At 67.5% G+C, this 49,024-nt stretch carries 49 protein-coding genes and 1 riboswitch; of the genes, 29 read left to right on the top strand and 20 right to left on the bottom strand.

Going from position 1 to position 49,024, the window contains the following annotated elements; all coding sequences use genetic code 11:
• Positions 1 to 68 precede the first annotated feature (68 nt).
• The gene (locus ACFQ50_RS12680; protein WP_307098374.1) at positions 69 to 332 is read right to left on the bottom strand and encodes a hypothetical protein; all 264 of its coding nucleotides are present in this window, start codon (positions 330 to 332) and stop codon (positions 69 to 71) included.
• Positions 333 to 546: 214 nt separating this feature from the next.
• Here ACFQ50_RS12680 and ACFQ50_RS12675 point away from each other — a divergent pair, with 214 nt between their 5' ends.
• The gene (locus ACFQ50_RS12675; protein WP_377995894.1) at positions 547 to 819 is read left to right on the top strand and encodes a DUF2277 domain-containing protein; all 273 of its coding nucleotides are present in this window, start codon (positions 547 to 549) and stop codon (positions 817 to 819) included.
• Between the two features lie 70 nt (positions 820 to 889).
• On the opposite strand, the gene ACFQ50_RS12670 is transcribed toward ACFQ50_RS12675, so the two are convergent.
• The 4 genes from ACFQ50_RS12670 to ACFQ50_RS12655 all read right to left on the bottom strand — a co-directional run bounded on the left by ACFQ50_RS12670 (position 890) and on the right by ACFQ50_RS12655 (position 4,826).
• Positions 890 to 3,286 (bottom strand): heavy metal translocating P-type ATPase, encoded by a 2,397-nt coding sequence (locus ACFQ50_RS12670; RefSeq protein WP_377995893.1) that lies wholly within the window; start codon positions 3,284 to 3,286, stop codon positions 890 to 892.
• A 63-nt stretch (positions 3,287 to 3,349) separates the two neighbouring features.
• Positions 3,350 to 3,580 (bottom strand): heavy-metal-associated domain-containing protein, encoded by a 231-nt coding sequence (locus ACFQ50_RS12665; RefSeq protein ID WP_377995892.1) that lies wholly within the window; start codon positions 3,578 to 3,580, stop codon positions 3,350 to 3,352.
• A gap of 60 nt (positions 3,581 to 3,640) precedes the next feature.
• Positions 3,641 to 3,997 (bottom strand): metal-sensitive transcriptional regulator, encoded by a 357-nt coding sequence (locus ACFQ50_RS12660; RefSeq protein WP_377995891.1) that lies wholly within the window; start codon positions 3,995 to 3,997, stop codon positions 3,641 to 3,643.
• A 322-nt stretch (positions 3,998 to 4,319) separates the two neighbouring features.
• Positions 4,320 to 4,826, bottom strand: coding sequence for a universal stress protein (locus ACFQ50_RS12655; RefSeq protein WP_377995890.1), 507 nt, complete (start codon positions 4,824 to 4,826; stop codon positions 4,320 to 4,322).
• A gap of 178 nt (positions 4,827 to 5,004) precedes the next feature.
• Here ACFQ50_RS12655 and ACFQ50_RS12650 point away from each other — a divergent pair, with 178 nt between their 5' ends.
• Positions 5,005 to 5,205, top strand: a complete 201-nt coding sequence (locus ACFQ50_RS12650) for a hypothetical protein (protein WP_377995889.1) — start codon at positions 5,005 to 5,007, stop codon at positions 5,203 to 5,205.
• A gap of 30 nt (positions 5,206 to 5,235) precedes the next feature.
• Here ACFQ50_RS12650 and ACFQ50_RS12645 read toward each other — a convergent pair whose 3' ends face one another.
• Positions 5,236 to 6,519 (bottom strand): Y-family DNA polymerase, encoded by a 1,284-nt coding sequence (locus ACFQ50_RS12645; RefSeq protein WP_377995888.1) that lies wholly within the window; start codon positions 6,517 to 6,519, stop codon positions 5,236 to 5,238.
• Positions 6,512 to 6,943: a LexA family protein gene (locus ACFQ50_RS12640; RefSeq protein WP_377995887.1), complete on the bottom strand. Its 432-nt coding sequence runs from the start codon at positions 6,941 to 6,943 to the stop codon at positions 6,512 to 6,514. The genes ACFQ50_RS12645 and ACFQ50_RS12640 overlap by 8 nt, the downstream gene beginning before the upstream one ends.
• A gap of 175 nt (positions 6,944 to 7,118) precedes the next feature.
• Here ACFQ50_RS12640 and ACFQ50_RS12635 point away from each other — a divergent pair, with 175 nt between their 5' ends.
• The 3 genes from ACFQ50_RS12635 (at position 7,119) to ACFQ50_RS12625 (ending at position 8,924) form a co-directional block, all read left to right on the top strand.
• Positions 7,119 to 7,421 (top strand): hypothetical protein, encoded by a 303-nt coding sequence (locus tag ACFQ50_RS12635; protein ID WP_377995886.1) that lies wholly within the window; start codon positions 7,119 to 7,121, stop codon positions 7,419 to 7,421.
• Between the two features lie 75 nt (positions 7,422 to 7,496).
• Positions 7,497 to 8,627 (top strand): WD40/YVTN/BNR-like repeat-containing protein, encoded by a 1,131-nt coding sequence (locus tag ACFQ50_RS12630; RefSeq protein WP_377995885.1) that lies wholly within the window; start codon positions 7,497 to 7,499, stop codon positions 8,625 to 8,627.
• Between the two features lie 9 nt (positions 8,628 to 8,636).
• Complete coding sequence (locus ACFQ50_RS12625; protein WP_377995884.1) at positions 8,637 to 8,924, top strand: MoaD/ThiS family protein; 288 nt, start codon at positions 8,637 to 8,639, stop codon at positions 8,922 to 8,924.
• A gap of 5 nt (positions 8,925 to 8,929) precedes the next feature.
• Here ACFQ50_RS12625 and ACFQ50_RS12620 read toward each other — a convergent pair whose 3' ends face one another.
• A complete protein-coding gene (locus ACFQ50_RS12620; RefSeq protein WP_377995883.1) occupies positions 8,930 to 9,166 on the bottom strand; it encodes a hypothetical protein in 237 nt (78 codons plus the stop codon).
• Between the two features lie 204 nt (positions 9,167 to 9,370).
• Positions 9,371 to 10,627 (bottom strand): ROK family transcriptional regulator, encoded by a 1,257-nt coding sequence (locus tag ACFQ50_RS12615; protein ID WP_377995882.1) that lies wholly within the window; start codon positions 10,625 to 10,627, stop codon positions 9,371 to 9,373.
• A 154-nt stretch (positions 10,628 to 10,781) separates the two neighbouring features.
• Between ACFQ50_RS12615 and ACFQ50_RS12610 the strand changes: the two genes are divergently transcribed.
• The gene (locus ACFQ50_RS12610; protein WP_377995881.1) at positions 10,782 to 13,943 is read left to right on the top strand and encodes a glucan 1,4-alpha-glucosidase; all 3,162 of its coding nucleotides are present in this window, start codon (positions 10,782 to 10,784) and stop codon (positions 13,941 to 13,943) included.
• A gap of 98 nt (positions 13,944 to 14,041) precedes the next feature.
• Here ACFQ50_RS12610 and ACFQ50_RS12605 read toward each other — a convergent pair whose 3' ends face one another.
• The 6 genes from ACFQ50_RS12605 to ACFQ50_RS12580 all read right to left on the bottom strand — a co-directional run bounded on the left by ACFQ50_RS12605 (position 14,042) and on the right by ACFQ50_RS12580 (position 19,967).
• Positions 14,042 to 15,625, bottom strand: a complete 1,584-nt coding sequence (locus ACFQ50_RS12605) for an aldehyde dehydrogenase (NADP(+)) (RefSeq protein WP_377995880.1) — start codon at positions 15,623 to 15,625, stop codon at positions 14,042 to 14,044.
• Positions 15,626 to 15,704: 79 nt separating this feature from the next.
• Positions 15,705 to 16,121: an ester cyclase gene (locus ACFQ50_RS12600; RefSeq protein WP_377995879.1), complete on the bottom strand. Its 417-nt coding sequence runs from the start codon at positions 16,119 to 16,121 to the stop codon at positions 15,705 to 15,707.
• Positions 16,118 to 16,666, bottom strand: coding sequence for a flavin reductase family protein (locus ACFQ50_RS12595; RefSeq protein ID WP_377995878.1), 549 nt, complete (start codon positions 16,664 to 16,666; stop codon positions 16,118 to 16,120). The genes ACFQ50_RS12600 and ACFQ50_RS12595 overlap by 4 nt, the downstream gene beginning before the upstream one ends.
• 29 nt (positions 16,667 to 16,695) lie before the next feature.
• On the bottom strand, positions 16,696 to 17,205 hold the full coding sequence (locus tag ACFQ50_RS12590; RefSeq protein WP_377995877.1) for a flavin reductase family protein: 510 nt from the start codon (positions 17,203 to 17,205) through the stop codon (positions 16,696 to 16,698).
• Positions 17,202 to 18,533, bottom strand: a complete 1,332-nt coding sequence (locus tag ACFQ50_RS12585) for a flavin monoamine oxidase family protein (protein ID WP_377995876.1) — start codon at positions 18,531 to 18,533, stop codon at positions 17,202 to 17,204. The genes ACFQ50_RS12590 and ACFQ50_RS12585 overlap by 4 nt, the downstream gene beginning before the upstream one ends.
• Before the next feature lie 36 nt (positions 18,534 to 18,569).
• Complete coding sequence (locus ACFQ50_RS12580; RefSeq protein WP_377995875.1) at positions 18,570 to 19,967, bottom strand: LLM class flavin-dependent oxidoreductase; 1,398 nt, start codon at positions 19,965 to 19,967, stop codon at positions 18,570 to 18,572.
• 298 nt (positions 19,968 to 20,265) lie between these two features.
• Between ACFQ50_RS12580 and ACFQ50_RS12575 the strand changes: the two genes are divergently transcribed.
• The 3 genes from ACFQ50_RS12575 (at position 20,266) to ACFQ50_RS12565 (ending at position 23,668) form a co-directional block, all read left to right on the top strand.
• Positions 20,266 to 21,627 carry an MFS transporter gene (locus tag ACFQ50_RS12575; protein ID WP_377995874.1) on the top strand — a complete coding sequence of 454 codons (1,362 nt, stop codon included), beginning with the start codon at positions 20,266 to 20,268 and terminating at the stop codon, positions 21,625 to 21,627.
• 155 nt (positions 21,628 to 21,782) lie between these two features.
• Positions 21,783 to 22,748 carry a quinone oxidoreductase family protein gene (locus ACFQ50_RS12570; RefSeq protein WP_377995873.1) on the top strand — a complete coding sequence of 322 codons (966 nt, stop codon included), beginning with the start codon at positions 21,783 to 21,785 and terminating at the stop codon, positions 22,746 to 22,748.
• A gap of 98 nt (positions 22,749 to 22,846) precedes the next feature.
• Positions 22,847 to 23,668, top strand: coding sequence for an IclR family transcriptional regulator (locus ACFQ50_RS12565; RefSeq protein ID WP_377995872.1), 822 nt, complete (start codon positions 22,847 to 22,849; stop codon positions 23,666 to 23,668).
• A gap of 22 nt (positions 23,669 to 23,690) precedes the next feature.
• On the opposite strand, the gene ACFQ50_RS12560 is transcribed toward ACFQ50_RS12565, so the two are convergent.
• Positions 23,691 to 23,930, bottom strand: coding sequence for a hypothetical protein (locus ACFQ50_RS12560; protein ID WP_377995871.1), 240 nt, complete (start codon positions 23,928 to 23,930; stop codon positions 23,691 to 23,693).
• A gap of 20 nt (positions 23,931 to 23,950) precedes the next feature.
• Positions 23,951 to 24,142, bottom strand: coding sequence for a hypothetical protein (locus ACFQ50_RS12555; protein ID WP_377995870.1), 192 nt, complete (start codon positions 24,140 to 24,142; stop codon positions 23,951 to 23,953).
• 334 nt (positions 24,143 to 24,476) lie between these two features.
• Between ACFQ50_RS12555 and ACFQ50_RS12550 the strand changes: the two genes are divergently transcribed.
• The 3 genes from ACFQ50_RS12550 (at position 24,477) to ACFQ50_RS12540 (ending at position 27,195) form a co-directional block, all read left to right on the top strand.
• Positions 24,477 to 24,728, top strand: a complete 252-nt coding sequence (locus ACFQ50_RS12550; protein WP_377995869.1) for a hypothetical protein — start codon at positions 24,477 to 24,479, stop codon at positions 24,726 to 24,728.
• Between the two features lie 150 nt (positions 24,729 to 24,878).
• On the top strand, positions 24,879 to 25,190 hold the full coding sequence (locus ACFQ50_RS12545) for a hypothetical protein (RefSeq protein WP_377995868.1): 312 nt from the start codon (positions 24,879 to 24,881) through the stop codon (positions 25,188 to 25,190).
• 226 nt (positions 25,191 to 25,416) lie between these two features.
• Positions 25,417 to 27,195 carry an alpha-glucosidase gene (locus tag ACFQ50_RS12540; protein WP_377995867.1) on the top strand — a complete coding sequence of 593 codons (1,779 nt, stop codon included), beginning with the start codon at positions 25,417 to 25,419 and terminating at the stop codon, positions 27,193 to 27,195.
• Between the two features lie 22 nt (positions 27,196 to 27,217).
• On the opposite strand, the gene ACFQ50_RS12535 is transcribed toward ACFQ50_RS12540, so the two are convergent.
• Positions 27,218 to 28,912, bottom strand: a complete 1,695-nt coding sequence (locus ACFQ50_RS12535; RefSeq protein ID WP_377995866.1) for an alpha-amylase family protein — start codon at positions 28,910 to 28,912, stop codon at positions 27,218 to 27,220.
• A complete protein-coding gene (locus tag ACFQ50_RS12530) occupies positions 28,909 to 29,880 on the bottom strand; it encodes a TIGR03885 family FMN-dependent LLM class oxidoreductase (protein ID WP_377995865.1) in 972 nt (323 codons plus the stop codon). The genes ACFQ50_RS12535 and ACFQ50_RS12530 overlap by 4 nt, the downstream gene beginning before the upstream one ends.
• A gap of 92 nt (positions 29,881 to 29,972) precedes the next feature.
• Between ACFQ50_RS12530 and ACFQ50_RS12525 the strand changes: the two genes are divergently transcribed.
• Positions 29,973 to 31,040: an ATP-dependent DNA ligase gene (locus tag ACFQ50_RS12525; RefSeq protein ID WP_377995864.1), complete on the top strand. Its 1,068-nt coding sequence runs from the start codon at positions 29,973 to 29,975 to the stop codon at positions 31,038 to 31,040.
• 86 nt (positions 31,041 to 31,126) lie between these two features.
• Here ACFQ50_RS12525 and ACFQ50_RS12520 read toward each other — a convergent pair whose 3' ends face one another.
• Positions 31,127 to 32,446, bottom strand: coding sequence for an MFS transporter (locus ACFQ50_RS12520; RefSeq protein WP_377995863.1), 1,320 nt, complete (start codon positions 32,444 to 32,446; stop codon positions 31,127 to 31,129).
• Between the two features lie 227 nt (positions 32,447 to 32,673).
• Between ACFQ50_RS12520 and ACFQ50_RS12515 the strand changes: the two genes are divergently transcribed.
• The 16 genes from ACFQ50_RS12515 to ACFQ50_RS12440 all read left to right on the top strand — a co-directional run bounded on the left by ACFQ50_RS12515 (position 32,674) and on the right by ACFQ50_RS12440 (position 48,887).
• Positions 32,674 to 33,504 (top strand): IclR family transcriptional regulator, encoded by an 831-nt coding sequence (locus tag ACFQ50_RS12515; protein WP_377995862.1) that lies wholly within the window; start codon positions 32,674 to 32,676, stop codon positions 33,502 to 33,504.
• A gap of 159 nt (positions 33,505 to 33,663) precedes the next feature.
• Entirely contained in the window at positions 33,664 to 34,545 is an 882-nt protein-coding gene (locus tag ACFQ50_RS12510; RefSeq protein WP_377995861.1) for a shikimate dehydrogenase, read from the top strand.
• Entirely contained in the window at positions 34,545 to 36,476 is a 1,932-nt protein-coding gene (locus tag ACFQ50_RS12505) for a bifunctional sugar phosphate isomerase/epimerase/4-hydroxyphenylpyruvate dioxygenase family protein (RefSeq protein WP_377995860.1), read from the top strand. The genes ACFQ50_RS12510 and ACFQ50_RS12505 overlap by 1 nt, the downstream gene beginning before the upstream one ends.
• A gap of 83 nt (positions 36,477 to 36,559) precedes the next feature.
• The gene (gene pcaH, locus ACFQ50_RS12500; RefSeq protein ID WP_377995907.1) at positions 36,560 to 37,408 is read left to right on the top strand and encodes a protocatechuate 3,4-dioxygenase subunit beta; all 849 of its coding nucleotides are present in this window, start codon (positions 36,560 to 36,562) and stop codon (positions 37,406 to 37,408) included.
• Entirely contained in the window at positions 37,401 to 37,991 is a 591-nt protein-coding gene (pcaG, locus tag ACFQ50_RS12495) for a protocatechuate 3,4-dioxygenase subunit alpha (protein ID WP_377995859.1), read from the top strand. The genes pcaH and pcaG overlap by 8 nt, the downstream gene beginning before the upstream one ends.
• Positions 37,988 to 39,514, top strand: coding sequence for a lyase family protein (locus tag ACFQ50_RS12490; protein ID WP_377995858.1), 1,527 nt, complete (start codon positions 37,988 to 37,990; stop codon positions 39,512 to 39,514). The genes pcaG and ACFQ50_RS12490 overlap by 4 nt, the downstream gene beginning before the upstream one ends.
• Entirely contained in the window at positions 39,507 to 40,325 is an 819-nt protein-coding gene (locus tag ACFQ50_RS12485; RefSeq protein WP_377995857.1) for an alpha/beta fold hydrolase, read from the top strand. Before ACFQ50_RS12490 ends, ACFQ50_RS12485 begins: the two co-directional genes overlap by 8 nt.
• Entirely contained in the window at positions 40,322 to 40,831 is a 510-nt protein-coding gene (pcaC, locus tag ACFQ50_RS12480) for a 4-carboxymuconolactone decarboxylase (protein WP_377995856.1), read from the top strand. The genes ACFQ50_RS12485 and pcaC overlap by 4 nt, the downstream gene beginning before the upstream one ends.
• Before the next feature lie 79 nt (positions 40,832 to 40,910).
• The gene (locus tag ACFQ50_RS12475; protein WP_377995855.1) at positions 40,911 to 42,125 is read left to right on the top strand and encodes a thiolase family protein; all 1,215 of its coding nucleotides are present in this window, start codon (positions 40,911 to 40,913) and stop codon (positions 42,123 to 42,125) included.
• A gap of 3 nt (positions 42,126 to 42,128) precedes the next feature.
• Positions 42,129 to 42,836 carry a 3-oxoacid CoA-transferase subunit A gene (locus ACFQ50_RS12470; protein WP_377995854.1) on the top strand — a complete coding sequence of 236 codons (708 nt, stop codon included), beginning with the start codon at positions 42,129 to 42,131 and terminating at the stop codon, positions 42,834 to 42,836.
• A 1-nt stretch (position 42,837) separates the two neighbouring features.
• A complete protein-coding gene (locus ACFQ50_RS12465) occupies positions 42,838 to 43,521 on the top strand; it encodes a 3-oxoacid CoA-transferase subunit B (protein WP_377995853.1) in 684 nt (227 codons plus the stop codon).
• A gap of 131 nt (positions 43,522 to 43,652) precedes the next feature.
• Positions 43,653 to 44,486 (top strand): IclR family transcriptional regulator C-terminal domain-containing protein, encoded by an 834-nt coding sequence (locus ACFQ50_RS12460; RefSeq protein ID WP_377995852.1) that lies wholly within the window; start codon positions 43,653 to 43,655, stop codon positions 44,484 to 44,486.
• A 155-nt stretch (positions 44,487 to 44,641) separates the two neighbouring features.
• Complete coding sequence (locus ACFQ50_RS12455) at positions 44,642 to 45,844, top strand: Re/Si-specific NAD(P)(+) transhydrogenase subunit alpha (protein WP_377995851.1); 1,203 nt, start codon at positions 44,642 to 44,644, stop codon at positions 45,842 to 45,844.
• A complete protein-coding gene (locus ACFQ50_RS12450; RefSeq protein WP_377995850.1) occupies positions 45,844 to 46,194 on the top strand; it encodes an NAD(P) transhydrogenase subunit alpha in 351 nt (116 codons plus the stop codon). Before ACFQ50_RS12455 ends, ACFQ50_RS12450 begins: the two co-directional genes overlap by 1 nt.
• Positions 46,191 to 47,564, top strand: coding sequence for an NAD(P)(+) transhydrogenase (Re/Si-specific) subunit beta (locus tag ACFQ50_RS12445; protein WP_377995849.1), 1,374 nt, complete (start codon positions 46,191 to 46,193; stop codon positions 47,562 to 47,564). The genes ACFQ50_RS12450 and ACFQ50_RS12445 overlap by 4 nt, the downstream gene beginning before the upstream one ends.
• Before the next feature lie 161 nt (positions 47,565 to 47,725).
• Positions 47,726 to 47,894: riboswitch (cyclic di-AMP (ydaO/yuaA leader) on the top strand.
• A gap of 6 nt (positions 47,895 to 47,900) precedes the next feature.
• The gene (locus ACFQ50_RS12440; RefSeq protein WP_377995848.1) at positions 47,901 to 48,887 is read left to right on the top strand and encodes a LysM peptidoglycan-binding domain-containing protein; all 987 of its coding nucleotides are present in this window, start codon (positions 47,901 to 47,903) and stop codon (positions 48,885 to 48,887) included.
• Positions 48,888 to 49,024: the final 137 nt, after the last annotated feature.

Raw genomic sequence — 49,024 nt, 5'->3', positions numbered from 1 at the left:
GGGGCGGCACCCAATAACGGCGGGGGGCCGGGCCGCGGCGGCCCCGCCCCCTCCGGTGCGTTCCCGGCCTAGCGGGAGGCTTCCTCCTGCTGGGAAGCGTTGCGGCTGGCCTGCTTGCCGGCCTCGTCCAGCGCCTGTGCCACCTTGGCAAGGGCCGCGGCGTGCTGGCCGTGCCATTCGCTGCGGAACTTGTCGGCGTCCGGGCCCTTCCAGTCGGTGCCCTCGAGCACCTTGGTCAGCAGGGACTTCTGCTTCTCGATTTCATTCGAACCAGCCTGAAGCTTGGTGCCCAAGTTCTTCAGCTGCGCAATGTCTGCACCCCAAATAGCCATTACATTTCTCCTTTAATCAACGGACCCGATTCCAGTCGGCATCCCCAGCGGCCTCCGGCTCGTCCGGAAGATCCATTGCCTAAAAACTATCTTCCGGCCCGGAAGAGTGTCGATGGGCAGCGCTCCCCATGGAGTCCTCCCCACGGTCAGATGCCCCGCCCGACGCGGGACCGGAAGGGTCGATCCTCGGCGTTCCAGAGCCTAGCATGGGGGTATGTGCCGGAATATCCGAACCCTCCACAACTATGAACCGCACGCCACGTCCGAGGAGGTCCACGCCGCGGCGCTGCAGTACGTCCGAAAAATCAGCGGCAGCACCAAGCCCTCCAAGGCCAATGAGGAGGCGTTCGAGCACGCCGTGCACGAGATAGCGCACGTGACCCAGCACCTGCTCGAATCCCTGGTGACGCACGCTCCCGCCAAGGACCGCGACGAGGAAGCGGCCAAGGCGAAGGCCCGGGCGGCCGTCCGGTTCGGGACGGCCTGAGGTTTGGGCACCGGGCGCCCAAGTGAGTAGCAGGTGAGGGCGTTCCCAGCGCTGGGAACGCCCTGATCTGCTACCTGGTTGGGTGAAGCTGCCGGCCGAAGCGGCGCAGCCTCAGGGAGTTGGCCACCACCAGCACCGAACTCGCCGCCATGGCCACGCCGGCCACCATCGGATTGAGCAGGCCCGCGGCCGCCACCGGAATGCCCACCGCGTTGTAGAAGAAGGCCCAGAACAGGTTGGTCTTGATGGTGGCCAGCGTGTGCCGGGACAGCTCGATCGCGGTGGCCACCTGGCCCAGGTCGTTGCCCATCACGGTCAGGTCTGCGGCTTCGATCGCCACGTCCGTGCCGGAGCCCATAGCGATGCCGAGGTCGGCCTGCGCCAGGGCCGCGGCGTCGTTCACGCCGTCGCCTGCCATGGCCACCGTCGCGCCGCCGGCCTGCAGCCGGCGGACGGCTTCCACCTTGCCCTCGGGGAGGACGCCGGCGAAAACATCGTCGGCGGCGATTCCGACGGCGGCGGCCACCTGGGCAGCGACCGCGGCGTTGTCACCCGTGAGCAGCATGGGCCGCAGGCCCAGGGCCTTGAGGCGTGCCACAGCCGCCTTCGATCCCTCTTTGACCGTGTCCCGCAGCTCAATGATGCCGGCAGCCTCGCCGTCCACGGCCACCCAAATGGCCGTCGCACCTGACTCCTCGGCGGCGCGGAATGCCTGATCCTGTGCCGGCGTGACTCCAACGCCGTTGTCCCGCAGCCATCCGCTCCGGCCGGCAACCACCAGTTGGCCCTCAACGGTTCCCGCCACTCCGCCGCCGGGGGCGGAGCGGAAGCCGACGACGGCGGGATGGCCGGCGTCGTCGTCCGCTTCACTTCCGTTCTGGCTGGTGTACGACCGGTGGCCCGTGGCGGGAACCACGGACCTTGCGGCGGAAGCGATCGCCACGGCGATCGGATGCTCCGACGCCGACTCGACCGCTCCGGTGATCCGCAGGACCTCCGGCCCGGTGAACGGGGCAAATCCTGCCACGGCGTCGACGGACAGTTGCCCGCTGGTGACCGTTCCGGTCTTGTCCAGCAGGATGGTGTCCACGGTCCGGGTGTCTTCGAGGACCTGCGGACCCTTGATGAGGATGCCCAGCTGCGCGCCACGCCCCGTGCCGGTCAGGAGGCCCACAGGCGTGGCCAGGCCCAGGGCGCAGGGGCACGCGATGACCAGCACGGCCACCGCGGCGGTGAAGGCCGCGCGGAGTTCCGGCCCCGTGATGTCCGGCCCGGCGGCAAGCAGCCAGCCTCCGAACGTGAGGACGGCGACGGCCAGGACCACCGGCACGAATACCGCGCTGATGCGGTCGGCAAGCCGGGCGATCGGCGCCTTTCCGCTCTGCGCCTGCGAAACGAGGCGGCCCATCTGGGCCAGGGTGGTTTCCGCACCGACGCGCGTGGCCCGGACCAGCATCCAGCCGGACGCGTTGATGGTGGCGCCGGTAACGTTGCTGCCCGGACCGACGTCCACCGGCACCGATTCGCCGGTGACCAGCGAGGCGTCCACCGCCGAGGCGCCGTCCACCACCACGCCGTCGGTGGCGATCTTCTCGCCCGGGCGGACCACGATCAGGTCCCCGACCGCCAGCCGGCTCGCCGGGATCTTCACTTCGGTGCCGTCCTGCAGGATGGTGGCGTCCTTGGCGCCGAGGTCCAGGAGGGCCCTGAGCGCGTCGCCGGCCTTCGACTTGGCGTTCGCCTCCAGGAACCGGCCCAGCAGAAGGAACGTCGTGACCACGCTGGCCACCTCGAAGTACAGGCCGCCGGAACCAGCGCCGCCCATCTGTTCCATGCCCGGGTGTTCGGTCAGGCGGGGGAAGGCGAGGAGCTGCCAGGCGGAGAACAGGTAGGCTGCGATCACGCCGAGCGATACCAGGGTGTCCATGGTGGAGGCGAAGTGGCGGGCGTTTATGGCGGCCGCCTTGTGGAACGGCCACGCCGCCCAGCTGACTACAGGCAGGGCCAGGGCACCGGCCACCCAGCCCCAGTCGGGGAACTGGAACGCGGGGAACATCGAGATCAGGAACACCGGCACCGTCAGGACCGCGGCGACGAGCAGGCGCGGCTTGAGCTCTGACGCTTTGCCGCCGTGGGCCATGTGGTCTTCGCGGCCCGCCAGCGCGTGCCCCGCATGACCGGCCGCCATGGCCTCGTGGTCTTGCTCTGAGCGGTCCCCGTGTGCGGGTCGTCTGATTCGGGCCTTGTAGCCGGCTGAGGCTACCTGGTCTGTGATCTGCTGGTCCGTGATGCCGGCCGGGGCTGTGACGTGGGCCGTTTCCAGGGGGAGGTTGACCGTGGCCTGGACGCCTTCGAGCTTGGCGAGCTTCTTTTCCACGCGGTTCACGCATGAGGCGCAGGTCATGCCCTCAACGTCCAGTTCGATCACCCTGCGGGCGTTGCCTGCGGGATGGTGTTCGGTGCCCATGACTGGTCCTTCTCTGGTGATGCTTGGTGCTCTGGTGGTACCTGGTGCGAACGGGAGTCGGGGCTAGGCCTCGTTGGCCACCACCAGGTAACCGGCCTCGGCCACGGCTTCGCCGATTTCCGAGGGGGAGAGCTTCTGGGTGGAGGTGATGGTGACGGTCGAAACGCCGCCTGCATTGAGGTCGATATTGATATCCTCGACGCCGGCCAGCGCCTCGAGCTCCTCGCTAACGGCGGAAACACAGTGCCCGCAGGTCATGCCTGAGACGTTGACTTTTGTGGAGATGGTGCTCATTGCTGGCTCCTCGTTGCTGCGCTGACGTGGTTGGTCAGCTGGGTGGGTTGTGGTGTGCCGCTAGCGCAGGAGGCGCCCGATGGCACCCGCCGCCTCCTTGACCTTCACGTCGATGGCTTCGGCCCGCAGGTCAGGATCAGGTTCCGAGGCCGCCCCGACAACGCAGTGGCCGATGTGTTCCTCCACGAGTCCCAGGCTGACGGCGTGCAGGGCCTTGGTCACGGCCGCGACCTGCGTCAGGATGTCGATGCAGTACTTGTCCTCTTCGACCATCCGGGCGATTCCCCGGACCTGTCCCTCGATCCGCCGGAGCCGGCGCAGGTACGCATCCTTGTCCCCCGTGTAGCCGTGCTGCGGGGATTCAGTAATAGCTTCTTCGCTGGGCGCCGCCGGCGTCCGTCCTTCGGAAGTCTCCATGTCCTCAAGCTATACCCCTAGGGGGTATCCGTCAAGGAGGGTGCGGGAAGTCACGATGATGCGAAAGTGCTGGTCTGATTGCAGAAAAGTTGTGGCCCGGGCAGTGCGCATGTCAGGGAGGATCTGGTGCCGCGGAGGTCTTTCGGGCAACAAAAAGCTCCGGAGCGCGTTATTGGGGGATACGCACTCCGGAGCAGTCTTTGGGGCAAGCTCTGATCAGCCTGCGTCATCAGCTTACTTGCCGGTAGCCGAGTTGGCCACCGGCTCGAATAACTACTTTGACTTTACTTTTTCGGGCCGTGCTGGCAGGCCTCTGGTCCTGCTATTCCGGCACGTCCTGGTGCGCCGCCATTCGGAACGGGACCACCAGCACGGGCCGGCTCTGGTGGTGGGTGAGCCAGGCAGCCACGGAGCCGTTCAGGAGCTCCGTTATGCGGTGCCCAAAGCCGCGCTCCGGCGTTCCCACAATGATCATGGGAGCATTGACTTCCGATGCCAGCCTGCCGAGGGCCCGGGCGGGGTCCCCGGACAGCGTGCGCAAGGTCCACGCCGGGCCGCCGTCCTGGATGGCCGAGGTGATGGCCGACTTCAGCTCCGTGGTTACCGAGCGGATGTCGTCGTCGTCCCTGTCCGGATGCAGGGAAAGTCGGTGCGCGGACCGCGCGGGATCCCACTCAACCAGGTAGCTTGCCTCATCCACGTAGGCGCAGAGCAGCGGGGCAGACAGTTTTTGGGCCAGGCTGACGGCGGTCTGGAGGACCTCCGGATGCTGGCCCGGAACCGTGCCCACAAGGAGCGGAGGCGGGCCGATGAAGTGCTCTGCATCCATAGTCAATTGTGTGCCCGCGCCGCCAGGAAAGACCAGACCTGCACGGGACCTCCGCCCAGCTCAGTGGCGGTTTTCAGCCCTGTTGCGCAGCTGTGGGCGCACGTGGAAGGGCGGTGATTTTTCCCTTGAATCCCGCGCCTGGTGCGCCTAGTTTGGAGACGTAGAAAGGCGGCGTCCCATGCAGATTCACATGTGGTGGCTTGATCTGGACCTGAAGAGCAAGGAGTGGCTTCGCGAGAACCTGCGGGCCGGCGACGTTCCGGTGTTCGTGATTCAGGGGATTGCCGAGGCCGGCGGCCCACAACCGGATACCCCGCAGGCAGTCCTGACCGAAGCCGAGTGGGATTTCATCGAGACCCAGTCTGAGTTTGTGGACTGACTGGTTCGCGGACGCATGCGCCGGGGCCGGTCAGGCAGCGCGTACCACCGGCAATTCGTCCCAGTGCGTCGTGTAGCGCGGCGAACGCATGCCGCGCTTCATGCTCCAGTCCAGGCCGCTCCTCAAGCCTGCGAACCCGAGGCCGATCGTGGCCCTGCCGTGCTTCCGGCTGATCGCCTCCACCAGCGGGCCGATCCCGCGTTCCTCGTGCGCGTTGGTGAAGAGCTCCAGGGGCTGCTGATTGCCGGACGGCCGCAGGTCGGTGACCATGATGCCGGCACGGGCGTATCTGACGCCGTCCCGGATCGCGGGAAGCAGGGCATGGGCTGCCCTGGTGAGCAGCACCGGATCCGCGGTGGGCATAGGCAGCGGAACGCACACCGAGGGAAACGACTTGTCCTTCGCGTTGTAGTGGGACGTGCCGGCGAACGCGGTGAGGACCTTGGCCTGCAGCCCGTGCCGGGCCAGCCGGGCGCTCGCCCGCTGGGCGTAGACGCTCAGGACCTGTCGAAATTCGGGGACCGACGTCAGGGGAGTGGAAAACGAGCGGGAGAAGATCAGCTGGTCCCGGCCCGCGCGTTCCTCCTCCAGGGGTATGCAGGGTGTTCCCCGCAGCTCCAGCACCGTGCGCATGAGCACCACCGAAAAGCGGTCGCGCACCATCACCGGATCAGCCCGGCTGAGCTCGAGAATGGAGCAGATCCCCATGGCGTTCAGCCGCTTTTCCAACCGGCCCGCAACGCCCCAGACCTCCGAGGCCGGCAGCCGGGACATCAGCAGATCACGCGCCTCCGGGGCCATCGATTCCCAGCGGCACACCCCTCCAAACGCGGGGTTGTTCTTGGCCCACCGGTTGGCCAGCTTGGCGAGCGTCTTGGTGCCGGCGATGCCGACGCAGACAGGTACTCCGACGTTGCGCTGGACCGCTGTCCTGATGGTCCGGCCGAGACCCACCACCTGTTCGGGGCTGCCCTTGATGCCCAGGAATGCCTCGTCGATGCTGTACACCTCGAGCCAGGCTGAGTAGCGCCCCAACAGCTCCATGACCCGGGCGCTGATGTCGCCGTACAGTTCATAGTTGCTGGATCGGGCAACGAGGCCCCACTCTTTGGCTCGGGGGGCGATCTTGAACCACGGGTCGCCGGTGCTGATCCCCAGTGCCTTGGCCTCCGGACTGCGAGTGACGGCGCAGCCGTCGTTGTTCGAGAGCACCACCAGTGGCCTACCCTCGAGGGAGGGGTCGAAAGCCCGCTCCGCGCTGGCGTAGAAGCAGTTCACGTCCACCAGGGCAATCTGCTGCCGTGTCTCAGACATGGTGCAGGCACCTCGTGGCCACGCCCCAGACGGTGAGGTCGGCCAAGGCGGGGACAACGATGTCCGGATACAGCGGGTTGGCCGCCTGGAGCACCACGCCTGCCGCGGTGATCTTCAGGCGCTTGATGGTGAGCTCGCCATCCAGAACCGCGACCACCACGGAACCGTCGCGCGGTTCCAGTGCCCGGTTGACGATCAGTTCGTCGCCGTCGCTGATGCCGGCCTGTTCCATCGAGTCACCGGCCACCCGCACGATGTAGGTGCTGGTGATGTCCTTGATCAGGTGCTCGTTCAGGTCGATCCGACCGTCAAAGTAGTCCTGGGCGGGGGAGGGGAAGCCCGCCGCCACGGCGACCGGGGAGGCCAGCACCAGCCGGAGGGAAAGTCCCGCCTCTACCACGCGGGGACCAATGATCACGCCCACAACACACCTTTTTCGAATGTATGTTCGATAGTTCAGTGTAGTCCACAGGGCTGACAGAATGCAGCCATGCCAGTCGGCGGTTGTGTTCATCACACGTTCGTCGTGCCGTCTCCGCCGCAGCGGGTCTCCGTCGCATACTGGTTTCATGGGGATGCAAGGCGCAGGAGGATCAGTGGTGGAAACCTTGAAGAGGGTGGTGCGGAACGAGTACTTTCCGGCAGCAGCCGTGCTGGCGCTGGTGGTGCTCTTCTGGGTTGCGGGCCTGTTCGGCGGGTTGTCCCTGCTGAGCCGGAGCCAGCCGCCGATCGCCACGCTGACCTGGCTGCTGTTCGTCTACGCCGCCGCCGTCCTCACGCCCCTGGCCGGAGTCCTGGCCGCGGCGGACCTGCTCCGCCGGTGGTGGAGAAACCGGCGTGCCGCGAATGACGGCACCGTCCAAGACGGCACCGCCCAGGACGGTGCAAGGATCGGGTCCTAGACCCGCCCGGGCGCCGGACCCCGGCCAAACCCGTGGGGTCCAAAACCATTGCAGCCCCTGCGCCGGAGTGGTTGCATGGGGTGCATGAATGCCTCAGAGAGTTTCGTTTTAGCGATCGGGACCAAAAAGGGCCTCTGGCTGGCCACCAGCCAGGACCGGAAGCAATGGTCCTTTTCCGGCCCGCACTTCCTGATGAGCGAGATACCAAGCATCGGAATCGACACGCGGGGCGGCCGCACACGCATCATGGTCGGGGTGCGGTCCGAGCACTGGGGCCCCTACGTTGCCCACTCGGATGACTTAGGCGCCAGCTGGACCGAGCCCGAACAGGGCGCCATCAAGTTCCCCGAGGGCACCGATGCCGCCGTGGAACGCATCTGGCAGATCTACCCCGACGCCGAATCCCGCCCGGGCGTCGTCTGGGCCGGCGCGGAGCCGATTTCAGTGTGGAAATCGACCGACGGCGGCGAGCACTTTGAGCTGAACCGCGGGCTGTGGGACCACCCGCACCGCAGCGAATGGGGAGCGGGATACGGCGGCGCAGCCGCCCACTCGATCGTGGTCAATCCCTCCGGGGACAACGTGCACGTCGCAATGAGCACCGGAGGCGTGTACCGCTCGCTCGACGGCGGGACGTCCTGGGAGCCGCGGAACAAGGGCATCTCCGCGTACTTCATGCCTGATCCCAACCCAGAGTTCGGCCAGTGCGTGCACAAGATCGCGGCGGATGCCGCCGTCGAAGGCCGCCTTTACGCGCAGAACCACCACGGCGTGTACCGCAGTGATGACAATGCCGAGAACTGGGAATCGATAGCGGAGGGCCTGCCGGCCGATTTCGGCTTCGTCATGCTGACGCACCCCAGGCGGGCAGGCACGGCCTGGGTGGTTCCCTTGAAGGCCGACGGCGAACGCATCCCGCCGGACGGAAAGCTCGCCGTGCACCGCACCGACGATGCCGGCGCCACGTGGAAGCGCCTGGACTCCGGGCTGCCGCAGTCAGAATTCAACGCGGTGCTCCGTGACGCGGCCTCGGTGGATTCCGCAGAACCCGCCGGGGTGTATTTCGGAACGCGCGGCGGCGAGGTGTATGCCAGCGCCGACGAAGGTGAGACCTTTACGGAGGTGGCGTCCCACCTGCCCGATGTTCTGTGCGTCCGCGCTGCCATTGTGGCCGGAGCGCCGGTTCCGGCCGGGGCTCCCGCATGAGGATGTGCAGTGGCTGAGATCAGCGTGGTCCTCCCCAGTGTCCTCCAGCCGCTCGCCGGCGGGCAGTCCGTACTGACTGCACCCGCCGACGGGGCGGTGACTGTGCGTTCGCTGCTGGATTCCGTGACCGGAAACTTCCCGGTGCTCGCCAGGCGGCTGCGGGACGAGACGGGTGCGCTCCGCCGTTACGTGAATATTTACGTGAACGGTGAGGAGGTCCGGCGTCTCCGCGGCCTGGAAACGGAAGTTTCTGCCGGCCAGGAAGTGCTGATCATTCAGTCCGTGGCCGGCGGTTAGCCGGCTCAGGCGACGCGCCAAACGCTGCATTCGTCCGTATTGATGGCCTTGCGCATGCCCGTGTGATGATCCATGATCCACACGACGCCGATGCCCGGGGCTGTCTCCTGGACGCTGCCGCGGCGGATGATGACGTCGTCGTAGCTGGGGCCAACCGACAGGCGGGCCTCGATCTCGTCGCCGCGATGCAGCTGGTCCAGGGCACGGACCCGGGTGATGTGGGGTGTGGCTTCCTTCAACATGGCGATGGCCTCCTGAGCTGGAGCTGGTGCCTGCAATTGCCGGCACATCCAGTGTGGCGCGGCATTGTTGCGCACGCGTTTCCTGCCCGTTAGCGCCCGGTTAGTTTCCGGCGCCGGGGCGGTTTCCGCGGCAACACAGTGCGGCGGCCCGGCGAAAAGCGGCGCCACTGCGCTGGCGGGGCGATGCGCGGACGCCTCAGGCGGCTAATCCAGGAGATGCTCGAAGGCATGGTCCAGCGCCGAGCGGACGGCCCCTACGACCGCCGCGTGGTCTCCGAGGGCTGACGCTGCCAGTCTGGGTTGAGCGGAGTTCAGCCTGCCCAGCTGCCGTCCGAAGACTGGAAGCAGCACGTCACCTGCCCCCGCCGGTCCGCCGGCCAGGACCAGCAGCTCCGGGTCCAACAGGGTACTCACCACCGCTGCCGCCCTTGCGGTGCGTTCCATGACCACCTCCACCACCTCGACGGCGGCAGGGTCGCCGCGGCGCGCCGCCTCCACGACCATTTCGGCCGTGACATCCCCTGGCTTTCCGCCACACAGCTCGACGAGCGCACTGGCGCGGCCCGGGCGGTCACCGGCGATGATCTCCGCGGCGGCGATGGCGCCCAGTTCCCGGCACATGCCTCCCACGGCGTCGGTGTTGCCCACGCCTTCCACCAGATCGAGGAAACGCATTTCGCCGGCAGCCCCGGCGCCGCGCACCAGCCGTCCACCGAGGCAGATGCCGGCGCCGAGGCGCTCGCCGGCCAGGAGGACGACGACGTTGTCCACACCCTGGGCGGCCCCGCGCCAGCGCTCCGCCAAGACAGCAAGGTTGGCGTCGTTGTCCACCAGCACGGGCCACGTGAATTCCGGTTCAAGTGCTGTGCGGAGGTCAAGTGCCGCCAGGCCGGGCAGGTAGGATTCCAGGGCCACGGCATGCCCGTCATCGGTAACGGGTGCGGGCACCGCCATCCCGGCAGCCAGCACTTTGCCCGCGCCCACGCCCGCCTCACCCAGCAGATCCTGCATGATCCGGCGGGCGATTCTGAGGCGTTCCGGAGCGCCGACGTGCTCATCGCGCCAAGGTTCGGTGGCTTCCGCGATGATCTTTCCCCGAAGGTCCGCCAAGCAGCAAGAGACCTTGGTCGCGCCAAGGTCAATGCCTGCAACGAGGCCCGCACCGGCGTTCAGGGCGTAGCGCCGTGACGGCCGGCCGCCGGCGTTGGGAGCAGCGCTGACGTGAGGGTGTCCGTGAGGGCGCGCAGCGGCGGAAGCCGTCGCACCCGGCTCCGTTTCCATCACCCAGCCCCGGTCGATCAGTTCGTCGCAGACGGAGTGCACAGTGGGCCGGGAGAGGTCGGTGGCAGCGATGAGATCCCCGGCCGTCAGCTGATCCCCGGCGGCCAGCACCCGCAGCACAGCTTCCCCGGTGATCCGACGGAGGACCGGGGCGGTAGCAGCAGTCCGCTTCGCCGACATACTTTCCCCACCCCTTGACGCCCGGACAAATGCTCTCCCATACTAGCTGGCAGTGGTTTATTAAAGCTATTAATAAACCCTGTGATTCGGTGCTGGAGTAGTCGCGAGGCACCCCGGCCGGACATTTCCCCGCACCCCACCTCCGAGGAGAGCAATGAAGCAACGCCTCAAATCTGTCTGCACCGCCACCGCCATGGCGGTGGCCGTTTCGGCACTGGGCCTGACCCCCGCCGTCGCGGACGCTGCCGATCCGCCCGGTTCGCCAGGCGCCGCCGCAACCTGGACCAAGGGCGACAAGGAGGGCGTAGGCACCTCCCTAAACCCGGCTTCGAAGGTCTGGTACACGCTAACTGAGGGCACCATGAGCGAGGTGTACTACCCGCGGGCGGACACACCCAACACCCGGGAACTGCAGTTCGCCGTCAGTGATGGCACCACGGCGCAGCGGGAGAGCGAACAGACAACCCGCACGGTGGAACTGGCCGATCCCAAGGCCCTCAGCTACCGCCAGACCACAACAGACGACGCCGGCCGCTGGCGGCTCACCAAGACCTACGTCACCGACCCCCAGCGGTCCACCGTGATGCTGGGCGTCACGTTCGAAGTGCTCGACGGCGGCGACTACCAGCTGTTCGTTCTCTCCGATCCGTCGCTGGCGGGTACTTCGGGCGGCGACTCCGGCAGCGTGTCAGACGGTGCTCTCCTGGCGTCCGACCTCGCAGACACCGCCACTCCCGTGGCTACGGCGCTCGTTTCCTCGGTGGGCTTCAGCATCGCCGCCAACGGCTATGTGGGAACCAGCGACGGCTGGACCGACCTCGCAGCCGACGGCCGGCTGGACCATGCGTCCGCTTCTGCCGGCCCTGGGAACATCTCCCAGACGGGACAGATTCCGCTGGCGGCGGGCGGGAAGACGGAATTCGCCCTGGCCCTCGGTTTTGGTGCCGACACGTCCGAGGCGCTCGCCACCGCCCGGGCCAGTATCAAAGCAGGCTACAAAAAGGTCAGCAAGAGCTACACGGGGGAATGGAAGAAGTACCTGAAATCGCTGGACCAGCCCGCTGAGTCACTGCAGGGGGACCTCCGCACGCAGTACGACGTATCCCTCATGACGGTGAAGTCCCATGAGGACAAGACTTTCCCCGGCGCCTTCATCGCCTCACTTACCATCCCGTGGGGCCAGGTGGCCAGCGCCGAAACGCACCGCGAGGGCTACCATGCCGTCTGGGCGCGGGACATGTACCAGTCAGTCACCGCCCTGCTCGCCGCGGGTGACAAGGAAGCCGCCACCCGCGGAGTTGAATGGCTGTTCAAGTACCAGCAGCAGCCGGACGGGCACTTCCCGCAGACCTCGCGCGTGGACGGCACGATCGGCCAGAACGGCATCCAGCTCGACGAAACGGCATTCCCCATCCTGCTGGCCAACCAGATTGGCCGCACCGACGCCGCCTTCTACCGCGACGAGCTCAAGCCGGCCGCCGACTACCTCGTTGCGGCCGGGCCCAAGACGCCGCAGGAGCGCTGGGAGGAGACGGGCGGGTACTCCACCTCTACGCTGGCTTCGCAGATTGCGGCGCTGGCCGCCGCGGGGGACATCGCAGAGAAGAACGGGGACGCCGGCTCCGCCGCCGTCTACCGCGCCACCGCAGATGAGTGGCAGCGGAGCACCGAGAAATGGATGTTCACCACCAACGGCCCGGTGGGCGACGGCAAGTACTACCTGCGCATCAGCGCCACCGGTGACCCGAACGACGGCGCCACCCGGGACTGGGGCAACGGCGCCGGAGTGCACCCGGAGAACGCCGTCCTGGACGGCGGCTTCCTGGAGTTCGTGCGGCTCGGTGTGAAGGCACCGGCGGACCCCCATGTCGCCGGCTCCCTGGCGGAGACCGACTCATCGATCTCGCAGGAAACCCCTGGCGGGCGCATGTGGCACCGCTACACCTATGACGGGTACGGCGAAAAGGACGACGGCTCGCCCTGGGACGGCACAGGGACGGGCCGCCTCTGGCCCCTCCTGAGCGGTGAGCGCGGCGAGTACGCTCTTGCCAACGGCCAGGACGCGCTGCCCTATTTGCAGACGATGCATTCGGCGGCCAACGCCGGCTACATGATCCCCGAGCAGGTCTGGGACCGGGACGAGCCAACCTCGTTTGGCCACGAGCTGGGCCGCAGCACCGGATCGGCGTCGCCGCTGTCCTGGGCGATGGCGCAGTACGTCAGGCTGTCCGCCGGCCTGAAGGCCGGTGCCCCCGTGGAGACTCCTGCCAATGTCGCCGCACGCTACGCGAGCGGAGCTCCGCTCTCGCGCCCGGAACTCACCGTTACCGCACCCGAGGCACTGTCGACGGCGGACTCGGCTGCCGCCGTCGTCCGCGGAACCACGAACTCCGCGAAGGTGTACGTGTCCGTGAACGGGACCGTCACGGAGGCCCCCGTCACTCGCGCCGCTGACGGCACCGGCACTTTCGAGCTGGACGTTCCGCTCACCGGTGCCAAGAATAAAATCGTTGTTGCGGGGGTCGCCGCAGACGGCGGGACCGCCGTCGAGGACCGCACCGTCCTCTACTACGGCAGCCGCATCGGTTCGCTGAGCGATCCCAAGGGCGACGACAACGGCCCCGGAACCTACAAGTACCCGACGAACAGCGTGTACGTTCCGGGCGCCTTCGACCTGACCGGCGTGGACGTTTACGATGCGGGGGACGACTATGCCTTCGTGTCCACCATCGCCGGAGAGTTGACCAACCCGTGGGGCGGGAAGGCCATTTCACATCAGCGCATCAATATCTACCTGGGCAGGGGCGAGGGCGGCGCCGCGCCTGGCCTGCCGGGTACCAACATCAATGTGGAGCACGCCTGGGATTCCGTGATCGTCACCGACGGCCGGTACGACGGCGCCGGCGTCTACGCGCCGGACGGCAGCCGGACCTCGGCCGTATCGCTGCTGGCCGTCCCTGAGGCACGGCAGATCGTGACCAGGGTGCCCAAGACAGCCCTTGCCGGACTGGATCCCGCGACGGCACGGATGTCCGTGGCCATGTTCGGCAACGCCGAGGCCGGGGAGGGCATCGGAAACGTGCGGCCCGTATATGACGGGGCCTACTGGGAAGCGGGCGATCCGTCCTGGATCAAGGAATGGCGCTTCGGCGGCGGAGCGGGGATCTTCGACGGCAGCCTCCCGTCCCGGGATACGGACACGGGCGACCCCAACGCGCTGGACGTCTTTGTCGGCGAGGGCCAGACGCAAGCTTCGGTACTCGACTGGCGCGCAGGATCACCCGTGGTGGTGCCGATGCTTGGCCTTCAGCCCTAGGAGGAAGCTGTGAAGTCGTTTGTCTGCCAGGGGGTGGTTCTCCGGCCCCGGACGATGTCTGTTGCGGGAGCCTGTCCGGGGCCGGAAGTATGTTGCTGTTACCGGGCCTGTACAGACGTGCCGTCGATCAGGCGGTTGACCCGCCAGGGGTTGGCGTCCTGCAGCGGTGCCGGGCGCAGCTGCTCCGGGAAGTTCTGGTAGGCAACCGGGCGTAGGAACCGATTGATCGCCAGCGTGCCCACCGACGTGGTCTTCGAGTCCGAGGTGGCCGGGTAGGGGCCGCCGTGGACCACTGCATGGCCGACTTCCACGCCGGTGGGCCAGCCGTTGATGATGATCCTGCCGACCTTGCGTTCCAGGGCCGGGATCAGGCCGGAGGCGACGGGGTAGTCCTCCTCGGTCACGTGCAGCGAGGCCGTGAGCTGGCCTTCGAGCAGCCGGGTGGCCCTGATCAGGTCGTCGATGTCCTTGTAGCGGACCACGAGGCTGGCGGCGCCGAAGATTTCCTCGTGAAGCACCGGGTTGCCGGTGAAGGCGTCCAGGTCGGCGCCGAAAACTGCCGGGGCGGGGGCGTTTTCGGTCGGGCCCTTCTGGCCCCGCCCGATGAGCTCGACGTCGGCCGCAGCTTCCAGCGCGTTGTGGCCGTGCTCCCAGGCAGAGGCGATCCCGCCGCTGAGCATGGTCTGCCCGTACAGCTGCGTGATGGCGTCGGCGACGGCTGAGGCGAACCGGTTTCCGGCGTCGCCCGCGGGAACGAAGACGAGCCCTGGCGAGGTGCAGAGCTGGCCGGAGCTGCCGGTGACGGAGGTGACGTACTCCTGGGCCAGGTTTTCAATGTCCCCGTTCAGCGCGCCGGGGAAAACGTAGACCGGGTTGATGGAGGACATTTCGGCGTAAACCGGGATCGGCTCGGGCCGGGCCGCGGCGGTGCGCATCAGGGCCGTGCCGCCGGCGCGGGATCCGGTGAAGCCCACGGCCTTGATGGCGGGATCGGCCACGAGGGCCTGGCCGATGCTCGCGCCGGAGCCGTAGATGAGGGAGAAGACGCCCGGGTGCAGGCCGAGGTCGCGGACGGCCTTGGTGATGGCCTGGCCGACGAGTTCGCTGGTTCCGGGGTGGGCGTTGTGGGCCTTGACGATCACCGGGCAGCCGGCCGCGAATGCGGAGGCGGTGTCGCCGCCCGCCGTCGAGAAGGCCAGCGGGAAGTTGCTGGCACCAAACACGGCGACGGGGCCGAGTGGGATCTGGCGCTGCCGGATGTCGGCGCGGGGCAGGGGAGCCCGGTCCGGGAGGGCCGGGTCGATGCGGACGCCGCGGAAGTCGCCCTGGCGGACCACGGTGGCGAAGAGCCGCAGCTGCCCGGTGGTGCGGGCGCGTTCGCCCTGCAGCCGGGCGGCCGGGAGTCCGGTCTCCTGGCCGGCGCGGACGATCAGTTCATCACCGATGGCCTCGATGTTCTCGGCGATGGCGTCCAGGAACCGGGCGTGCTGTTCGGGTTCAAGGGTGCTGAAGGAGTCGAAGGCGTCGGCGGCCGCGTCGGTGGCCGTCCTGAGCTGCTGTTCGCTGATCAGGGTGTAGGCAGGTTCCAGCTGTTCGTTGCTGGCGGGGTTGAAGCCGTAGGCCGTGCCGCTGGTGCCGGGAGTGGCCTCGCCGGCGATGAGGGAATGTCCTTGAAGTGTCATAGTGCGCCCTCCTGGGCGGTTGAAAGTAGGTGCGGGCTGTGTTTGCAGGCGCTGCCGGAGTTGGTTGGGCGGTGCCTGGTCAGGCGTTGCCGGCTCCGAGGTGCCAGATGCCGAGGGCGGAGAGCAGTTCCCGGGGATCCCAGATGACCCATTCCTCGGCGAGCTTGTCGCCGTCGAACTGCAGGAAGGATGCGCCGGTGACGGTGATGCTGCGCCCGGTGGCGGGGACGTCCATGAATTCGCCTTGGTGTGTGCCCGTGGTCTGCCAGTGGACCGCCACTTTTGCGCCGTCCTCAATGATGTCCAGGATGTCAGTGCTCGAGTCCGGAAATGCGGTGTGCATGGCCTCGATGGTCTTGCGAAGTCTGGCGTAGTCCTCGCTGCCTGACTTTGAGCGGCGGACGTAACCGGGTGCGAGGAGCTGCTCGAACGCGGACAGGTCCCCATCTCCCCAGGCGCCGTTCCAGGCTTTCAGGATGGTGTCGCGGCGGCTCATGATGCGCTCCTTGCTGCTGTTTCGGCGGGTGCCGGGATGTCGATGGTCTGGTACTGGCCGAACTTCCCGGCCCGGAAGAGCAGGGCGTCGCCGGTCCCTTCGTCCATGTTGGTCACAGAACCGACCACCATGTAGTGGTCACCCACGACGACCTCTGCAGTGACGACGCAGTCGATGTAGGCGGTGGCACCGTCCAGGTGCGGGGTGCCAAGTGGCCCGGGGGTGCAGGGCAAGCCTTCAAACTTCTCCGGTCCCTTCCGGGACAGTGACCTGCAGATGCTGATCTGGTCATCGGAGAGGATGTTGGCGGTGAACTTCTGGAGTTTGCGGAGCTTCGGCCAGCTGGAGGACGACTTGTCCACGCAGAACATGACCAGGGGCGGGTCCAGTGAGAGGGACTGGAAGGTGCCGACGACGAGGCCGAGTTTCTCGTCGTCGTCGTTGACGCCGGTGATGGCCGTAACGCCCGTGGGCAGCTTGCCCAGGATCTGGCGGTAGTAGGCGGGTGTGATATCCGCCGGAACGGCGGCTGGGGTGATGTCCATGTCAGTGTTCCTTGATCAAGTGAATTGGATCAGGCGAGTTCGCGGAAGCTGCCGAAGCGGCCGCCGTGGAAGATGAGGGGTGCACCCTCACCGGGCGTCATGTCCAGCACGCTGGCGATGACGACGAGGTGGTCGCCGGCGGTGAACTGCTGCTCAATCCGGCAGTCGAACCAGGCAAGAGACCCGGAGATGTGCGGGGTGCCCCACCCGGATTCGGACCAGCCCACATTGCTGAGCTTGTCCTCGCCCTTCGCCGAGAGTGCGCGGCACACCTGCTGCTGGTCTGCGGCGAGGAGGCTGACGCTGAAGGTCCCGGCGTCGGCGATTCTGGGCCAGCTGGTGGAGGAGTGCATCACGCTGAATGTCACCAGCGCCGGTTCCATTGACAGCGAGGCGAAGGTTCCCACGATCATGCCGTTCCGGGCCCCGGTGACCGGGTCCGTGGAGCAGATTGCGGCAACCCCGGTGGGCAGGTGCCGCATGACGGCACGGTAGGTATCGGAATCGATCCGGCGGGCTTCCAGGGCGGGAGCACTCATGACTGTTCCTCTCGCGCGGCGGCCTTCAGTTCTGCGTGGATGGTGTGGCCGGCGCGCAGGCCGGACTCGATGGCACCGTCGAAGAAGCCGGCCCAGATATTGGCGGTGTCGCTGCTCGCGAAGTGCAGGGCGCCTTCGCTGGCCTGCTGTGCCTCGTGGTATTTGGTGAGCTGGCCGGGGCGCTGGATCTGCCAGGTTTCCTCGGCGTAGGGGTCTTCGCCCCATTTGTGACCGGTGACCTCGAGGACTTCCAGGTCGTCGCGCCAGACCCTGATGGCTTCCTGGACCTGGTCCTTGTCGGTGACGTCGATGCGGTTCGCGTCGGCGCCGAAGCCGACCAGCACGGCGTCGTGTTCTCCGACGAACTCGGTGCGGATCACGGAGAGCGGCTTGTCCTGGGCGGAGTAGGCGAAGAACGGCTTGATGGGGCCAGGTTCTCCCCGACGGCCGACCCGGATCCACGCTTTCACACCTTGGGAGGCGGTCTTTTCCCGGCTGGGGGCGAGCTTGCCCTCGGACAGGGCGGGCTCGACGTCGAGCTTGTGCAGCACGTTCTGCGGCAAGGTGATAACTACCTTTTTGGCCTGGATTTCCTGGCCGTCGCCGTAGGTGACAGTGGCACCGTCGCGGTCGTGGCGGACACTGGTCACCGGGGTGGCCAGGCGGATGTCGGCGTTGGTGTCTTCGGCAATGGCATTGGCCAGGCCATCGTTGCCGTCCTTCAGGCGATAGATGGCCGAGGCCTCGTGCATCAGGTGCCAGTGGCCGGAGGACCCGGCGGTCCAGCGCAGGGCGTTGACGTAGGCGCACTGGTCCAGCGGGGCGTTGAAGTGGCCAACCCAGGCGGCCTCGTTCGCGTTCCGCTCGTCCTCGGAGAGGTCCAGCTTGTCCAGCATTTCCTGCAGGTTGTACTGGTCGACCTCGGCCAGGTTCTCCACGGTCAGCGGTGCGTCGGGGCGGGGCAGCCACTTAACGGTGTCTTCCAGCAGCCGGGTCATGCCGGGATCGATGAGCTTCATGAAGTCGTCCAGGTTGCCGCGGCGCACTTCGTTGCCGGCCAGCCAGAAGGTTTCCTCCGAGCGCGGGCCGCGGGAGACCTCCAGGCCGTAGCGGGTGACCTCGGCCCAGACGTGGGGCTGGGTCCAGTGCAGCCAGTTGCCGCCGAGCTCCAGGTTCTGGCCGAGGCGGCGCTCGGTGTACAGGCGGCCGCCGAGGCGGTCGCGGGCTTCCAGGACAACCACGCTGTGGCCGCGGTTGCCGAGCTCCCGGGCGGTGATGAGGCCGGCCAAGCCGGCACCGATGACGACGACGTCAGTCTGTTCAGTCATTGAAGGATCCTTAGGTGATAAGTAGTGGGCGCCGGGCTAGCGGGAGGCATCGCTGAGGTGCTTGGTGCGGTGTGCAGTCGCAGGGTGGCCGTCCAGGGTGTACTTCTGGCCGAAGAGCTTTTCGCGCAGCGTGACCGGCTCCTGGTCCTCGGTGCGTGCGGGGGCGACAATTCCCTGGGCACGGAGTTCGGGCAGGGCCAGCTCGATGAAGTCTTCCCAGCTGCCGGGCTTGGTGATGTAGCTAAGGTTGACGCCGTCGACGTCGGCCTCGTCGCGCCACCGGCGCAGCTCGGCGGCCACTGTTTCCGGGGAACCGACAATGGTGGAGCCGGTGCCGCCGACGGCGAGGAACTCGGCGATCTGGCGGGGGGTCCAGTCCCGGTCCGGGTCGGCCTTGGAGAACATGTCCACCATGGACTGGCCCGCCTTGGTTCCGACGGACCGCAGGGGGGTGTCCAGCTCGTACTCGGACATGTCGATGCCGGTCCAGCCGCTGAAGCGGGCCAGGATTCCATCGATGGGTGCGTTCTCCACGGCCTTGCGGTACTTGGCCTGGGCGTCTTCGTCTGTCGGCGCGACGATGACGGTCAGGAGGATGACCACCTTGACGTCCCGCGGGTCGCGGCCGGCATCTGCCACTGCCTGGCGGAGCTTGGCCACCGTGCGCTTGGCGCCCTCCACAGAGGTGCTCTGGATGAAGACGGCTTCGGCGTGCTTGCCGCCGAATTCCATGCCCCTGGCGGAAGATCCCGCCTGGAACAGGACCGGGGTGCGCTGCGGGGAAGGCTCGCAGAGGTGGAAGCCGGGCACCGTGAAGTGCTTGCCGGAATGGTTGATCTGGTGCACCTTTGCCGGATCGATGTAGGTGGCCGATTCAACGTCCCGGACTACAGCATCCTCTTCGAAGGAGCCTTCCCAGAGCTTGTAGACCACGTCCATGTACTCGTCGGCCATGTCGTAGCGCTCGGCCGGGGTGAGCTGCTGTTCCTTGCCGAGGTTGCGGGCCGCGGCCTCGGAGTAGGAGGTGACGATGTTCCAGCCCACGCGGCCGGAGGTGAGGTGGTCCAGGCTGCTGTACTTGCGGGCCAGCAGGTAGGGCGGCTCATAGGTTGCCGAGCAGGTCACGCCGAAAGTGAGGTGCTTCGTTACGGCGGCCATGCCGCTGATCAGCACGGTGGGGTCATTGATCGGGAACTGCGCGGCGTCGCGCAGGGCAGCGTCCCCGTTTCCGCGGAAAACGTCGTGGTAACCGACGTTGTCGGCGAAGAAAATCCCGTCGAAACCGGCGTTCTCGAGCGTCTGTGCGATGCCCGTCCAGTACTGGAGGTCGGTGTATCGGTGGCCTTGGTCGCCTTCGGCCCGCCAGGAACCGGAGGTCAGGTGGGTCGGGGCAAAGACGTCAAAAGCGAAAAGGCTCAGAGGTTCATTTTTCATGGCAGCGGTGCTTCCTTGGACTCGTGCCTGACAAGGCGACAACTTTGGCAACGTTCATAAACTGAACACTGCGTTCAATTTAAGGTGTAAGCCAACTCACTGTCAAGGGCCTCTTTGTGGTGAGGCAGATTACGCGCCGCCTATTGACAGCAGATGTGGCGCATGCCATATTTTTGATCACGACGTTCGAAGGATGAACGAATCGGATCTGGTTCTCTAACCTTCCCCAACCGCCGCCGTGCTGATACCGCCGGCGCTCTCCCCGTTCGAATTAGCACGATCTACAAGGAAGTCCATCGTGAATACACCTGTTACACCTGCCCCGAGGCCGCCCGTGCAGTCATCGTTGGCACGGGATCCGCAAAAGAAGAAGTTCCTCGTAAAGCTCAGCGGCGTGATCGCCGGCGGCATGTTCATCGACGGCTTCATCCTTGGCGGCATCGGCCTGGTCATGCCGGCCCTGACGGCTGACTTGAGCCTGTCCGCCGCCATGCAGGGGCTTATCGGGGCCTCGGCCCTGATCGGCATCTTCTTCGGCGGTCCCATCGGCGGTTACCTGGCCGACAAGGTCGGCCGCAAGCCGATGTTCATCGTCGACCTCGCCATCTTCCTTGTCGGTTCCGCCGCGCAGTTCTTCGTGGCCGACGCCTGGCAGCTGTTTGTGATCCGACTGCTCATGGGCATGGCAATCGGAGCCGACTATGCCATCGGCTGGCCGCTGCTGGTGGAGTTCTCCCCGGCCAGGCTCCGTGGCAAGCTGATGGCCTTCCAGGAGGTCGCCTGGTACGTCGGCTACCTGCTGTCCTACGCAGTGGGCTACTACATGTCCACATCAATCCACGCCGACTGGCGCATCATCCTCGGCATGAGCACCGTCCCGTCGCTGATCGTGTTCCTGCTCCGGCTGGGATCGCCCGAATCACCGCGCTGGCTCATCAGCAAGGGGCGGCGTGAGGAGGCGTTTGCCATCGCCACCCAGTTCATGGAGGAGGCGGATGTCAGGGATCTGGAGCACGAGAAGCCCGAGAAGCCGAAATTCGGCAAGCTCTTCTCCCCGCAGTACCGCAACTCCACCATCTTCGTCTGCATGTACTGGGTCTGTAACGTCACCCCCTACTTCGCCATCGCCACCTTCGCGCCCATCGTGCTGGAAAGCCTGGGGGTCGAGGACGGCCTGGCCGGAGCACTCGCGCTCAACGGCGTCGTGGTGGCCGGCTCGTTGGCCGCGATGTTCCTCATTGAAAAGGTGGGGCGCCGCAAGCTGTCCATCCCGCCGATGTGGATCGCCGCCGTCGCCCTGGTTGTCATCGGCCTGTTCTCCCACATGTCGCCGATGATCATCCTCGTCAGCTTCATTGTCTTCTCGTTCTTCAACGCCATCTCCACGGCCCTGACCGGCGTATACCCCGGCGAGGTCTTCCCCACCGAAATCCGCGGCGCGGGAGTCGGCTTCGCCACTGCGTTCTCACGCATCGGCGCGGCTGCAGGAACGTTCATCCTTCCGTTGTCCGTCGATGGGCTCGGTGTGGGAACCACCATGCTGATCGCCGCCGGCATCTGTGTCCTGGGTGCTGTGATCTCGCAGTACCTCGCCCCGGAAACCAAGGGCCTGAGCCTGAGCGACACCTCGGCGCCCCTGGTGAAGGCAGCAGCGAACTAGTACCGAGGCCGCCCCGGCTTATACATACGGTAGGGCGCCCTGCCCGGGCTTAGGCCGGCAGGGTGCCCTTCCGCGCGGAGGGCCAAAATGCGCGGCATTGGGAATGCCGCGCATTTCATCGACTGGCCGCAGGCCAACCATAAAGGAGCACCGACATGCCTTATGCCATGCAGATCACCCGGGCCGGCGGCCCGGAAGTATTCGACCGGATCCACGTTCCCCGACCGGTTCCCGGGCCGGGTCAGCTGCTGGTGCGCGTGGCCGCGGTGGGGGTGAACTTCATCGAGACGTACCAGCGTGCGGGCGTCTACGCCGTCGAATATCCCCTGGTTCCGGGAGTCGAGGGTGCGGGCACAGTCGAGGAGGTAGGCGCCGGGGTGACCGGGTTCGGCGTGGGCGACCGGGTTGCCACGACAGAGGGCGAGGGCAGCTACGCGGAGTACATGGTGCTGGACGCCGGGAAGGCGCTTCCGGTGCCGGACAGCGTCTCCGACACCGTCGCCGCGGCGGTGCCGGCGCAGGGCATCACCGCGCACTACCTGGTCACCTCCAGTTACGCGGTACGGGCCGGGGACACTGCCCTTACCTACGCGGGGGCCGGAGGGGTGGGACTGCTGCTGATCCAGCTGCTCAAGCTCAAGGGTGCCACCGTGATCACCACGACGTCGACGCCGGAAAAGGCCAAGCTGGCCAGGGAAGCCGGGGCCGACCACGTACTGGACTATGCCCGCGTCCCTGAGCGCGTACGGGAGCTGACCGGCGGCCGCGGCGTCGACGTCGTCTATGACGGCATCGGCAGGGACACTTTTGAGGGGTCCCTGGGCGCCCTGCGCATCCGGGGCACGCTGGTGCTGTTCGGTGGCGCTTCCGGGCAGGTGCCGCCCTACGACCTGCAGCAGCTCAACGCCCACGGCTCCCTGACCGTCACCAGGCCGAAGATTGACGACTTCCTGCTCGATGACGAAGAACGGCGCTGGCGCTCCTCGGAGGTGTTCGGCCTCGTGGCTGACGGGAGGCTGAAGGTCAGCATCGGTGCACATTTCCCGCTCGGGCAGGCCGGCCAAGCCCACGCCGCCCTGGAGTCACGGGCAACCACCGGCAAGGTCATCCTGGTCCCTTAAGCTCAGGGGTGAACGCCCCGTTCGCTAATTGAAAAAGCATAGGATGGTGGGGACAGCACGGGCCTCGGGCCCTGAGCGAACGCGAACCGGGAGCAGATATGGCGGCGGGACGAAGCGCAGCAGAAGCAGGCGAAGCACAGGGAACCGAAGCGACGACTGCCGATGATTCGGTAGACCTGACCAACAAGTCCGTCATCAAGGCGACTGTGCTGCTGAGCGAACTGGGCCGGCACCGGCAGGGCATCACCGTCACAGAGCTTGCCCAGGCTGTCGGCATGACCCGCCCGACGGCCTTCCGCCTGCTCCTGAGCCTGGAGCAGACGGGCTTCGTGGACCGCGTCGACAACCGGTATTTGCTCGGCTGGCAGGTGGCCAGGCTGGGCAGGCTGGCGGATCCCTACACGGGGGCCGTTGCCAGGATCCAGCCCATTCTGGACGAGTACGCAGCGAAGCTCAAAGAGACCATGAGCTTCGCGATGGTCCGGAGTGAGACTTCCTACGATGTGATCGCCGAAGCCTCCGGCTCCCGCTACCTGAACGCTACCCACCTGTACGTCGGCGGGAACTACCCTGCACATGCCAGTGCCACTGGCAAGCTCCTTCTTTCCGAACTTAACGACGACGAAATTGCCGCTACGTTGCCGGACAAGCTGGAGTCCTACACCGCCCGCACCATCACGAGCCGGAAGGCCCTCCTGCAGGAAATCCGCCGGGTCCGCGAACAAGGCTACGCCGTCATCGATGAGGAGCTTGAGGAGGGCCTTTTCGCCGTCGCGTATCCGGTCCGTGGCGGTTCGGACGGACTGCTCGGGGTGCTCGCGGTCCAGGGGCCCGTCCAGCGGTTCCAATCGGACAAACTGCCCGGCGTCGTGGACCAGCTGATTAAGGCCGCCGACGAGGTTGCGAAGGCTTTGTCGTAGCGGCGCCTTCGCGCCTCTGCGCTCAGGCGTTCGCCATGGCGATCAGGTGCTCGCGCGACGGGTACTTCCATTCCACGTACTGGACGGGGACTCCGGCGCGCTCAGCCACCACGCCATGAGTGACGCCGTCCGGGCCCTCGCTGCTGCTCACATCGGTGATGCAGGCAATCAGGGCAGCGGTGCGCCGTTCATCGCGTTCGCGGAGGATTTCCGCGACCATCTTGGGGGTCTTGCGCCGTGCCTTCTGGCGCCAGTGCGACATGTCTTACCTCTGCGTGGCGGTTAGGCGGCGTCTGGACCCTCAACGCACAGGCCGGCCCACGGCGCGCAGGTCAGCACCTCGGAGCCCATGGACTGCCGGATCGCGGCGCCGCCCATGGCGCCTGCCCGCCTGCGGCCGGCAACGGTGCGGCCGGCGACGGGGCGGCCGGAACGGGCGAATGCGATGAGAAGGATGCGGTGAACGGTGCTCATGATGGGCTCCTCGCGGGCTGCTGGGGGAACCAGGGGTTCCCGGGGATGAAGTATTCGACACCGGCAAGCCGCCGTTGGCCGCTCGATGCATTGAAACTTTGAACGTGACGTTCATTTTCTGAACGTGCTTTCATTGTGGCCCGTGTCACGGAAATTTGCAAGGGGCTTGCTGGCGCCGCCGCCTCCGCCTCCGCCCCCCGCCGCCGCCTCCGCCGCGGGCCAAGACTGACTTGCGCGGGGCTTGACGGTGAAGTGGATCGCTCTTAAGCTGAACGCCACGTTCATAGATTGAACGTCGAGGACGTCCCCGCCACCTATCCCATGGACCACGAACATGCGCCTACATTCCACAACTCCAGCCAGCCACACCACCCGCCTGCCGGCCGCGCCGGTGCCCGACTGGTCCAGGCTTTCCCGGGATGACGCCGTCAGGGTGCTCCTGCGGGACGGCAGGATCATTTCGGGGCAGATTGACATGATCGCCGTGGACCGCAGCGTCTTTTGGGTGATTCAGTCGGCCGGCCGGGGGAGGGTAATGGTGTGCAGTTCCGATAAGCCCGTGGTGGTTCGCGCCGCGGCTTCGTAATCCATTGCGCGAGATCGTGAGCCGTGCCACAATGGGGTAACGTTCATAAAATGAACGTGACGTTCAAATTTACTCAGTAGCAAGTCCACCAGACAAGGAAGTCGGCCGGTACACAGGTGTACCGGGCCGCAAGGCAGAAGGGAAGGAACCATGTCCATCTCAGCAGGTCACCGAGCCATCGTCAGTGCCTTCGGCTGGGGGCACGGCCCCGCCCGCCGGGCCGCCGCGGCCGTGCCGGCAGTAGAACTGCCGGTCAGCTTCCCTGCGCCTTCGGCGGCGATGCCGGCCGCCGTCGGACCCTCCACCGTCGAACCGGCCGCCGTCGAACCCGGCACACTGGTTTGCTCCCCGTGGGAAGGCCTCTACCTCGCACAGGCCCACCCGGTGACCGCCCGCGGGGACGGGGCCACGGCCCGTCAGCAGCTGGACTCGTTCCTCAACAGCCTGATGTACGGCGAGTAAGTACAGAGGCCAGTGCCATGACAACCACTCTTTACGCCGAAGCTGCGAGCAACGGGTCCTCCACAGCAGCAGCCACCGACGACTGCGACGCCAACACCTGCTTTTACTGCGCCAGTCCCGAGACGGACTGAGGAGCCACTCGGGCAGGCCATTGACCGCCGATCCTTCTGGAACAAGACTTTCAGTGGGCCAGCAGCCCGCCACCGTCGACCAGGAGGAGCCAGCGATGACCACCCAGGAAACCGAGGCAGAAGCGGACTACCAAGCCGGCAGGGAGTGGTTCAAGAGCGCGGTGGTGTACCAGATCTATCCGCGCAGCTTCGCTGACTCGGACGGCGACGGCATCGGCGACCTCCGCGGGATCATCGGCAAACTGGACTACCTGCAAAAGCTGGGGGTCGACGTCGTCTGGCTCTCCCCGGTGTACCGCTCGCCGCAGGATGACAACGGCTACGACATCAGCGACTACCGTGACATCGACCCCGTTTTCGGCGACCTCGAGACCCTCGACGAACTGCTGGACGGCCTGCACGCGCGGAACATGAAGCTGGTGATGGACCTCGTGGTGAACCACACCTCAAATGAACACCCGTGGTTCGTGGAGTCCCGCTCCAGCAAGGACAACCCGAAGCGGGACTGGTACTGGTGGCGGCCGCCCCGCGACGGCGCCGGACCGGATGCAGCAGCGCCCGGAGCCCCAGGCGCGGAACCCAACAACTGGGGCTCGGCCTTCTCCGGGCCCGCCTGGGAATACGACGAAAGCACGGGGGAGTACTACCTCCATCTGTTCTCCAGGAAGCAGCCGGACCTCAACTGGGAGAACCCGGAGGTGCGGGCCGCCGTGTACGACATGATGAACTGGTGGCTGGACCGCGGCGTGGACGGCTTCCGGATGGACGTCATCAACTTCATCTCCAAACAGCAGTCGCTGCCGGACGGTCCGCAGGCCGAGGGGATGCTCTACGGTGACGGCGGTCCGCACTTCATCTGCGGCCCGCGCATCCACGAATTCCTGCAGGAGATGCATCAGGAAGTCTTCGCGGGGCGGGACAAGGACCTGCTGACCGTGGGTGAGATGCCGGGGGTCACCGTCGGGGACGCTGCCCTGTTCACGGATCCTGGCCGCCGGGAGGTGGACATGGTGTTCCAGTTCGAACACGTGGCACTGGACCAGGAGGGCGGCAACAAGTGGCGGCCTAAAAAGCTGCTGCTCACCGACCTCAAGAAGTCCCTGGGCCGCTGGCAGGAAGGGCTCGCGGAACGCGGCTGGAACAGCCTCTATTGGGGAAACCATGACCAGGCCCGTGCCGTTTCCCGGTTCGGCGACGACGGCCGCTACCGGGAGCTGTCGGCGAAGATGCTGGCCGCCGTCCTGCACCTGCACCGCGGCACGCCGTACGTTTACCAGGGCGAAGAGCTGGGCATGACCAACATGGCGTTCGGCGCCATCAGCGACTACCGGGACATCGAAGTCCTCAACCACCACCGCGAAGCCACCACCCACCTGGGCCACACCGACGCGGAGGTCCTCGCCGCCCTGGCCCCGCTGAACCGGGACAACGCCCGGACACCCGTGCAGTGGGACGCCAGCCGGCACGGCGGCTTCACCACCGGTGCGCCGTGGATTGCCGTGAACCCGAACGCGAACACGATCAACGCCGCCGCCCAGGTTGACGATCCCGGGTCCGTCTTCAGCTTCTACCGCAAGGTCATCGCCCTCCGGCACTCGGATCCCGTGGTCGCCTACGGGGATTTCCGCATGCTGCTGCCCGACGACGAGCACGTCTACGCGTTCACGCGCTCCCTTCCGGAGGCAGAACTTCTGGTGCTGGCCAACTTTTCGGGGACCGGCCGGACGGCCGACGTCGACGACGGCGGCTGGGTCCGGGATTATAACAACGCACCAGCGCCGCTGGTGCTGGGCAACTATCCGCCGGACGCCGGCGAACTGAAGCCGTTTGACCTGCGCCCGTGGGAGGTGAAGGTGTTCCGCCGGAACGTGTAGGCACTCCCGGGCGTAGCAGGGGTCAGGGCGCCAGGCGGTCGCCGGGCCGGTGGACGCGGAACCAGCGGTAGCCATACCGTCCCAGCTCAAGGGTGAACCCGCCGTCGGCCTCCAACGGAACGTTCCCGCCGTCGAAGAGATCCAGCAGGATCGCGTCCCGGAACGCCCGCGGCGGGGTGTCCCCGGACCCGACGCTCGCGCTGACCTTGACCGGCGCGGCGCCGAAGTTGTGCAGCAGCACCACGGTGGCCTCCGCCGAGCTGCAGCGGTGCGCAAAAACGGCAGGCTCCGGCTGTTCGAGGACAGCGAACTCGCCCCAGCCCAGCTCCGGTGATTCGCGGTACCGCTGGATCAGTGTGGCCATGAAGTTCCAGAGGGACTCCGGATCCCGTTTGGCACTGGCCGCGTTGACCTTTTCCGGGCCGTACTCACCGCGGGGCAGCGGGACCACCAGCTCGGACACCTTGGCACTGGAGAAGCCGCCGTTCTTCCCGTCGTTCCACTGCATGGGCGTGCGGACGGCGGCGCGTCCCTTCTGCCGCAGGTCTTCGCCCATGCCGATTTCCTCGCCGTAGAAGAGCACGGGTGTGCCGGGCAGGGAGAACATCAGCGAGTAGACCATCCGGATCCGGTCGGCGTCACCGTCCAGCATCGGCGGCAGCCGGCGCCGCAGCCCCCGGCCGTAAAGCTGCATGTTCTTGTCCGGTCCGAACGCGGCGAACACTTCCTCCCGCTCGCCGTCGCTGAGCTTGTCCAGCGTGAGCTCGTCATGGTTGCGCACGAACATCGCCCAGTGGTTGTCCGGATGAAGCCGCGGACGCGTCTTCAGCGTCTCCACCAGCGGACGGGCATCCTGCCTGGCGAGCGACAGGTAAATGTACTGCATGGACATGAAGTCGAACTGCATGTTCAGCTCGTTGCCTTCGGCGCCGCCGAAATACTCCAGCTGGTCCTTGTAGGGCAGGTTCACCTCGCCCAGCAGCACCGCGCCGCCGTTGCGCCGGTTGACGAAGCTTCGCAGGGCGCTGAGGTAGTCGTGCGGGTTGATGTTGGCGGCCTCGTCCTTCGGTGCGCCGCGTGTCTCCAGGAAAAACGGCACCGCATCCAGCCGGAACCCGTCCAGCCCGAGCTCCAGCCAGAGACCCATGGCCTTGGCGATCTCATTGCGGACGTGGGGGTTGGTGACGTTGAGGTCCGGCTGGTGCTCCATGAACATGTGCAGGTACCACTCGCCGGTGGCATCGTCCTGGGTCCAGAGGGAGGTCTGCTCGCCCGGGAACACCACTTCGGAGGACGTGTCCGGCGGCGGATCGCTCCGCCAGACGTAGTAGTCCCGGAACGGGTTGTCCACGGATTTGCGGGCCTCGACGAACCAGGGGTGCTGGTTGGAGGTGTGGTTGACCACGAAGTCCGCGATCACCCGGATGCCGCGGTCCTTCGCGGTGCGGATGAACTCCACAAAGTCGCCCAGCGTGCCCAGCCGGCGGTCGACGTCGAAAAAATCAGTCACGTCGTAGCCGTCGTCGCGGTCCGGGGACGGGTAGAAGGGCATGAGCCAGATGCAGTTCACGCCCAGTGCCGCCAGATAGTCCACGCGCTGGGTCAGGCCGCTGAAATCACCGGTGCCGTCGCCGTCGTGGTCAAAGTAGGTTTCCACGTCCAGGCAGTAGACGACGGCGGATTTCCACCACAGGTCCGATGTCTCCGCGATGTTCATGCCACGGGCACCTTCCGCAGCTGCGGCAGGACACTGTCCGCGAAGGCGTCGATGAACGGCGCCTGCTCCTGCCCCACGAAGTGCAGGTACAGCTCGTCGAATCCGAGGTCAAGGTATTCGCCCAGCCACTGCACGTGGCGGTCCAGGCTGGCGGAAATGTTGACCGACTTCCGGACCTGCGCTTCCCCGACGTCGGTGCTGACGCCGTCGAAGTGCGCCGCCGTCGGCAGATCCCAGGGGATGGGCGGGGCGAAAACATTCGAACGCCACTGGTCCAGGGCAATGGCGAGGGCGTCCTCCTCCCGGGGAGCCCAGGACAGGTGGATCTGCAGCACGGCCTTCCCCTTGCCACCCCCGGCCCGGTACGCCGCCAGCATCTCGGTGAGCTTTTCGGCCGGCTGGTTCACCGTCACCAGGCCATCAGCCCAGCCGGCGGCGCGGCGGGCCGTCTCCACGCTGATGGCCGGCGCGATCAGCGGCGGCGGTGGCTCCGGGACGTCCCAGATCCGGGCCTGCTCCACGGTGACCAGGCCGTGGTGGGTTATCTCCTCGCCGGCGTGCAGCCTCCGGATAACGTCGACGCACTCCTCCAGCCGTTGCTGCCGGGTTTCCTTCAGGGGCCAGGGGTCCCCGGTGACGTGCTCGTTCATGTTCTCGCCGCTGCCCGGTGCCATCCAGAACCGCCCGGGAAACATGGACGCCAGCGTGGCCGAGGCGTGGGCGATGATGGCAGGGTGGTACCGCTGTCCCGGCGCGGTGACCACGCCGAAGCGCAGGTTGGTGGTGGCCAGGGCAGCCCCGAGCCAGGACCACGCGAAGCCCGAATGCCCCTGCCGCGCCGACCACGGTTCGATGTGGTCCGAGCACATGCCGGCGTCGAAGCCCGCCTCCTCGGCGAGCCGGACGTCCTTCAGGAGCTGGCCTGGGCTGATCTGTTCATGCGATGCGTGGAAACCGATAGCTGCCATCGTTAATGTCTACCGGCGGGCGGTTCCCGTGTCGAGGGTGCTTGTTGCCGGAGGGGTGGCATCTGGGGAGGTCCCGGGCAAGAATGGGGCCTATGCAGCTGCCGGTCATGCCCCCTGTTTCCCCCATGCTGGCCAAATCGGTCGGTGCCATCCCCGAAGGCCGCCTGAGTTACGAGCCCAAATGGGACGGATTCCGCTCCATCATCTTCCGCGACGGCGACGACGTGGAGATCGGCAGCCGCAACGAGAAGCCGATGACGCGCTACTTTCCTGAGCTCGTGGCGGCGCTGAAAGCCAACCTGCCGCCCAAGTGCGTGATCGACGGCGAGATCGTCCTGGTGGGCCCGTCCGGGGACCGGCTGGATTTCGACGCCCTGCAGCAGCGGATCCACCCCGCCGCCAGCCGGGTCAAGATGCTCTCCGAACAGACGCCGGCGAGGTTCGTGGCCTTTGACCTGCTGGCCCTCGGCGACGAGGACTTCAGCGGCCGTCCCTTCGCCGAGCGCCGCGCGGCCCTGGTGGACGCCTTTGCCGGCGCCGCGGCTCCCATCCACCTGACCGCCGCCACGCAGGACCCGGAGCTGGCCGGAAAATGGTTCCACCAGTTCGAGGGTGCCGGCCTGGACGGGATCATCGCCAAGCCGCTGGACGGGAACTACCAGCCGGACAAGCGCGTGATGTTCAAGATCAAGCATGAACGGACCGCCGACGTCGTCCTGGCCGGCTACCGCGTTCACAAGAGCGGCCCCGACGCGATCGGTTCGCTGCTGCTGGGGCTGTACAAACCCGACGGCGAACTCGCCAGCGTGGGCGTGGTGGGGGCCTTTCCGATGAAGCGGCGCCAGGAACTGTTCGAGGAACTCCAGCCCCTGGTCACCAGCTTCGACGAGCACCCCTGGGCCTGGGCCAAGCAGGCGGAAGGCGCCAGGACGCCCCGCAATGCGGAGGGCAGCCGGTGGAGTGCCGGCAAGGACCTGTCCTTCACGCCGCTGCGGCCTGAACGGGTGCTGGAAGTGAAATACGACCACATGGAAGGCGAGCGGTTCCGCCACACCGCCCAGTTCGTGCGCTGGCGGCCGGACCGGGACCCTGCGTCCTGCACCTATGAACAGCTCGAGGAGCCGGTGAAGTTCGACCTCGCCGAAGTGCTGGCCACCTGAGGGCTGCTTAAACCCCGACGGCGGTCCGCCCCTTCCGAAAGGGGCGGACCGCCGTCGTCGTATTGGTTTGTTTGCTGAGCTTCGGGCTACTTGAGGCCGAGCTGCTTGGTTGGGACCTTGAAGGTTTCCTTGGCCGTCAGGGCCGAGATGGCTGCGATGACGCAGATGACCGCGGTGAAGATGCTGATCTGCACCCAGCCGCCGGGCTTGATGCCGCCCATGGCCGCGACGATGGCCGGGGCGAAACCGGCCATCAGGAAGCCAAGCTGCGTGCCGATGGCCAGGCCGGAGAAACGGACCTTGGTGCTGAACATCTCGGCGTAGAAGGATGGCCAGACGGCGTTCGCGGCGGCGTAGCCGCACGAGAAGAAGGCGATGGCGGCCAGGAACATCAGCGGCACGTTGCCAGACTCGAGGCTCAGCAGGAACAGCGGCGCCAGGACCGCGCTGGAGAGGGCGCCGTAGATGTAGACCGGCTTCCGGCCGATCCGGTCGGCCAGCTTGCCGAAGAGTGGCTGGGTGCCCAGGGCCACGAGGTTGGCACCCACCACGAGCCAGAGGGTGGTGGTGCCGTCCACGCCGGCCACGGTCTTGGCGTAGCTGATGGCGAGGGTGCCGAACACGGTGGACACGGCGGCGATGAAGGCGCAGCAGATCACGCGGAGGACGTCGCGCCAGTGCGCCTTGAGCAGGTCCGCCACGGGCAGCTTGGCGATTTGTGCTGACTTCTGGGCGGCTTCGAAGGCCGGCGGCTCGTGCAGGGAACGGCGGATGAAGAAAGCGACTACAACAACCACGGCGCTGAGCCAGAACGGGATCCGCCAGCCGATGCCGTACTTGATTTCGTCCGGCAGCGCGAGCACCGGAATGAAGACGAGCGCCGCCAGGATCTGGCCGCCCTGCGTGCCGGTGAGGGTCCACGACGTGAAGAAGGAACGCTGGTTGTCCGGTGCGTGCTCCAGGGTCATGGAGGATGCGCCGGCCTGTTCACCGGCCGGGGAGAGGCCCTGGCAGAGGCGGGCCAGCACCAGGAGGGCCGGAGCCCACCAGCCCACTGTGTTGAAGTCCGGCAGGCAGCCGATCAGGAAGGTGGAGGCACCCATGAGGACCAGGGTGAACATGAGGACCTTGCGCCGGCCCACCCGGTCACCGAAGTGTCCCAGGACAACGGCGCCGATGGGCCGCGCGATATAGGCAAAGCCAAACGTCGCAAAGGACATGATGGCAGCGTTGGCGTCCGCGTCCGGGAAAAACACGTGCGGGAAGATCAGGGCGGCTGCCGAGCCGAAGATAAAAAAGTCGTAGTACTCGACGGCGCTGCCGAGGAAGCTGGCAAGGGCTGCCTTCTTCGGTGTCCCGGCCGGGGCAACAGTGCCCGGCGCGGCGGACGGGATGGTCTGGCTCATGGTGTTCCTTCAGGGGGACGACGCTGTCGCGGGATAAGTCGGGGATCGCGGGCCGCCGTCCTGGTTGGGGTGGGGGCAGCGGGAGGTCCTTGGAAAGACGCGGACCGAGTAGCCACATGGTGAGAGCTGCTTGTGCGATACAGCAATGATGGCTGTGAGGGCAGTCACCTGTCAAGAAACACGCTCACGATCTAGAAATAGCTCTCACATTGTGGCAACATCGGGTTATGAGTGTGAAGGAAGCCACAGGCGAAAACGCCTCCCCAGATGCCCCCGTTGAAGAAACAAAGCCCGCCAGGGGCGAGTCCCGCACCGATATGGTGGGCAAGGCGCTGGGCCTGCTGGTCCTGCTGGGGGACGAGCCCCGCGGGGCCAGTGCGGCGGAGATTTCCCGCCGCGCGGACCTTCCCTTCAGCACCACCTACCGGCTCCTCGGGTCACTCACCCGTGACGGGTTCGTGGACTACGAGCCCGACGGCCGCCGCTACCACCTCGGCTTGCGCATCTTCCAGCTGGGCCAGGCGGTCTCCAGCCACCACGGCTTCGCCGGCACGGCGCTGCCCATCCTGCGCCGGGTCACCGAGCAGACCGGGGAGGCCACCATCCTCTCCGTCCGCGACGGCATGCACCACCTCACCGTGAACAAGGTGGACGGCCCGCAGACCTTTCGTGTGACCAGTGACCCCGGGTTTCTCGGCGCGCTCCACACAACCTCCGTGGGCAAGGCGCTCGTGGCCTTCGCTGAGGATGAGGACCGCGACCGGCTGCTTGGCGAGCTTCCGCTGGAGCCGCTGACCACCCTGTCCATCACCAACAGGGATGCCTTCCGCGCCGAAATCGAGAAGGTCCGGCGGCAGGGGTACGCGGTCATGGATGAGGAAAACGAGCTGGGCATGCGGGCCATAGCCGTGCCGGTCTTCAACTCCCAGGGCGTTGCCTTTGCCTCCCTGGCCACGGCCGCTCCGGTGTTCCGGCTCAGCGTGGAAGCGATGGTGGCGCTGGTCCCCCTCCTGCAGGCGGCCGCCGTCGAGCTTTCAGCCAGGCTGCCCCAGCGCTAGGGCTGCCTCGGCGGCAAAGGCCAAAAACGCAATGTTCGTATCTAGAACAAGAGTGCATCATATGAACTTTTCCTGTACTGTTATCCGTATCACCCGGCCAGCATGGGGCGCAGCAGGCGCCCGAACCGGCCGAGTGCCGTTGTCAAAGGAGCCGCACGCATGAGCAATCGAACCGAGTCCTATCTCATTGGACTTGTTGGGGATGGCGTGATGCCGTCCCTCTCGCCCTCCATGCACGAACGCGAAGGCGACCTCCAGGGCGTCCGCTACCTGTACCGGCCCATCGACCTGCACGAGCTCGACCTGCCGGCCACCGCCGTCGGCGACCTGCTGCAAAGCGCCTACCGGATGGGCTTCAACGGGCTGAACATCACGCACCCGTGCAAGCAGCTGGTCCTTGAACACCTCGACGACATCGCCCCCGACGCCGAACGCCTGGGCGCCGTCAACACCGTGGTCATCCAGGACGGCCGGTTCATCGGCCACAACACAGACTTTTCCGGCTTTGCCGCCGCCCTCGCCTCCGGACTTCCCGGGGCCAAGCTGGACCGCGTGGTGCAGCTGGGAGCGGGCGGTGCCGGATCCGCCGTCGCGTACGCCCTGCTGACGGCCGGCGTGCAGACGCTGGAGCTCGTGGACATGGATCCGGCGCGCTGCGCCGAACGTGCCGCCGAGCTGGCCGGCTTCTTCCCGGACCGCACCGTCACCGCGCGCACGACGGCGGAGCTGCCGCAGCTGATGCCCGCCGCTGACGGTCTGGTGCACTGCACTCCCGTGGGCATGGCCGCCCACCCCGGCACCCCGCTGGACATGGCGCTCGTGGAGCCGCGGCACTGGGTGGCGGACATCGTCTACCGCCCCATCGAAACCGAGCTGGTCCGCGAGTCGCGGGCCAAGGGCTGCCAGGTGCTCGACGGCGGACGCATGGCCGTGGGCCAGGCCGCCGACGCCTTCCGCATCTTCACCGGGCTCGAGCCCGACGCCGAACGGATGCGCGCCCACTTCCTGGAGCTCATCGCCGCCGAAGAGGTGGCCGTCTGATGCGCACCGGAATCGCCACCGTCTGCCTCTCCGGCACCCTGAAGGAAAAGATGCAGGCCTGCGCCATCGCGGGCTTCGACGGCATCGAAATCTTCGAACAGGACCTGGTCACCTCGTCGCTCAGCCCCGAGGACGTCCGCAGGATGGCCGCGGACCTGGGCCTTACGCTGGACCTGTACCAGCCGTTCCGCGACTTCGACAGCGTGGCCGAGGACCTGCTCGCCGCCAACCTCCGCCGGGCCGGGGCCAAATTCCGGCTCATGTCCCGGCTGGGCATGGACACCATCCTGGTCTGCTCCAACGTCGCCACCGCCACGATCGACGACGACGATCTCCGCGCCGCGCAGCTCGCCGCCCTGGCGGACCTCGCGGGCGAGCACGGCGTCAAGGTCGCCTACGAGGCCCTCGCCTGGGGCAAGTACGTCAACGACTACGAACACGCCCACCGCCTCGTAGAGAAGGTGGACCACCCCAACCTCGGCACCTGCCTGGACTCCTTCCACATCCTGTCCCGGGACTGGGACACCGCGCCCATCGAAAACATCAACGCGGACAAGATCTTCTTTGTGCAGGTGGCCGACGCCCCCAAGCTCTCCATGGACGTGCTCTCCTGGAGCCGGCACTACCGCGTCTTCCCAGGCGAGGGCCAGTTCGAGCTCGCCAAGTTCATGGGCCACGTGGTCCGTGCCGGCTACACCGGGCCGGTGTCGCTGGAAGTCTTCAACGACGTCTTCCGCCAGTCCGACGTCGAACGCACCGCCGTCGACGCGATGCGCTCGCTCATCTGGCTGGAGGAGCAGAGCGCCAAGTGGCTCGACACGAATACGCCCGCCTCCAACGGGAGCGCAGCAGGCACTAGAGCTGCCGCCCGCCGTCGTTATCCCATGGAACTGGCCACCCTGCCGCAGGTCGCAGAGCCCGCCGGCTTCAACTTCGCCGAGGTCAAGGCCGCGGACACCGGAGTGCTCGAAAAGGTCCTCGGCCAGCTCGGCTTCGAGTTCAACGGCCGCCACCGCACCAAGGACGTCCAGCTCTGGACCATGGGCCACGCCCGGGTGATCATCAACGAACAGGCCCCCGCAGCCGCCGAGCCGGCCATCGCCGCACTGGGGTTCGACGTCGACTCCCCGGTGATTGCCTCGGCCCGCGCCCAGCAGCTCAAGGCCCCCGTGGTTCCGCGGAAGAGCCAGGCCAACGAGGAAGTGTTCCAGGGCTTCGCCGCCCCCGACTCCACCGAGATCTTCCTGTGCCAGGGCAGCCCGGACGGCACCGCCGCCTGGACGGCTGAATTTGGGCAGACCCGCGGGTTCGGTGAGGGGCTCGAGGTACCCGCCGGCGCCCGGGCGGCGGTGATCGACCACGTGAACCTGGCCCAGCCGTGGCAGCACTTCGACGAGGCCGTTCTTTTCTACACGAGCGCCCTGGCGCTGGAGCCGCAGCCGTACGCCGAAGTGGCCAGCCCCAGCGGCCTGGTCCGGTCGCAGGTCATGCAGACCTCGGACCGGGACGTGCGCCTGGTGCTGAACCTGGCCCCGGTCATCCAGCAGGACGGCGCGGCCCCGGGGTCGGCCCCGCGGAAGACCTACCAGGAGCACATCGCCTTCGCGGTGGATGACCTGGTGGCCACCGCCCGCGCGGCCCGCGACCGGGGACTGGCCTTCCTGCAGATCCCGGAGAACTATTACGAGGACCTGGACGCACGCTTCGACCTCGACCCCGGTTTCCTGGACACGCTCCGGGACCTCAACCTGCTGTACGACCGCGACGCCGACGGCGAGTTCCTGCACTTCTACACCGCCACGGTGGGCAGCGTGTTCTTCGAAATGGTGGAACGCCGCGGCAACTACGACGGCTACGGTGCGCCCAACGCGCCGGTGCGCCACGCCGTCCAGTACGACCACCTGCACGACCTGACCCAAACCAACCACTGATTCCCACCACAGATTGAAAGGAGGCTGCTGTGCCTGAAGACGTGAACCTCGCAACGTACAACGCCGACGCGCTGACCGAGGACCTGTCGGACGCAGTACCCGCAACCCCGGCCGCCCCGCAGGCCGTCCCCGCAAGGAAGCCCCGCGTGGAAACCCAGCAGGATCTCAGCGCGGAGATCAAGGCCCTCGGAGACGCCTACGCCCGCACACTGAAGGATGGTGCGGCGCCGGAAACCCAGCCACGCCTGGACTTCCCGCCCTACCGCAGCAGCCTCCTGCGCCACCCCACCAAGAGCCTGCACCACGCGGACCCCGAAACCATCGAGCTGTACTCCCCGGCGTTCGGCCACCAGGACGTCCACGAGCTGGAATCGGACCTGACCATCCAGCACAACGGCGAACCGCAGGGCGAACGCATCATCGTCGCCGGCCGCGTGCTCGACGGCGACGGCCGCCCGGTAGCCGGGCAGCTCGTGGAGATCTGGCAGGCCAACTCCTCCGGCCGCTACATCCACAAGCGCGACCAGCACCCGGCACCGCTGGACCCCAACTTCACCGGCGTGGGCCGCTGCATCACCGGTCCGGACGGCTCCTACCGTTTCACCACCATCAAGCCCGGCGCCTACCCGTGGAAGAACCACCTCAACGCCTGGCGTCCCGCGCACATCCACTTCTCGCTGTTCGGCTCGGAGTTCACGCAGCGGATCGTCACCCAGATGTACTTCCCGGGCGACCAGCTCTTCCCGCTGGACCCGATCTACCAGTCGATCGTGGACCAGGATGCCCGCGACCGCCTCGTGGCCACCTACGACCACGACCTGACCCAGCCCGAATGGGCGCTGGGCTACAACTGGGACATCGTCCTGACAGGCTCTAAGCGGACCTGGACCGAGAACGAGGCGCTGGACGCGGAAGGCGACGACCATGAGTAACTCCACCAAGCTTGTTCCCACCCCGGGCCAGACTGTAGGCCCGTTCTACGGCTACGCCCTGCCCTACACCAAGGACCGCGAACTGCTGGCCCCCGGATCCCCGGGCTCCATCCGGCTCCAGGGCACTGTTTACGACGGCGCCGGGCACCCGATCCCGGACGCCATCCTTGAAATCTGGCAGCCGGACTCCGAGGGCAACATCGTCCACCGGACCGGTTCCCTGGTCCGCGACGGCTATACCTTCACGGGCTTTGGCCGCAGCGCCGTCGGCAACACCGGCGTCTACACCTTCACCACCGTCAACCCCGGCCCCACCGAACCCGGCGCAGCTGCCTTCATCTCCGTCGCGGTCTTTGCCCGCGGCCTGATGAACCGCCTCTTCACCCGCGTCTACCTGCCGGAGAACGAAGAAGCACTGGCGCAGGACCCGCTGCTGTCCTCGCTGGATCCCGAGCGCCGCAAGACGCTGATCGCGCGCCGCGACGCCGACGGCGGACTCACCTGGGACATCCGCCTGCAGGGCGAGGGCGAAACCGTCTTCCTCGACTTCGAGGGAACCGGAACCGGGGGCGCCGCAAAGTGACCGGCTTCCAGGCAGCGGGCGCCGGCGCGTTTTACGGCGACGCCGGACTCGGCGGCGACTTTGGCCTGCTGAGTCCCGTATCGGCGTCGCCCTTGGTGGCGGCCCTGACGGGTGACCGGGCCGTCCTCGCGGCGATCCTCGCCGTCGAGGCCGGCTGGGCCGCGGTGCTGGAGCAGCATGGCCTTGCTCCCGCCGGTTCCGCTGCCGTGGTGGCCCACGCCGCCGACGCCTCCCGGTACGATCTTGCCGATATCTCCCGCCGCGCCCAGGGCGGCGGGAATCCGGTGATCCCGCTGCTGGCCGACCTCCGGACCCAGGTCAGGGCGCTGGACACCGCCAATGTGGGGGCCAACGGTGTTGGTGCACTGCGTGCGGTGCACACCTCGCTGACCAGCCAGGACGTCCTGGACACGGCCCTGATGCTGGTGGCCCGCAATACCGTTGCGGCGCTGCTCGCCGACGTGAAAGGCACGACGGCGGCCCTCGCCTGCCTCGCGGAACAGCATGCGGACACGCTGTGCGTCGGCAGGAGCCTGACCCAGCATTCGCTGCCGTTCACGTTCGGGCTTCGGGCGGCGCAGTGGTTTCACGGGTTGGCGGCTGCGGCACGCCGGCTCGAGGCGCTGGAGCTGCCGGTGCAGTTTGGCGGCGCGGCGGGCACGCTCGCTGCCGGTACAGTGCTGACATCGGGTTCCGCCACGGACCCCTTTGCACTCTCCGATGCGCTGGCCGCGCAGCTGGGCCTCGCCGCGGCACCTGCACCATGGCACACCAGCCGGCTGGCCGTGACGTCGCTCGGCGACGCCGTCGGCTCGGTGGTGGACGCGCTCGGCAAGATCGCCTCGGACGTCCTGTTCCTGAGCCGTCCCGAGGTGGCCGAGGTGGCCGAACCCAGGGCACCGGGCCGCGGGGTGTCCTCGGCGATGCCGCAGAAGCAGAACCCCGTGCTGTCCGTGCTGGTCCGCAGCGCCGCCCTGCAGGTGCCCGGCTTGGCTGCGCAGCTGCATCTTGCCGCGGCCACCTTCAACGACGAACGCCCCGACGGTGCGTGGCACACCGAATGGCCGGCCCTGCGCCAGCTGCTCGCCCTGGCCCTCGGCGCCGCCGGCCACGTGCGGGAACTCGCGGCGGGCCTGCAGGTCTTCCCCGACGGCATGCGGCGGAACCTGGACCTGTCCGGCCCGCTGCTGCTCAGCGAGGGCGTTTCGGCCGCGGTGGCACCGCTTCTTCCTGCCGGGGGAGCCGGGACTGCCGGATCCGTTGCCGACGGAAAGCAGCAGCTGCAGGCCGTCGTCGACAAGACGCTGCAGGCGCCGCCGGCAGAACAGGCCGCCACCTACCGCCGGCTGCTGCGCGGGGCCGTCCCCGCCGACAGGCTTTCCGACGCCCGGCTGGAGGAACTGCTCGACCCTGCCAGCTACCTCGGTCAGGCAGCCCGGATCTCGCGGCGGATCCTGGCAGCTTTCCCGGATTTTGCGCTTACTTCAACCGAACCAGACGGAAACGGAGATTCCCGTGGCTAAACCAGCAGTGAAGGCAGTGCTGCTTTCCCCCCAGCGCGCGCTGGGGGACAAACCGCTCCTGATCGTCGGGCCGTCGCTCGGCACCTCCTCGGTCCTGTGGACCCAGGTCGGCTCACTTCTGGGCAACGGCCTCGACGTCGTCGCCTGGGACCTGCCCGGCCACGGCGTCTCTGCCCCCGCCGCGGAAACCTTCAGCGTCGCGGACCTGGCGGACGCCGTCGTCGAACTTGTCGACTCAATCGCCCCCGGCGAGAGGTTCCACTACGCCGGCGTGTCGCTGGGCGGGGCCACCGGCCTGCAGCTGGGCATCAAGCACGGCGACCGGCTCAAGAGCCTCTCCGTGCAGTGCTCCGGAGCCAAGCTCGGCACCCCCGAGGGCTGGCTGGAACGCGCCGAGACCGTGCGTAGCCAGGGCACCCCGGTGATGATCCAGGGTTCGGCCGAACGCTGGTTCGCGCCCGGATTCATGGACCGCGAACCCGAAATCAGCAGCCGGCTCCTGCACTCCCTGCGCGACGCCGACCGCTTCAGCTACGCCTTCTGCTGCGAGGCACTGGCCGGCTTCGACGTGCGCGACCAGCTCGGCAGCATCACCGTCCCGACGCAGGTTGTGGCCGGTGCGCTGGATGGCGTGGCCCCGCCGTCGTTCGCCGAAGAAGTGGCGGCCGGCATCACCGCCGGCGGCGGCACCGCGTCCGCAGCCACACTCGAGGGCGTGGCGCACCTGGCGCCCGCCGAGGCGCCGGCCCACGTGGCCGAGCTGATGCGGAGCCTGATCACCTGGACCGAATCCCGCGGGGCAGCAAAATGAGCGGCAGCGAAGTGGGCGGCGCTACTGGCACGCAGAGTTCCGGCACCCAGCGCCACGGCGTGGTCCAGCCGGACGCCACCAGCCAGGAGATTTACGACGGCGGCATGGTGGTCCGGCGCGAAGTGCTCGGCGACGCGCACGTGGACCGGGCCAATGCCAAGAAGGACGCCTTCACCGAGGACTTCCAGGACATGATCACCCGCATCGCGTGGGGCGGCATCTGGACCCGTCCGGGTCTGCCGCGGCAGATGCGCTCCGCCGTCACCATCACCGCCATGGTGGCGCACGGGCACTGGGAGGAACTGGCCATGCACATCCGCGCAGCCATCACCAACGGCCTGAGCAGGGACGAGATCAAGGAGATCCTGCTGCAGACCGCCATCTACTGCGGAGTCCCCTCCGCCAACACCGCCTTCAAGACGGCCCAGCAGGTGTTCCATGCAATGGACAACACAGCAATGGACACCCCTGCAACTGACACCACCCCCACCCACCCAACTAGGTAGCAGCACAGGGCGTTCCCAGCCCTGAGAACCCCCTCACCTGCTACCCAGTTGGGCCCAGAACAGACAATTCGAGGAATTCATGAACCAGGCATTTGTTTACGACGCCGTACGCACGCCGTTCGGGAAGTTCGGCTCCGGCCTTGCCGGGGTCCGCCCCGATGACCTTGCCGCGCACGTGATCGGCGAGTCCGTTCGCCGGGCGCACGGGCTTGATGTGGAGCGGATCGATGAGGTGGTGTTCGGCAACGCGAACGGCGCCGGCGAGGAGAACCGCAACATCGCCCGGATGGGCACGCTGCTGGCCGGGCTGCCGGTTTCGATCCCGGGCACCACGGTGAACCGGCTGTGCGGTTCGTCGCTGGACGCGGCGATCATCGCGTCCCGGCAGATCAACGCCGGCGACGCGGACCTGGTGCTGGTGGGCGGCGCGGAGTCGATGAGCCGGGCGCCGTGGGTGCTGCCCAAGACGGAGAGGCCCTACCCGGCCGGCGATATGACGCTGGCTTCGACCACGCTGGGCTGGCGCCTGGTGAACAAGGCCATGCCCAAGGAATGGACCATCTCCCTAGGCGAGGCCACCGAACGGCTGCGGGAGAAGTACGGGGTGACCCGGGCCCAGCAGGACGAGTTCGCCGCCAACTCGCACAACCTGTCCGCCGCGGCCTGGGACGAGGGGTTCTACGACAACCTGGTGGCCCCGGTGCCGGGCACCGACCTGGTCCGGGATGAGAGCATCCGCCCGGGTTCCTCGGCCGAGAAGCTGGCCGGGCTGAAGACCGTGTTCCGGCCCGAGGCTGCCGGTGTTGAGGGCGGCACGGTCACCGCCGGCAACGCGTCCCCGCTGTCCGACGGCGCGTCCGCGGCCTGGATCGGATCCGAGAACGCTTCCCCGATCCTGGGCCTGGAACCGCTGGCGCGGATCGCCGGGCGCGGCGCGCACGGCAACGACCCCCAGTTCTTCGGGTTCGCCCCGGTGGAGGCGGCGAACAAGGCCCTCGCGAAGGCGGGCATCGGCTGGGACCAGGTGGGCGCCGTCGAACTTAATGAGGCGTTTGCCGCGCAGTCCCTGGCGTGCATCAACGCCTGGGGCATCGACCCGTCAATCGTGAACCGGCACGGCGGGGCGATCGCGATGGGCCACCCGCTGGGTGCCTCCGGCACCCGGATCCTGGGCACCCTCGCCCGGTCCCTGCAGGCTTCCGGCGAGCGGTGGGGTGTCGCGGCGATCTGCATCGGCGTCGGCCAGGGCCTCGCCGTCGTACTCGAAAACGTGACCGCTGGAGTGAAGGGCTAAGAGATGCTGAATTTCGTTGACACGGTCGGGGAGGCCGTCGCGGCCGTCAAGGACGGCTCCACCGTGATGATCGGCGGGTTCGGCAACGCCGGGCAGCCGTTCGAACTGATTGACGCGCTGCTGGAGTCCGGCGCGACGGACCTGACCGTGGTGAACAACAACGCCGGCCAGGGCGACCAGGGCCTCGCTTTGCTGATCAAGGAAGGCCGGGTCCGGAAGATGATCTGCTCCTTCCCGCGGCAGTCCGACTCGTGGCACTTCGACGCCAAGTACAAGGCCGGGCAGATCGAACTCGAGCTCGTGCCGCAGGGCAACCTGGCCGAACGGATCCGCGCCGCCGGGGCCGGGATCGGCGGGTTCTTTACCCCCACCGGGTACGGCACCATGCTGGCCGAGGGCAAGGAAACCCGCATCATCGACGGCCGCGGCCAGGTGTTCGAAACCCCGATCCACGCCGACGTCGCGCTGATCAAGGCTTTGAAGGCCGACGCCGTGGGGAACCTGGTCTACCGAAAGACGGCCCGGAACTTCGGCCCGATCATGGCCGCCGCCGCGAAGCACACCATCGTGCAGGTTTCCGAGATCGTGCCGACCGGTTCGCTGGACCCGGAGAACGTCGTGACGCCCGGCATTTACGTCAACAGCATCGTCCGTATTGATTCCAGCGGAGCTGCAGCCGCCGGCCCTGACTCGAAGGAACAGGTGGCCTGAGATGAGCCTTGTAGAAACGTCCATCCAGACGTCCGAAATCCCGCTGGGCCGCGACGACCTCGCCCGGCTGGTGGCCCGCGACATCGCACCGGGTTCGTTCGTGAACCTGGGGATCGGCCAGCCCACACTGGTCTCGAACTACCTCCAGCCGGAGCAGAACATCACCCTGCACACCGAGAACGGCATGCTCGGCATGGGACCGGTGGCCACCGGGGACCAGATTGACGAGGACCTGATCAACGCCGGCAAGATCCCCGTCACCGAACTCCCGGGCGCGTCCTACTTCCACCACGCCGACTCGTTCGCGATCATGCGCGGCGGGCACCTGGACATCTGCGTCCTCGGCGCGTTCCAGGTCTCCGCCACCGGTGACCTCGCCAACTGGCACACCGGCGCCCCCGACGCGATCCCCGCCGTGGGCGGCGCGATGGACCTCGCCACCGGCGCCAAGGACGTGTTCGTGATGATGACCCTCCTGACCCGCGAAGGCGCCTCCAAGATCGTGGAATCCTGCACCTACCCGCTCACCGGCGTGGGCTGCGTGACCCGCGTCTACACCGACAAGGCCGTGTTCCTTACCGGCCCCGAAGGCGTCCGCGTCCGCGAAACCTTCGGCTGCTCCCTCGAAGAACTCCAGGCCCTGGTGCCCGTCCCCCTCACGGCAGCCCCCGCCGTCGAGCATTAACCTCCATCACCGCGCGAACTGGCAGCAGATGCCCTCAAATCCCCGATCTGAGGTCATTAGCTGCCAGTTCGCGCTTCGGGGCGGGGCTTAAGTGTTCGTTCGCGCTGGGAGCGCTAATAGGATTGGTAACCATGACCGACGCAGCAGGGACCACGCCCCGGGCCGGCCGCCCGCCCAAGGATGGGGCGCCGGCGGCCAGCGACCAGTACGTGCAGTCGCTCGCGCGCGGGCTGGCGGTCATCCGCGCGTTCGACACCGAACACGCCGACATGACGCTCACCGAGGTTGCTGCCCGCACCGATCTCACCCGCGCCACGGCCCGGCGTTTCCTGCACACGCTGGTGGAACTCGGCTACGTCCGGACCGACGGCAAGACCTTCGCGCTTACGGCCCAGGTGCTTCAGCTCGGCTATGCCTACCTTTCCGGGCTCTCCCTGCCGCAGCTGGCGCAGCCGCACCTGGAGGAGCTGTCGCTCAAGCTGGGTGAATCCACCTCCGCCGCGGTGCTGGACGGGACCGACATTGCCTACATCGCCAGGGTCACCACGCGCCGGATCATGACCATCGGCATCACCGTAGGCACCAGGTTCCCCGCCTATGCGACATCGATGGGCAGGGTGCTGCTCGCCGGGCTCCCCCCGGAGCAGCTGAAGGAATACCTGGCCGCGGCGGAGATCAAACCGCTCACCCCGCGCGCGGTCGGCACCGTGAAGGACCTCTTGGCCGTCCTCGACAAGGTCCGGGCCCAGGGCTGGTGCCTGCTGGACCAGGAGCTGGAGCTGGGGCTGATGTCCGTGGCCGCACCTGTTTATCACGGCCCGAAGGTCGTGGCGGCCGTTAACGTGTCTCTGCAGGCACAGTCTGTGGCCGCCAAGCCGGATCGCGATGCCTATCTGGAATCCGTGCGCAAGGAAATCGTGGCCACGGCTGAGCGAATTTCGGTGGACTTCTCCAGCGGACGCTAGGCCCTGTCGACGGGTCACCCTCCCGCCACGCGGACTTGGGCCATAGACTCTAGCCAACTACGTGCAGCAGCGCCGCTCCGTCCACCCGACCGCGAAGGTCCGGACCCTCCAGGGGGAGCACAGGCGCCGCTGCACCCGTTGGAAGGAAGTGGCGGGTGAAGCTGGGCATAGCGCGGGAGCGCAGGGAAGGCGAACGGCGGGTCGCTGCGACGCCGGAAACCGTGAAGCAGCTGGCAGGACTGGGCCTGGAGGTGCTGGTCGAATCCCGGGCGGGTGTCTCCGCCGGGCATGCCGACGACGAATACCGCCAAGCCGGAGCCCACATAGTCGCCGACCTTGATCCCACCGGGCTGGATATCCTCGCCCATGTCCGTCCGCTGGAACTTCCGACGGCGGCGGCCCTGAAGCGCGGGGCCGTCACGGTCGGTCTGGCGTCGCCGTCGTCCGAACTCGCCACCGTGAGGACGCTCGCCGAACGCGGGATCACCTCCTTCGCGCTGGAACTCGTGCCCCGCATCTCCCGGGCCCAGTCCATGGATGCCCTGTCGTCGCAGGCCCTCGTGGCCGGCTACCGCTGCGTCCTCGAAGCCGCCATCCGCCTGCCGCGGTTCTTTCCGCTCTACATGACCGCCGCCGGAACCGTCCCGCCCGCGCGGGTGCTGGTACTCGGCGTCGGCGTGGCCGGGCTGCAGGCAATCGGAACGGCGAAGCGTCTCGGCGCCCGCGTCTCCGCCAACGACATCCGGCCCTCCTCTGCGGAAGAGGTCACGTCCATGGGCGGCACGTTCATCAGGCTGGACCTGGAGACGGCGGAGGCAGCCGGCGGGTACGCGCGCGAGCTCACCGCTGACCGCGGCGCCCTGCAGCGGCAGCTGCTGGCACCGCACGTCGCCGATGCCGACGTGCTGATCACCACGGCTGCCGTTCCCGGCCGGCACGCTCCGCTCCTGGTGACCCGTGAAATGGTGCAGGGCATGCGCCCCGGGTCCGTCGTCGTCGACCTTGCCGCGGAGTCGGGCGGCAACGTGGAGGGGTCCGTAGCCGGCCGGGACATCCACGTCCCCACGGCCGACGGAAAGGGGACCGTCGCCGTCGTCGGCCTCAAGGACGCGCCGTCGGCCATGCCCACGGACGCCTCCCGGCTCTATGCCAAGAACGTGGCCAACCTGCTTGCGCTGATGACGCGGGACGGGACGGTGGCCCCGGATTTCGACGACGACGTGATAGCAGGTGCGTGCCTGACGCACGACGGCGTGGTGCGGCACCCGCCGACGGCCGAGGCTCTCGCGGCGCTCGAACTCGCCGACGAGTTGGCGAATGACCCGGTGACTGCGTCGGAAAACGAAGGGGTGGCCTGATGGACGGCATCAGCCTGCTGACCATCACCGTGCTTGCAGTGTTTGTCGGCTTCGAAGTGGTGTCGAAGGTTTCCAGCACGCTGCATACGCCCCTGATGTCCGGGGCGAACGCGATCCACGGGATCATCCTGGTGGGCGCCATCATCGTTGCCGGCCAGGCCACGCACCCCTGGGTTCTCGCGGTGGCGCTGCTGGCCGTTGTTCTTGCCACGGCGAACCTGGTGGGCGGCTTTGTGGTGACCGACCGCATGCTCGAGATGTTCCGCGGCCGCAAACCCGACAAACCGGCCAAACCCACCCAGAGTGAACCTCAGGGTGACGCCAGGGAAAACACGGAGGCCACGCGGTGATCCTCCTGGACCCCAACGTCACCGCCCTGCTGTACCTCGCGGCCGCCGTCTTCTTCATCCTGGCGCTGAAGGGCCTGAACTCCCCGCGCACCGCCCGCCGGGGCAACCTCATCGGCGCCTTTGGTGCGCTGGTCGCCGTCGTCACGGTCTTTTTTTCGACCCGGCTGGACAATGTCCCCCTGATCCTCGGCGCCATTGTTGTCGGCTCCGGTGTGGCCGCCCCCGTGGCCAGGCGCGTCAAGATGACCCAGATGCCGCAGCTCGTTGCTCTGTTCAACGGCGTGGGCGGCGGCGCCGCCGCGCTCGTGGCGCTGCTGGAACTGCCGCATGCGGAGGACGCCTGGGTGCGTGTCGCCGTCGTCTTCACCCTGCTGGTGGGGGCAGTGTCCTTCGCCGGCTCGGCCGTGACGTTCGCGAAGCTGCAGGAGCTCATGACCACCCGTCCCGTGGTGTTCCCCGGCCTGCCGGTGCTCATGGGGGCGGTCCTGCTTGCCGCCGTCGGTGCCGCGTCCGCCGTCGTGACGGGCGGATCCCTGGTCCTGGCGCTGCTTCTCCTGTTGCTGGGCCTGGCGGCAGGCGTGCTGCTGGTGCTGCCGGTGGGCGGCGCGGATGTGCCGATCGTCATCTCCCTGCTCAACGCGTTCACCGGCCTGGCTGTTGCGGCGTCCGGCCTGGTGCTGGGGAACGTGCTGCTGGTGGTGGCCGGCACGCTCGTGGGCGCCTCAGGCACCATCCTCACCCGCGCGATGGCCGCGGCCATGGGCCGCAGCGTGGCCGGCATCCTGTTCGGCGCGTTCCGGGGAGGTTCGACGGCGGGATCCACGGCCGTGAGCGACCGTCCGGTCCGCTCGTCCAGCCCGGAGGACGTGGCGGTGCTCCTGGGCTACGCGCAGCGCGTGATCATCGTTCCCGGCTACGGGCTCGCCGTGGCGCAGGGGCAGCACACCGCGGCAGAGCTGGCGCAGGCCCTGGAATCCCGGGGCACCCGCGTGGACTTCGCCATTCATCCGGTGGCCGGGCGCATGCCGGGGCACATGAACGTGCTGCTCGCCGAGGCCAACGTGCCCTACGAATCGCTCAAGGAAATGGGCCAGATCAACTCCGAGTTCCGCACCGCCGACGTCGCGCTGGTGGTCGGCGCGAACGACGTCGTGAACCCCGCCGCGAAGACCACGGCCGGATCGCCGATCTACGGGATGCCAATCCTCGAGGTGGCGGACGCGCGTCAGGTGGTGTTCCTCAAGCGCTCCATGCGGCCGGGGTTCGCCGGGATCGAGAACGACCTCATGTTCGAGCCGCAGACCACGCTGCTGTTCGGCGACGCGAAGGAGTCCCTGACGAAGGTGCTGGGCGCGGTGAAGGCCCTGTAGGGTGTTGGGGTCTGCACCCTCCCGCACTGGTTCCTCAACTGCTTATTCAACCGCCGCCGTTACCGAAATGTGACTTTTGGTGCGGGGGTGCGGTAGCCTCGGCCGGTGCCCTGGTTCCGCTCAGGGCATCCCGGGCAGAATGCCGAGCCCTGCCGCTGACCGGGATCCGTTCGCTATCACCAACAGGCAGGGACGGGGGAACCACCTTAGTACCGGCCTTGCGCGCCAAGGCCTAGGGGTTAAGTCCAGGCGCTGCGCCCAGCAGCGGGCAGGACCGGGTGACTCCCACCCGAACCCGACAGCTAACCCCGCAGGCATGGGAGAGGCACATCAACCATGTCACGTAAGTTCACGCCCGCGCGCCATCGCGCCACCCCGACGACGTCCATCGCCCTGCAGGGCCTGTCGTATTCCTTCAAGTCCAATGCCGCCTCGGTTGCCAAGCCGGCGGCCGCCGCCGCCGTCGCTTCCGGACTCCTCTTCGGCGCGGGGGCACCTGCCCACGCAGGTGCCTACGCGCCCGAGATTCCGGCCAGCGGCGCTGCACAGTCCGCCCCGGCCCCGGCCGCTGCTGCTGTGAAGTCCGTCGCGGGCCAGGCGCTCGCCGCACCCACCCAGGCGCAGGCTCCGGCAGTCCCGGCCCCTGCGCCGGCACTCCCGGCTCCGGCAGACGGAGGATCTGCTGTTGCCGGCGCGTCGCACACCGTTGCGCCCGGCGACACCCTCGGCGCCATCGCGGCACGCCACGGCGTCAGCCTCGATGCACTGCTCGCGGAGAACGGCCTGTCCCTGGCCTCCGTCATTTACCCCGGTGACCAGATCCTCATCCCGGGGCCCGGCGCGGCCGCGGCTCCCGCAGGGCCGGCAACTCCCGCAGTGCCTGCGGTCCCCGCGGCCCCTGCTGTTCCGGCCGTTCCTGCAGCCCCGGCCGTCCCGGAGCCCGCCGGCATGGGAATCTACAACGCCTCCGCGTCGATAACCCCGGCAACAGCAACCGCTCCGGCAGCCAGCGGCGCGGGCGCGGCCATTGTGGCCTCCGCCAGGGCGCAGCTTGGTGCCACCCAGGACTGCACCGTCCTGGTGGAGCAGGCCCTGCGCTCCGTCGGCAAGTCCGTCGGCGACCTCGCGCCCGCGCAGTTCTACCAGTACGGAACTCCGGTCTCCTCCCCGCGGCCCGGTGACCTGATGATCAGCGGCGGACACGTCGGCGTCTACATCGGCGGCGGCCAGGCCATTAGCAGCGGCATGAACGGTGTCAACGAAACCATCGTGCACCCGGCCTCCTGGCTCACCGGCTCCACTTACGTGCGGGTGAACGCCTAACAGCGGATGCCCGCCTGACCGGCGGCAACCGGACACAGCAGCGGCGGGGGCCACGGCACCCCCCCCGGCGGCGCAGGTTGCCCCAACAGGAAATCCGGTGGGCCGCGGGCCCCGGGCCCCATAAATTATCTCCACCA

Source organism: Arthrobacter sp. NPDC056493 (genome assembly GCF_042795115.1).
Lineage (GTDB): Bacteria > Actinomycetota > Actinomycetes > Actinomycetales > Micrococcaceae > Arthrobacter.
This window is presented reverse-complemented; position numbering and strand designations above follow the sequence as displayed.

Excerpts from the sequence above, each read along its gene's own strand:
- ACFQ50_RS12590 (WP_377995877.1), bottom strand. The coding sequence starts at position 17,205 with ATGAGTGCTCCCGCCCTGGAAGCCCGCCGGATCGATTCCGATACCTAC.
- ACFQ50_RS12605 (WP_377995880.1), bottom strand. The coding sequence starts at position 15,625 with ATGACACTTCAAGGACATTCCCTCATCGCCGGCGAGGCCACTCCCGGC.
- ACFQ50_RS12610 (WP_377995881.1), top strand. The coding sequence starts at position 10,782 with ATGAAGCAACGCCTCAAATCTGTCTGCACCGCCACCGCCATGGCGGTG.
- ACFQ50_RS12570 (WP_377995873.1), top strand. The coding sequence starts at position 21,783 with ATGCCTTATGCCATGCAGATCACCCGGGCCGGCGGCCCGGAAGTATTC.
- ACFQ50_RS12465 (WP_377995853.1), top strand. The coding sequence starts at position 42,838 with ATGAGCCTTGTAGAAACGTCCATCCAGACGTCCGAAATCCCGCTGGGC.
- ACFQ50_RS12505 (WP_377995860.1), top strand. The coding sequence starts at position 34,545 with ATGCGCACCGGAATCGCCACCGTCTGCCTCTCCGGCACCCTGAAGGAA.
- ACFQ50_RS12630 (WP_377995885.1), top strand. The coding sequence starts at position 7,497 with ATGGGGTGCATGAATGCCTCAGAGAGTTTCGTTTTAGCGATCGGGACC.
- ACFQ50_RS12460 (WP_377995852.1), top strand. The coding sequence starts at position 43,653 with ATGACCGACGCAGCAGGGACCACGCCCCGGGCCGGCCGCCCGCCCAAG.
- ACFQ50_RS12525 (WP_377995864.1), top strand. The coding sequence starts at position 29,973 with ATGCAGCTGCCGGTCATGCCCCCTGTTTCCCCCATGCTGGCCAAATCG.
- ACFQ50_RS12595 (WP_377995878.1), bottom strand. The coding sequence starts at position 16,666 with ATGGACATCACCCCAGCCGCCGTTCCGGCGGATATCACACCCGCCTAC.
- ACFQ50_RS12515 (WP_377995862.1), top strand. The coding sequence starts at position 32,674 with ATGAGTGTGAAGGAAGCCACAGGCGAAAACGCCTCCCCAGATGCCCCC.
- ACFQ50_RS12550 (WP_377995869.1), top strand. The coding sequence starts at position 24,477 with ATGCGCCTACATTCCACAACTCCAGCCAGCCACACCACCCGCCTGCCG.
- ACFQ50_RS12470 (WP_377995854.1), top strand. The coding sequence starts at position 42,129 with ATGCTGAATTTCGTTGACACGGTCGGGGAGGCCGTCGCGGCCGTCAAG.
- ACFQ50_RS12450 (WP_377995850.1), top strand. The coding sequence starts at position 45,844 with ATGGACGGCATCAGCCTGCTGACCATCACCGTGCTTGCAGTGTTTGTC.
- ACFQ50_RS12615 (WP_377995882.1), bottom strand. The coding sequence starts at position 10,627 with ATGTCGGCGAAGCGGACTGCTGCTACCGCCCCGGTCCTCCGTCGGATC.
- ACFQ50_RS12660 (WP_377995891.1), bottom strand. The coding sequence starts at position 3,997 with ATGGAGACTTCCGAAGGACGGACGCCGGCGGCGCCCAGCGAAGAAGCT.
- ACFQ50_RS12520 (WP_377995863.1), bottom strand. The coding sequence starts at position 32,446 with ATGAGCCAGACCATCCCGTCCGCCGCGCCGGGCACTGTTGCCCCGGCC.
- ACFQ50_RS12530 (WP_377995865.1), bottom strand. The coding sequence starts at position 29,880 with ATGGCAGCTATCGGTTTCCACGCATCGCATGAACAGATCAGCCCAGGC.
- ACFQ50_RS12440 (WP_377995848.1), top strand. The coding sequence starts at position 47,901 with ATGTCACGTAAGTTCACGCCCGCGCGCCATCGCGCCACCCCGACGACG.
- ACFQ50_RS12565 (WP_377995872.1), top strand. The coding sequence starts at position 22,847 with ATGGCGGCGGGACGAAGCGCAGCAGAAGCAGGCGAAGCACAGGGAACC.
- ACFQ50_RS12670 (WP_377995893.1), bottom strand. The coding sequence starts at position 3,286 with ATGGGCACCGAACACCATCCCGCAGGCAACGCCCGCAGGGTGATCGAA.
- ACFQ50_RS12475 (WP_377995855.1), top strand. The coding sequence starts at position 40,911 with ATGAACCAGGCATTTGTTTACGACGCCGTACGCACGCCGTTCGGGAAG.
- ACFQ50_RS12600 (WP_377995879.1), bottom strand. The coding sequence starts at position 16,121 with ATGAGCCGCCGCGACACCATCCTGAAAGCCTGGAACGGCGCCTGGGGA.
- pcaC (WP_377995856.1), top strand. The coding sequence starts at position 40,322 with ATGAGCGGCAGCGAAGTGGGCGGCGCTACTGGCACGCAGAGTTCCGGC.
- ACFQ50_RS12665 (WP_377995892.1), bottom strand. The coding sequence starts at position 3,580 with ATGAGCACCATCTCCACAAAAGTCAACGTCTCAGGCATGACCTGCGGG.
- ACFQ50_RS12535 (WP_377995866.1), bottom strand. The coding sequence starts at position 28,912 with ATGAACATCGCGGAGACATCGGACCTGTGGTGGAAATCCGCCGTCGTC.
- ACFQ50_RS12655 (WP_377995890.1), bottom strand. The coding sequence starts at position 4,826 with ATGGATGCAGAGCACTTCATCGGCCCGCCTCCGCTCCTTGTGGGCACG.
- pcaG (WP_377995859.1), top strand. The coding sequence starts at position 37,401 with ATGAGTAACTCCACCAAGCTTGTTCCCACCCCGGGCCAGACTGTAGGC.
- ACFQ50_RS12620 (WP_377995883.1), bottom strand. The coding sequence starts at position 9,166 with ATGTTGAAGGAAGCCACACCCCACATCACCCGGGTCCGTGCCCTGGAC.
- ACFQ50_RS12585 (WP_377995876.1), bottom strand. The coding sequence starts at position 18,533 with ATGACTGAACAGACTGACGTCGTCGTCATCGGTGCCGGCTTGGCCGGC.
- ACFQ50_RS12560 (WP_377995871.1), bottom strand. The coding sequence starts at position 23,930 with ATGTCGCACTGGCGCCAGAAGGCACGGCGCAAGACCCCCAAGATGGTC.
- ACFQ50_RS12680 (WP_307098374.1), bottom strand. The coding sequence starts at position 332 with ATGGCTATTTGGGGTGCAGACATTGCGCAGCTGAAGAACTTGGGCACC.
- ACFQ50_RS12555 (WP_377995870.1), bottom strand. The coding sequence starts at position 24,142 with ATGAGCACCGTTCACCGCATCCTTCTCATCGCATTCGCCCGTTCCGGC.
- ACFQ50_RS12650 (WP_377995889.1), top strand. The coding sequence starts at position 5,005 with ATGCAGATTCACATGTGGTGGCTTGATCTGGACCTGAAGAGCAAGGAG.
- ACFQ50_RS12675 (WP_377995894.1), top strand. The coding sequence starts at position 547 with ATGTGCCGGAATATCCGAACCCTCCACAACTATGAACCGCACGCCACG.
- ACFQ50_RS12545 (WP_377995868.1), top strand. The coding sequence starts at position 24,879 with ATGTCCATCTCAGCAGGTCACCGAGCCATCGTCAGTGCCTTCGGCTGG.
- ACFQ50_RS12580 (WP_377995875.1), bottom strand. The coding sequence starts at position 19,967 with ATGAAAAATGAACCTCTGAGCCTTTTCGCTTTTGACGTCTTTGCCCCG.
- ACFQ50_RS12510 (WP_377995861.1), top strand. The coding sequence starts at position 33,664 with ATGAGCAATCGAACCGAGTCCTATCTCATTGGACTTGTTGGGGATGGC.
- ACFQ50_RS12540 (WP_377995867.1), top strand. The coding sequence starts at position 25,417 with ATGACCACCCAGGAAACCGAGGCAGAAGCGGACTACCAAGCCGGCAGG.
- ACFQ50_RS12645 (WP_377995888.1), bottom strand. The coding sequence starts at position 6,519 with ATGTCTGAGACACGGCAGCAGATTGCCCTGGTGGACGTGAACTGCTTC.